At 53.8% G+C, this 40728-nt stretch carries 44 protein-coding genes; 36 read left to right on the top strand and 8 right to left on the bottom strand.

Annotation, left to right across the window (positions count from 1 at the left end; translation table 11 throughout):
* Positions 1–30 precede the first annotated feature (30 nt).
* A complete protein-coding gene (locus tag ACNAU7_RS09065; protein ID WP_416302052.1) occupies positions 31–1941 on the top strand; it encodes a site-specific DNA-methyltransferase in 1911 nt (636 codons plus the stop codon).
* Positions 1942–1953: 12 nt separating this feature from the next.
* Positions 1954–4893, top strand: coding sequence for a type III restriction-modification system endonuclease (locus tag ACNAU7_RS09070; protein WP_416302020.1), 2940 nt, complete (start codon positions 1954–1956; stop codon positions 4891–4893).
* A 93-nt stretch (positions 4894–4986) separates the two neighbouring features.
* Here ACNAU7_RS09070 and ttcA read toward each other — a convergent pair whose 3' ends face one another.
* The 3 genes from ttcA to ACNAU7_RS09085 all read right to left on the bottom strand — a co-directional run bounded on the left by ttcA (position 4987) and on the right by ACNAU7_RS09085 (position 7298).
* Positions 4987–5946: a tRNA 2-thiocytidine(32) synthetase TtcA gene (gene ttcA, locus ACNAU7_RS09075; RefSeq protein WP_160340278.1), complete on the bottom strand. Its 960-nt coding sequence runs from the start codon at positions 5944–5946 to the stop codon at positions 4987–4989.
* Positions 5947–6038: 92 nt separating this feature from the next.
* Positions 6039–6902 carry a YgfZ/GcvT domain-containing protein gene (locus ACNAU7_RS09080; protein WP_416302053.1) on the bottom strand — a complete coding sequence of 288 codons (864 nt, stop codon included), beginning with the start codon at positions 6900–6902 and terminating at the stop codon, positions 6039–6041.
* A gap of 33 nt (positions 6903–6935) precedes the next feature.
* Positions 6936–7298: a RidA family protein gene (locus ACNAU7_RS09085; RefSeq protein ID WP_416302021.1), complete on the bottom strand. Its 363-nt coding sequence runs from the start codon at positions 7296–7298 to the stop codon at positions 6936–6938.
* Positions 7299–7372: 74 nt separating this feature from the next.
* Here ACNAU7_RS09085 and ybaK point away from each other — a divergent pair, with 74 nt between their 5' ends.
* Genes ybaK through ACNAU7_RS09100 form a run of 3 tightly spaced genes read left to right on the top strand, consistent with a single transcriptional unit; the run spans position 7373 to position 9416 of the window.
* Complete coding sequence (gene ybaK / locus ACNAU7_RS09090; protein WP_416302022.1) at positions 7373–7852, top strand: Cys-tRNA(Pro) deacylase; 480 nt, start codon at positions 7373–7375, stop codon at positions 7850–7852.
* A 21-nt stretch (positions 7853–7873) separates the two neighbouring features.
* The gene (locus ACNAU7_RS09095; RefSeq protein ID WP_416302023.1) at positions 7874–8539 is read left to right on the top strand and encodes a DnaJ domain-containing protein; all 666 of its coding nucleotides are present in this window, start codon (positions 7874–7876) and stop codon (positions 8537–8539) included.
* Position 8540: 1 nt separating this feature from the next.
* The gene (locus ACNAU7_RS09100) at positions 8541–9416 is read left to right on the top strand and encodes an EamA/RhaT family transporter (protein WP_416302024.1); all 876 of its coding nucleotides are present in this window, start codon (positions 8541–8543) and stop codon (positions 9414–9416) included.
* Positions 9417–9490: 74 nt separating this feature from the next.
* Here the strand turns inward: ACNAU7_RS09100 and aspA are convergent, their stop codons facing one another.
* Complete coding sequence (gene aspA, locus ACNAU7_RS09105) at positions 9491–10888, bottom strand: aspartate ammonia-lyase (protein ID WP_416302025.1); 1398 nt, start codon at positions 10886–10888, stop codon at positions 9491–9493.
* Between the two features lie 147 nt (positions 10889–11035).
* Positions 11036–11608 (bottom strand): hypothetical protein, encoded by a 573-nt coding sequence (locus ACNAU7_RS09110; RefSeq protein ID WP_416302026.1) that lies wholly within the window; start codon positions 11606–11608, stop codon positions 11036–11038.
* Between the two features lie 185 nt (positions 11609–11793).
* Here ACNAU7_RS09110 and ACNAU7_RS09115 point away from each other — a divergent pair, with 185 nt between their 5' ends.
* The 27 genes from ACNAU7_RS09115 to ACNAU7_RS09245 all read left to right on the top strand — a co-directional run bounded on the left by ACNAU7_RS09115 (position 11794) and on the right by ACNAU7_RS09245 (position 34726).
* Positions 11794–11916: a hypothetical protein gene (locus ACNAU7_RS09115; protein ID WP_416302027.1), complete on the top strand. Its 123-nt coding sequence runs from the start codon at positions 11794–11796 to the stop codon at positions 11914–11916.
* Positions 11916–12437: a hypothetical protein gene (locus tag ACNAU7_RS09120; RefSeq protein WP_416302028.1), complete on the top strand. Its 522-nt coding sequence runs from the start codon at positions 11916–11918 to the stop codon at positions 12435–12437. Before ACNAU7_RS09115 ends, ACNAU7_RS09120 begins: the two co-directional genes overlap by 1 nt.
* Before the next feature lie 274 nt (positions 12438–12711).
* The gene (locus ACNAU7_RS09125) at positions 12712–13122 is read left to right on the top strand and encodes a hypothetical protein (RefSeq protein ID WP_416302029.1); all 411 of its coding nucleotides are present in this window, start codon (positions 12712–12714) and stop codon (positions 13120–13122) included.
* A gap of 4 nt (positions 13123–13126) precedes the next feature.
* A complete protein-coding gene (locus ACNAU7_RS09130) occupies positions 13127–14476 on the top strand; it encodes a PBSX family phage terminase large subunit (RefSeq protein WP_416302030.1) in 1350 nt (449 codons plus the stop codon).
* The gene (locus ACNAU7_RS09135; RefSeq protein ID WP_416302031.1) at positions 14473–16458 is read left to right on the top strand and encodes an anti-CBASS protein Acb1 family protein; all 1986 of its coding nucleotides are present in this window, start codon (positions 14473–14475) and stop codon (positions 16456–16458) included. Before ACNAU7_RS09130 ends, ACNAU7_RS09135 begins: the two co-directional genes overlap by 4 nt.
* A gap of 428 nt (positions 16459–16886) precedes the next feature.
* Positions 16887–17675 (top strand): phage minor head protein, encoded by a 789-nt coding sequence (locus ACNAU7_RS09140; protein WP_416302032.1) that lies wholly within the window; start codon positions 16887–16889, stop codon positions 17673–17675.
* Positions 17672–20158, top strand: coding sequence for a DUF2213 domain-containing protein (locus ACNAU7_RS09145; RefSeq protein WP_416302033.1), 2487 nt, complete (start codon positions 17672–17674; stop codon positions 20156–20158). The genes ACNAU7_RS09140 and ACNAU7_RS09145 overlap by 4 nt, the downstream gene beginning before the upstream one ends.
* A gap of 3 nt (positions 20159–20161) precedes the next feature.
* A complete protein-coding gene (locus ACNAU7_RS09150) occupies positions 20162–20641 on the top strand; it encodes a hypothetical protein (protein ID WP_416302034.1) in 480 nt (159 codons plus the stop codon).
* A gap of 7 nt (positions 20642–20648) precedes the next feature.
* Positions 20649–21647: a DUF2184 domain-containing protein gene (locus ACNAU7_RS09155; RefSeq protein ID WP_416302035.1), complete on the top strand. Its 999-nt coding sequence runs from the start codon at positions 20649–20651 to the stop codon at positions 21645–21647.
* Between the two features lie 106 nt (positions 21648–21753).
* Positions 21754–22218, top strand: a complete 465-nt coding sequence (locus ACNAU7_RS09160) for a hypothetical protein (protein WP_416302036.1) — start codon at positions 21754–21756, stop codon at positions 22216–22218.
* A gap of 15 nt (positions 22219–22233) precedes the next feature.
* A complete protein-coding gene (locus tag ACNAU7_RS09165; protein ID WP_003711952.1) occupies positions 22234–22527 on the top strand; it encodes a hypothetical protein in 294 nt (97 codons plus the stop codon).
* 56 nt (positions 22528–22583) lie between these two features.
* The gene (locus tag ACNAU7_RS09170) at positions 22584–22916 is read left to right on the top strand and encodes a hypothetical protein (RefSeq protein ID WP_118816200.1); all 333 of its coding nucleotides are present in this window, start codon (positions 22584–22586) and stop codon (positions 22914–22916) included.
* 1 nt (position 22917) lies between these two features.
* The gene (locus tag ACNAU7_RS09175; RefSeq protein ID WP_118816199.1) at positions 22918–23316 is read left to right on the top strand and encodes a DUF4054 domain-containing protein; all 399 of its coding nucleotides are present in this window, start codon (positions 22918–22920) and stop codon (positions 23314–23316) included.
* The gene (locus ACNAU7_RS09180) at positions 23300–23737 is read left to right on the top strand and encodes a hypothetical protein (protein WP_304671765.1); all 438 of its coding nucleotides are present in this window, start codon (positions 23300–23302) and stop codon (positions 23735–23737) included. The genes ACNAU7_RS09175 and ACNAU7_RS09180 overlap by 17 nt, the downstream gene beginning before the upstream one ends.
* Positions 23730–24314: a hypothetical protein gene (locus ACNAU7_RS09185; protein WP_304672074.1), complete on the top strand. Its 585-nt coding sequence runs from the start codon at positions 23730–23732 to the stop codon at positions 24312–24314. The genes ACNAU7_RS09180 and ACNAU7_RS09185 overlap by 8 nt, the downstream gene beginning before the upstream one ends.
* Positions 24315–24794: 480 nt before the next feature.
* A complete protein-coding gene (locus ACNAU7_RS09190; RefSeq protein WP_118777637.1) occupies positions 24795–25175 on the top strand; it encodes a hypothetical protein in 381 nt (126 codons plus the stop codon).
* The gene (locus tag ACNAU7_RS09195) at positions 25160–25639 is read left to right on the top strand and encodes an LIC_12616 family protein (RefSeq protein WP_416302054.1); all 480 of its coding nucleotides are present in this window, start codon (positions 25160–25162) and stop codon (positions 25637–25639) included. Before ACNAU7_RS09190 ends, ACNAU7_RS09195 begins: the two co-directional genes overlap by 16 nt.
* An 11-nt stretch (positions 25640–25650) precedes the next feature.
* Positions 25651–27126 (top strand): DUF3383 domain-containing protein, encoded by a 1476-nt coding sequence (locus ACNAU7_RS09200; RefSeq protein ID WP_416302037.1) that lies wholly within the window; start codon positions 25651–25653, stop codon positions 27124–27126.
* A gap of 80 nt (positions 27127–27206) precedes the next feature.
* The gene (locus ACNAU7_RS09205; protein ID WP_416302038.1) at positions 27207–27920 is read left to right on the top strand and encodes a hypothetical protein; all 714 of its coding nucleotides are present in this window, start codon (positions 27207–27209) and stop codon (positions 27918–27920) included.
* A 35-nt stretch (positions 27921–27955) separates the two neighbouring features.
* The gene (locus tag ACNAU7_RS09210) at positions 27956–28396 is read left to right on the top strand and encodes a phage tail fiber protein (RefSeq protein ID WP_416302039.1); all 441 of its coding nucleotides are present in this window, start codon (positions 27956–27958) and stop codon (positions 28394–28396) included.
* 1 nt (position 28397) lies between these two features.
* On the top strand, positions 28398–28832 hold the full coding sequence (locus ACNAU7_RS09215) for a hypothetical protein (RefSeq protein ID WP_416302040.1): 435 nt from the start codon (positions 28398–28400) through the stop codon (positions 28830–28832).
* A gap of 167 nt (positions 28833–28999) precedes the next feature.
* Complete coding sequence (locus ACNAU7_RS09220; RefSeq protein ID WP_416302041.1) at positions 29000–31318, top strand: hypothetical protein; 2319 nt, start codon at positions 29000–29002, stop codon at positions 31316–31318.
* Between the two features lie 416 nt (positions 31319–31734).
* Positions 31735–32382, top strand: coding sequence for a phage baseplate protein (locus tag ACNAU7_RS09225; protein ID WP_416302042.1), 648 nt, complete (start codon positions 31735–31737; stop codon positions 32380–32382).
* Between the two features lie 87 nt (positions 32383–32469).
* Positions 32470–32631 carry a hypothetical protein gene (locus ACNAU7_RS09230; protein WP_304673852.1) on the top strand — a complete coding sequence of 54 codons (162 nt, stop codon included), beginning with the start codon at positions 32470–32472 and terminating at the stop codon, positions 32629–32631.
* Positions 32632–32870: 239 nt separating this feature from the next.
* On the top strand, positions 32871–33167 hold the full coding sequence (locus ACNAU7_RS09235) for a phage baseplate plug family protein (protein WP_416302043.1): 297 nt from the start codon (positions 32871–32873) through the stop codon (positions 33165–33167).
* Positions 33157–34041: a baseplate hub protein gene (locus ACNAU7_RS09240; protein ID WP_416302044.1), complete on the top strand. Its 885-nt coding sequence runs from the start codon at positions 33157–33159 to the stop codon at positions 34039–34041. The genes ACNAU7_RS09235 and ACNAU7_RS09240 overlap by 11 nt, the downstream gene beginning before the upstream one ends.
* Positions 34022–34726, top strand: coding sequence for a phage baseplate protein (locus ACNAU7_RS09245; protein WP_416302045.1), 705 nt, complete (start codon positions 34022–34024; stop codon positions 34724–34726). The genes ACNAU7_RS09240 and ACNAU7_RS09245 overlap by 20 nt, the downstream gene beginning before the upstream one ends.
* A gap of 21 nt (positions 34727–34747) precedes the next feature.
* On the opposite strand, the gene ACNAU7_RS09250 is transcribed toward ACNAU7_RS09245, so the two are convergent.
* Positions 34748–35530, bottom strand: a complete 783-nt coding sequence (locus tag ACNAU7_RS09250) for a KilA-N domain-containing protein (protein WP_416302046.1) — start codon at positions 35528–35530, stop codon at positions 34748–34750.
* 299 nt (positions 35531–35829) lie between these two features.
* Between ACNAU7_RS09250 and ACNAU7_RS09255 the strand changes: the two genes are divergently transcribed.
* The 4 genes from ACNAU7_RS09255 to ACNAU7_RS09270 are packed head-to-tail and all read left to right on the top strand — an operon-like array spanning position 35830 to position 39746.
* Positions 35830–36180: a hypothetical protein gene (locus ACNAU7_RS09255; RefSeq protein ID WP_416302047.1), complete on the top strand. Its 351-nt coding sequence runs from the start codon at positions 35830–35832 to the stop codon at positions 36178–36180.
* Positions 36177–37364, top strand: a complete 1188-nt coding sequence (locus ACNAU7_RS09260) for a baseplate J/gp47 family protein (RefSeq protein ID WP_416302048.1) — start codon at positions 36177–36179, stop codon at positions 37362–37364. Before ACNAU7_RS09255 ends, ACNAU7_RS09260 begins: the two co-directional genes overlap by 4 nt.
* Positions 37357–37980, top strand: a complete 624-nt coding sequence (locus tag ACNAU7_RS09265; RefSeq protein WP_416302049.1) for a DUF2612 domain-containing protein — start codon at positions 37357–37359, stop codon at positions 37978–37980. The genes ACNAU7_RS09260 and ACNAU7_RS09265 overlap by 8 nt, the downstream gene beginning before the upstream one ends.
* A gap of 11 nt (positions 37981–37991) precedes the next feature.
* Complete coding sequence (locus tag ACNAU7_RS09270; RefSeq protein WP_416302050.1) at positions 37992–39746, top strand: phage tail protein; 1755 nt, start codon at positions 37992–37994, stop codon at positions 39744–39746.
* A 357-nt stretch (positions 39747–40103) separates the two neighbouring features.
* Here the strand turns inward: ACNAU7_RS09270 and ACNAU7_RS09275 are convergent, their stop codons facing one another.
* Both ACNAU7_RS09275 and ACNAU7_RS09280 read right to left on the bottom strand, forming a co-directional pair.
* Positions 40104–40415: a BrnA antitoxin family protein gene (locus tag ACNAU7_RS09275; RefSeq protein ID WP_416302051.1), complete on the bottom strand. Its 312-nt coding sequence runs from the start codon at positions 40413–40415 to the stop codon at positions 40104–40106.
* Entirely contained in the window at positions 40390–40668 is a 279-nt protein-coding gene (locus ACNAU7_RS09280) for a BrnT family toxin (protein WP_003711920.1), read from the bottom strand. The genes ACNAU7_RS09275 and ACNAU7_RS09280 overlap by 26 nt, the downstream gene beginning before the upstream one ends.
* Between the last annotated feature and the right edge of the window lie 60 nt (positions 40669–40728).

Consider the following 40728-nt stretch of genomic DNA (forward strand, 5'->3'; position numbering starts at 1 on the left):
AGCGACACAGCCGGGGCGAACACCGAGGCAATCTACACTTCAGACGGCATTACCGCCAACTCTACCCAACTCGAACAGCTCAAAAAACTGTTTCCCGCCTGTTTTGACGCAGACGGAAATTTCCTTATCGACAGATTACAAGCCGAAATCGCGCAGCAAACCGACATCAGCCGCGAGTTTTATGCAATGAACTGGCTGGGCAAATCCTATGCCCGCCTGCTTCGCAACCTGCCACCCGAAACCCTGATAAGTGAAGACAAAACGCACAACGCCAAGCCTGAAAATGCAGGCAGCCAAAACCTGCTGATTCGCGGCGATAATCTGGAAGTGTTGAAACACTTAAAAAACGCCTACACAAACAGCGTGAAGATGATTTACATCGACCCGCCCTACAACACCGGATCGGACGGCTTTGCCTATCAGGACGACCGCAAATTCACACCCGCCGAACTTGCCCGCCTGGCGAATATTGATGAAGACGAAGCCGCGCGGATTTTAGATTTCACCGACAAAGGCTCAAACTCGCACAGCGCGTGGCTGACCTTTATGTATCCGCGCCTGTATATCGCCCGCGAACTGTTGCGCGAAGATGGCGTGATTTTTATCTCGATTGACGATAACGAAGCGGCGCAGTTGAAGTTGTTGTGTGATGAAGTGTTTGGGGAAGGGAATTTTGTTGGGCAGATTTGCTGGCAGAAGAAAACCGGGGCTTCAGATGCTAAAGGTATTGCAACAATTACTGAATTTGTTTTGGCATATATGAAATCAGAATCTGCTTTATTTGAATTTACCAGAAATACTGAATCATTCGATTTAAATAGATATAAATATCAAGATAACTACTTTGAAGAACGTGGTGCATTTTATTATGACAATTTAGACCGTGGCACATTAGGATATATAGAATCTTTGGACTATCCAGTTAAAACTCCAGATGGGTCATTAATCTATCCAAATGGTCGTAGCAAACAATTCAATGATGGCTGGCGTTGGAAATGGAGTAAAACCAAAGTAGAAAACGGTTTAAAAAATGGATTTATTGAAGTTAGAAAAAACCAAAAAACAGGAAAATGGGGTGTTTATTATAAGATTTATCATCTGGTTGATAATGATGGAAATAAAATTGAACGTTCATCACCACATAAAAGTTTAATACAAGGAATTTTAAATACTCATGCTACAAATGAAGCAAAGGAAATTTTTGGGATTTCAGGACTATTTACAAATCCCAAACCCGTAGAGCTAGTTTCACGATTAATTTCATTTATAAATTTTGAAGACGACCTCATCCTAGACTTCTTCGCAGGCAGCGGCACGACCGCCCACGCCGTGATGCAGCTTAACGCCGAAGAACAAAACGGCAGCCGCCGCTATATCTGCGTGCAGCTTCCTGAAAAAACCGACGAAAAATCCGAAGCCCATAAAGCAGGCTACCCGACCATCTTCGACATCACCAAAGCCCGCATAGAAAAAGCCGCCGCCAAAATCCGCGCCGAGCATCCCGATTACACGGGCGATTTGGGCTTCAAAATCTTTCAAACGGCAGACAATTTCAGACAGCATCCGGACAAGGATTTTTCGCCTGACCAACCGGATTTGCCGCTTAACGATGAATTAAGCGAAGAACAGCTGCAAACGCTTCTGACCACCTGGACGCTGTATGACGGGGCGGCACTGACCACGCCGGTTGAGCCTGTGCGGTTGGGCAGTTATACGGCGTATCTGTGCGAAAAACGGCTGTATCTGATGAATGCCGGTTTTACTTCCGCCGATTTGTTGGCGTTTATCCGCAAGCTGGACGACGATGCGGATTTCAATCCCAACCGCGTGATTGTATTCGGCAGCAATATGGCAAGCGCCATGCAGCACGAACTTGACCAGGCGGTTCGCGGTTATACCAATAAAAAAGAAATTGAGTTAAACGTGATTATCAGGGTTTGACGGAGAAAGTTTATGAGTGGTTTTAATTACGAGAAAAACCAGCCGCACCAAATGCGGGCGGTTTCGGCGGTTTTGGGCGTGTTTGACGGGGCAACGCCCAAATATCGGACGGCAGACGAAAATCCCGAACTTTTGTTTGCTGCAAAACAATACGCAAACAATATCCTGAAAGTGCAAAGCCAAAACGGCATAGGCGGCCGATTCCCCGACCGTTCGGACGACCAAAATATCCTTGATATTTCTATGGAAACGGGCACGGGCAAAACCTATACCTACACACAAACCATGTTCGAGCTGCACCGTTGGCTGGGCGTGTTCAAATTTATTGTGGTCGTGCCGACTTTGTCCATTAAGGCGGGAACGCGGCAGTTTTTGCAAAGCAAGGCTTTGGCAGAGCATTTTGAACAGGATTTCGGCGGCGATTATGAAGGCGTGCGCCTGAAAACCTATGTGGTGGAAAGCGCGAAAAAGAATAAGGGCAAAAAGTCCAATGCGCCCATAACGATCGAGCAATTTGTCAAAGCGGAAAACAAAAAGGAAATCCATGTGCTGCTGATTAATGCGGGCATGGTTAATTCGCCGTCCATGACCGATACGGGCGACAAGGCATTGAAGGATTTGTTTGACAATCCCGTTGATGCATTGGCCGCCGTGCGCCCGTTTGTGATTGTGGACGAACCGCATAAATTCCCGACCCGGGAGAGCGCGAAAACGTGGGGCAATATCAAACGCTTAAAACCGCAATATATTTTACGCTACGGTGCGACATTTAACGATGAATATTACAACCTGCTTTACCGTTTGACGGCGGTAGGCGCGTTTAACGACGGGCTGGTCAAAGGCGTGCGCGTGTTTCAGGAAGAAATGCAGGGCGGCATGGATGCGGCGGTAAAACTAGTGTCGTCGGACGGCAAAGAAGCGAAATTTGAATTAAACGAAAAGGACAAAAAGCAGACGTTCAAACTGGCAAAAGGCGAAGATTTGGCGAAAATCCATCCTGCTGTTTCGGATTTGAAAATCGACAAAATGAATAAAACCGTGGTGGTGTTAAGCAACGGCTTGGAGTTGAAAACGGGTGCCGTCATCAACCCTTATTCCTATTCGCAAACGGTGCAGGATGCGATGATGCAGAGGGCGGTTGCCGAACATTTCAAGCTGGAACGCGCACTTTTGGCAGAACGTGCGCCACAGCCCAAAATCAAGCCGTTGACACTGTTTTTTATTGACGATATTGCGGGCTACCGCAGCGGCAACGAGCTTTCAGGCAGCCTGAAAGATAAATTTGAAAGCTGGATCCGTGCGGAAGCGGCACGCCGCCTGGAAACGGAAAGCGACCCGTTTTACCGCGATTACCTGCAAAAGACGTTGGACGATGTATCTGCCTGCCACGGCGGCTATTTTTCCAAAGACAATACAGACAGCGACGATAGAATCGAGCAGGAAATCAATGAAATTCTGCACGATAAGGAAAAACTGTTGTCTTTGGACAACCCGCGCCGCTTTATTTTTTCCAAATGGACGCTGCGCGAAGGCTGGGACAATCCCAACGTTTTCCAGATTTGCAAACTGCGTTCCAGCGGCAGCACGACTTCCAAGCTGCAAGAAGTCGGACGCGGCCTGCGCCTGCCGGTAAACGAGCTGATGGCGCGGGTGCGCGATGTGCCGTACAAACTGAATTATTTTGTCGATAGCAGCGAAAAAGACTTTGTGAAGCAGCTTGTCGGCGAAATCAACGATAATTCTTTTCAGGAAGAAATCTCAAAAAAGTTTACCGAAGAGCTGAAACAAAAAATATTGCAAAAATACCCCGATATCAAACCGCTGGGATTGTTAAACAAACTGTTTTTAGATGGCATCATTGACGACAATGAAAACTTTACCGAAGACGGCTATGACAAATTAAAAGCCGCCTATCCCGAAGCCTTCCCCAAAGGTTTGGACAAAGGCAAAGTCAGCAACGCCAAAGACGAAGGCAAAGACACCATCATCATGCGCGAAGGCAAATATGAAGAACTCAAAGCCTTGTGGGAGCTGATTCACCATAAAGCCGTTTTGCAGTACAAAATCAAAGATGAAGCCGAATTTGTCGATTTATTTACTGCCTATTTGCGTGAAAACGCCGCCAAATTCCCACAGGCAGGCATACGCACGGCGGTAAACGAAACTTATATCAACAACGGGCTCATGCTTTCCCGCCGCATAGACAGTATTGAAGATGAAGATTTTATCCGTTTCGACACAATGACTTACCGAGAGTTTCTGGAAAAACTGGCACAAACGGCAAAAATCCGCATGCAGACTTTGCATCAGGCGTTTTACCGCGTCCGCAACGAACTGAACATTGGCGATTTTTTGAATATGCAGACCATCGCCCAAATCAAAAACGGCTTCAACCGGTTTTTGCTTCATCATTCCTTCCATAAATTCGAACTGGATTACCAGCTTGTCGGCAGCAAAATCCATCCGACCAAATTTACCGATAAAGACGGCAAACCGCGCGCGGTGAAAAAAGCAGATTTGGGCAGATTTGAAGATACGGAGCACCGGCCTGCCGCCGGCTATCTCTTCGACGAGATTTTCTACGATTCGGATATAGAACATGAAAATGTCGCCAACAACCAAATTGAAGGCGTAACCGTATTCACCAAAATACCGAGAAACTCCATCAAAATCCCCGTTGCCGGCGGCGGCACGTATTCGCCCGATTTTGCCTATATCGTGAAAACCAAAAGCGGCGAGATCCTGAACTTTGTGATTGAAGCCAAAGGGACTGACGGGGCGGAAGATTTGCGAAAAAGCGAAGAGCGGAAAATCAAACATGCCGAAAAGCTGTTTGCCGAGATTTCCAAAGAAATCAAGGTGGTGTTCAAAACGCAGTTTGACGGCGAGAGGATAGCCGAACTGATCGGGCAAAATATGCCCGCAGGCGGGCATTCTGAAAACGGACACTGAGAAACAAATGTTTGGGAGCCGTCTGCTTCGGGATTTTAAAATGCCGTCTGAAACGCCAAACGGGCTTCAGACGGCATTTTTGACGGCGGAGGTTTATGCGCCACAGGTTTTCGGCTTGTTCGCCAGAATATTGATGACTTTGCGTTCGGCTTTTTGCGGCTCGATTTTGATTTCGCTTTCGTCTTCTTCGCTGCCGTCTGAAAAACGTTCGGGCATTTTTTCGCTGTCAAACGCCAAATCGCCGCCGTGCTTCAGGCTTTGACCGCGTTCCAATCCGACAAAGTCAAAGAGTTCGGTATCGGCAAGGTGGGAAGGGACGACGTTTTGCAGGGCGGAGAACATCGATTCGATACGGCCGGGGAAGCGTTTGTCCCAATCGCGCAGCATATCGCCGATGACTTGGCGTTGCAGGTTGGGTTGCGAGCCGCAGAGGTTGCACGGGATGATGGGGAACTGTTTCAATTCGGCGTATTTGATTAAGTCTTTTTCTTTCACATAAGCCAAGGGGCGGATGACGATGTGTTCGCCGTTGTCGCTCACCAGCTTGGGCGGCATGGCTTTGAGTTTGCCGCCGTAAAACATGTTTAAAAACATGGTGGCGAGGATGTCGTCGCGGTGATGTCCCAAGGCGATTTTGGTGCAGCCCAATTCTTTTGCGGTGCGGTAGAGGATGCCGCGCCGCAGGCGGCTGCACAGCGAACAAGTCGTTTTTCCTTCGTCCAACACGCGTTTGACGGTGGAATAAGTGTCTTCTTCGACGATTTTGTACGGCACGCCTATGCTTTCGAGATAGGTCGGTAATACTTCTTCGGGGAAGCCCGGCTGCTTTTGGTCGAGATTGACGGCGACCAGTTGGAAATCAATCGGCGCGCTGGCTTGGAGCCGGCGCAGAATGTCTAGGAGGGCGTAGCTGTCTTTGCCGCCGGAGAGGCAGACCATGATTTTGTCGCCCGGCTCGATCATGTTGAAATCGTTAATCGCGTCGCCGACGGCGTGGCGCAGGCGTTTGCTGAGTTTGTTGTTTTCGAGTTCTTGTTTGGTTTTTTTGGACATAACGGTTTGGGTTTGAAAATTAGAAAGGCGGCATTGTAACCGATTGACGGGGCGGCAATGCCGTCTGAAGGGCTTCAGACGGCATCGGCGGCTTATTCTGCATTTTCGGTTTTAAAGAAGAGATGAACCGCTTTGAAGATACTGCCGTTTGGGGCGGTGAGTTCTTTTTGTGCGGCGGAGAATTTAATCACGGCAAGGGCGGTAAAGTTTTCCGAATCTTGAACGCTGTCGAGTACGATGCCGGCCTCTTCGCCGTCTGCCGTCAGCAGGGTTCCTGCTTCGACGGCCGAATTTCCCGACAATACCGCCAAGCCGCGTTTGACCTGCCCCCGATACTGGGCACGGGCAATGATTTCCTGTCCCGGATAGCAGCCTTTTTTGAAGTGTACGCCGCCGATGATGTGCTGGTTGAGCATTTGGGCGACGGCGGTTTCTTTGGTAGCCGCGCATATCCACGGATAACCGCTGCGGATTTCGTGCAGCCGCCACGCGTTTTCGGCGGCGGCATCATAAGGCGGCAAGGCGTTTTTGGGGGCGATGTGCAAAATGCCCCGATGTGGCAGGACGACGGTGCAGATGCCGTCTGAAACGCATTCGGCGGTAAAGACGAGACTGGGTTCTTGCGCGGCAAGCGGTTCGGCGGATGCTTCCAATTCCGCGTCGACGGCGTAATCTTCAAGGATTTCAAAAACGACTTTGGCACGCAACACAAACATCCGCAGGCGTTTGACGGTTGTTTCAAGCAGGTCTTGCGCCATAATCAGCAGCAAATCGCCGCCTCGGTTGACGACAATCATATTGGCGATGACGCGGCCTTTGGGCGTGTTGTAAGTCGCATAACACGCCTGCCCGGTCTGAAGATTATTGATGTCGTTGGAAAGCTGTCCGTGCAGGAAGGTTTGGCGGTCTTCGCCGCTGACGCGCGCCACGCCGAAAAAGGGCAGTAAGGTTTTCATCATTTGCCTACTCTGAAATATAAGGAAATCTGTTTATGCGGTTGCCGCATCTTTCTTCACGGCGGTTATTTTGATTTCGACACGCCACTCCGGACGGGCGAGCCGCGCTTCCACACAGGCGCGGGCGGGCGTTCTGCCGGCGGCAACCCAAGCGTCCCACACGCCGTTCATTTCCGCGTAGTCGTCCATATCGCGCAGATAGATGACCGCATCCAAAACGTGTGCCTTATCCGAGCCGCATTCCGCCAGCCAGCGGTCGGTTTGGACAAGCACGTCGGCAGTCTGTTCGGCAGCCGTTTCACCATTTTCGGGAACCATACCGGAGAAGAAAATCAAACCGCCGGCGCAAACCGCTTCGGAATAGCGGGGCGTAGTGCCGAAATATCGAATATCCATCACGTCGTCCTTTCACAAAGGGGATATATGGTAACATTGCATTTGGGCGATTTCTATGTTTTGCGTAACGAAAAATGAGTAAACCTAGCTATCCGGTCACGCCGGCAGTACGCGTTTTGCGTGAAAACGGCATCGAATTTGAACCTTTTACCTATCCTTATGAGGAACACGGCGGCACGGCGCAGTTTGCCCGACTGTTCGGCAAAGACGAACACTTGATCATTAAAACCATTGTTTTGCAAGATGAAAACCGTAAGGGGCTGATTGTCTTGATGCACGGCGACAAACAGATTTCAACCCGCAATCTGGCACGGCATTTGGGTGCGAAACACATCGAACCCGCCACGCCCGCACAGGCAAACAAGTGGACGGGCTATCTGGTCGGCGGCACAACGCCGTTCGGCATCCGGACAAAATTGGATATTTACGTCGAACAGTCGGTGATGGATTTGGAAACCATCTATATCAACGGTGGAAAACGCGGGTTCATTATCGGCATCCGCCCCGATGATTTAAATATTTTGAACCCGGAAATAATACAGGCAGCGGTTTGACGGAGAAGCATAAGGAGCAATATGGACAAAGATTTGTATGCCGTATTGGGTGTGTCGCCGCAGGCGGGGGCGGACGAAATCAAACGCGCCTACCGCAAGCTGGCGATGAAATACCATCCCGACCGCAATCCGGGCAATCCGCAGGCGGAAGAAAAGTTCAAAGAAATCCAACAGGCTTACGATACGCTTTCCGACTTGTCGAAACGGACGCAATACGACGCATCCTTCAGACGGCATGAGCAGGAAGAGGCATTCCGCCGCGAACAGGCGCGCAGGGAGCAGTTTTACCGCGAACAGGCGTTCAGACAGGAGTTTGAACGGCAGGCTTCACGTTCGCGCCATACTTACGGAGCTTCCGGCAGCGGAAGCGGTCAAAACTATATCCTTGCCGCCTACATCCTGTTCGGTTTGGGTGCAATCATGCAGTTTATGCCCATAGTCGGCGTGATTCTCGCCTATATGAAACGGAACAGTTTGGACAGCATGGTCTATGCCGCGCATACGGAATACCTGATCAAAACCTTTTGGCGCACATTATGGCTTTATATTTTGGGCGCGCTGACTGCCCGTTTCGGCATCGGCGTGCCGATTATTATTGCGGCAACCGTCTGGTATTTCTACCGCATCATCGCCGGCTTTATCCGCTTCAACGCCGGCAGGGCGGTTGTTCCCGAGAAATGGATATAGTATGGCTTACCTGTTAATCAGCATCGTGTTCAGCGTGTCGGTTTCCATTTTGCTGAAAATGGCAAGGAAGAAAAAAATCGACATCGCACAGGCGGTCGCCGTCAATTATGTGGTCGCGGTCATACTGACCATCCCGGTATTGAAGCCGGATGTCGGCAATATCGGCGCATTTTTGCCGACGTGGTGGCTGTTTGCCGCTTTGGGCGTGTTGTTGCCGTCCGTATTCGTGATAATGGGTAAATCCGTAGAAGCCGCAGGTATCGTCAAATCCGACGCGGCGCAGCGTTTGTCGTTGTTTTTACCGATTGTTGCCGCTTTGACGCTGTTTGGCGAAAAACTCAGCGAAGGCAAACTGATCGGGCTGTGCCTCGCATTTGCCGCGCTGTTCTGCCTGCTTTGGAAACACGGCGGCGGCAAAAAATCAGGCAGCGCGTGGCGGCAGGCGGCATTGCTGCTGGGCGTGTGGGCGGGTTACGGCATTATCGACATCCTGTTCAAACAGCTCGCCAAAAGCGGCACGGCATTTGCGGGCAACCTGCTGATTGCCTTTGTTTTGGCCGGCGTTTTGATGTTTGCCTACCTGTTTGCCCGTTCAGTCAAGTGGCGTATCGAAAGCATAGCGGGCGGCATACTCTTGGGCGGTTTGAATTTTATGAATATCGTTACTTATATTACCGCCCACCAAATGATGAAGGACAATCCCACACTGGTTTTTGCCGGTATGAATATCGGCGTGATTGTTTTGGGGACGCTTTCGGGCGCACTGTTTTTTAAGGAAAAAATCAACACAATCAATACGGCGGGAATCGTGTTGGCACTGTGTTCCATCGCCTGCCTGTTTTATTGGGCAGAGGTCAAGACATTGTTCGGCATATAATCCGGCTGATTGATATAACAAAATGCCGTCTGAAACAGGAAAATGCTGCTTCAGACGGCATTTGTCCGTAATGTTTACAGATGAGGATTCATCAGGTTCTCGGGGGAGAGGATGCGGTTGAGTTCTTCTTCGCTCAACAGACCGCGCTCCAGTACGACCTCGCGCACGCCTTTGCCGGTTTGGGCACAGATTTTGCCGACCAAGTCGCCGTTGTGGTGTCCGATATACGGGTTCAGATAAGTTACCAGACCGATGGAGTTGAAAACGTAACGTTCGCAGATTTCGCGGTTGACCGTAATGCCTTTGACGCATTTTTCAGACAGGTTGAGCGCGGCATTGCCCAAGAGGGAAATCGTTTCAAACATACATTGGGCGATGACCGGCTCCATCACGTTTAATTGCAGCTGACCTGCTTCGGCGGCGAAAGTAATGGCGGTGTCGTTGCCGATGACTTTGAAGCAGACTTGGTTGACGACTTCGGGAATCACGGGATTGACTTTGGCGGGCATAATGGAAGAACCGGCCTGCAATTCGGGCAGGTTGATTTCTTTCAAACCGGCGCGCGGGCCGGAAGAGAGCAGGCGCAAGTCGTTGCAGATTTTAGAGAGTTTGACGGCTGTGCGTTTCAATGCGCCGTGTACCATCACATATGCGCCGCAGTCGGAGGTCGCTTCGATTAGGTTTTCAGTCAGTTTGCAAGGCAGGCCGCTGACTTCGGAGAGTTTTTTGACCACCAGTTCGGCGTAGCCTTTAGGCGTATTCACGCCCGTACCGATTGCCGTTGCGCCCAAATTGACTTCTAAAAGCAGTTGGCGCGTGCGGTCGAGGTTGAGGATTTCCTCTTCCAACAACACTTGGAAAGATTGGAATTCTTGTCCTGCCGTCATCGGCACGGCATCTTGAAGCTGGGTGCGCCCCATTTTCAAAACGTCTTTAAATTCTTCGGCTTTGGCGGCAAAGGCGTTTTTCAATATGGTTAGTTTTTCCAGTAGTTCGCCGATGCTGTAATACACGGCAAGGCGGAAGCCCGTGGGATAGGCGTCGTTGGTGGATTGGCTGGCGTTGACGTGATCCATCGGATTGACGATGTCGTAGCGGCCTTTTTCGTATCCCAAGGCTTCTAATGCAAGGTTGGCGATGACTTCGTTGGTGTTCATATTGACCGAAGTACCTGCGCCGCCCTGATACACGTCGGACGGGAATTGGTCGAGGCAGCGGCCTTTGAGCAACACTTCGTCGCAGGCCTTTTCAATGGCGGCGGCGATTTCGGGCTTGACCGCGCCCAACTCACCGTTTGCCTGTGCCGTCGCCTTTTTCACCATCACCATACTGCGGACAAACTGCGGCACGTCGGAAATTTTTTGTGTGGAGATTTTAAAGTTTTCAATGGCGCGCAGAGTGTGGATGCCCCAATACACTTCGGCGGGAATCTCGCGGTCGCCCAATAAATCGTGTTCGATACGGACAGTCATGTTTTTACCTTTGTAAGTCGGATAATTAATATTGAAAAAATGCGCCATCGGAAAGATGCCGCAGCAGGACGAACACTATACCAGTTGGGCGGCGTTGTCTATGGTGTTTTCAAGAACAATGCCGTCTGAACGCCGAAATACCGCGTCTTAAGGATGCTGCTCCGGCAGGTCTGCCAGCGTTTTCCGCGCCAGCGTCGCACCGAGGTTATGGCGGTGCAGCCCCAAAACCATGCCCGTCCACACACCGCGTCCGCTCGGGCCGGTCAGCAGCGCAACGCCTCCGGTCAGCCATTGGTAGAGGGAATGCGGAAGCACATGGACGGAATATGCCGCATCATGCCTGCCGCGATAACGGACACGCCCAAACGCACCATAAACAACCAGTTCCTTATCATCGATATAAACCGATTTGCACGTCGTCAGCGCATACCACCAACGCTCCATGCGCCACATCCAAAACACGGAAAAACCCGCCGTCAAGACGCTGTAAACCGAATCGGATACGGGAGGAACACCCCATTCGAGCAACTGGTTTCCGCCGCCTATCCAAAGCAGCAGACCGAAAAACAGCGCAAGCAGCGGCTGAAACAACCTGCCGCGCAGAACGGAATGCCGGAACAGCACCCCTTCGCCCGCAACAGAAACCCCGAACGGCAAATCACGTTTTAAGGTTCTGATGTATTCGGAAAGGTTGGTCGGATTGGGATGTGGTGCAGCCATATCGGTTTTCGGTTTGCAGCATGTCGAACAATGCCGTTTGAAGGGATACACCTTTTGAGTCCTTACAGGCTTAGGAAGAGGGTAAAACATACCGCAAAACATACCACAAAAAAACGGTAACGGATAGTTGTAAACGGTTGATGACGATTATAGACAATAACAGGTTTTCCCAATGAAATTATTGTTTGAATAATAAAAAATCCCAAACTGTAAAAGTTTGGGATTTGTATTTGGCAGAGATGAAGGAATACCAAAACAACATTCAGGCGTGGGCGGCGGTAGAGTTTGGAATCATTTGGGAGTTTTGATGTATAGAACCGTTGAAGAGGCATTGCGCGAAGTCTATAAAATACGCGGCGTGAGGATGGAGCCGCTGAATAATACGGCCAAGGTGTGCGCCTGGTGCGAGAGTAAAGGCGTTACCGGCGGCGGCGATTTGACGCAGGCGGAAACGCACGCAAACGCGGCGATGATTATCAGCAAAATCGAGCGCGTGTTGAACCGCTACGAGCTGGCGGCGGTAGAGTGCAAATACAGTGCCGATTTGAGCGGAATCGTTGATATTACCGCCTATATCGAAGAACAGAACAAGGGCGTGAACCTGTTGATATGCGACGCGATTTTATCCAACCTGTTTACAGGGCTTCCCAAAAAAAACGCCATTATGGACAAATACGACATATCAAACGGTTATTTGTACCGGCAGCGTGAAAAAATAAAGAAGGTGGCAGCGGCATTGGAGACAACGGCCATATTGAAATTGCAGGACGAGTTTGAATCATACCGCATTATTGACAAAGCGGAGGAAAATGTTACAATTATGCTATAGTTTGGAAATAGCTATGTAAACCGCCTTTTTTTGGCGGTTTTTGCGTTTTCAGACGGCCTGAATTTCAGGTTGGAGGGTTCTCCGGCCGGTTTCAGGTTTTTATGGGCGTTTGCCGTTTGAAGGTGTTCGGCAAAGGCTGTCGGGGCGTGGTTTCACGCTGAGGGGAGAGGATTGCGGACGCTCCCATCCAATAGAGGGTCGCGCCTCAGTTTCCTAATGTCGTGGTTCTAGCCCCGCGCCTGATTGGTGCGGGGATTTTTTCCGGAGGTTCGATATGAGCGGTAAGAAACGCCCCATCGGGCGTCCGACAACATACAATCAAGAAACGGCAGATAAAATCTGCGAACTGATCGCCCGTGGCATGAGCTTACGGGCGATTTGCGCATCTGCGGATATGCCGGCGGGCGGAACGGTGCACCGCTGGTTGGCGGAGCATCAGGATTTTCAGGAGCAATACGCGCGTGCGCGCGAAGAGCAGGCAGACGGCTTCGCCGACGAGATTATCGATATTGCCGATTCCGTCGCTCCTGAATCAGGTGAAGTGGCGAAAGCCAAGCTGCAAATCGACGCCCGCAAATGGAAGGCCGCCAAGCTTGCACCGAAGAAGTACGGCGAGAAGCTGGAACTGGATGCCGATATGCGCGTGAAGGTAGAGACGCGGTCGCTGGAAGATATTTTCAAATAAACCTATGGCCAATCCGTATTTCAAGCCGCTTATCCGCAAGGCGCGTTACAAGGTGCTGTACGGCGGGCGCGGCAGCGGGAAATCGTATTTTTTGGCGGAATTGGCAGTGGAAGTGTCGCGCCGCATCGGCACGGTCATTCTGTGCGCCCGCGAGTTTCAAGGCTCACTCGATGATTCGGTGTACCAGCTGTTGATTGAGACCATCGAACGCTTGGGTTATGCGGATGAGTTCGACATTCTGAAATCCACCATCACCCATAAAGGCACGGGCGCGAAGTTCGTGTTTTACGGCATCAAGAACAACGTAACCAAAATCAAATCGATTCAGGGCGTCGGCGTGTGCTGGGTGGAAGAAGCCGAAGCGGTAACGAAAAATTCATGGGATGTGCTGATACCGTCCATCCGTGGCGACAAGAACGCGGAAATATGGGTGAGTTTCAACCCGAAAAACATTTTGGACGATACCTATCAGCGGTTTATCGTCCATCCGCCCCAAGACAGTATTGTCTTGAAAGCCAATTACGACATCAATCCGCATTTTGCCGACACGCCGCTACTGGCCGATATGCTCGAGTGCAAAGAGCGGGACGAAGACCTTTACCGCCATATTTGGCTGGGCGAGCCGGTGGCCGACAGCGAACTGGCGATTATCAAACCAAGCTGGATTGAAGCCGCCATTGATGCGCACGAGAAACTGGGCTTTCAGGCCGCAGGCCGCCGCATCCTCGGTTTTGACGTGGCGGACGAAGGCGACGATGCCAACGCCACCGTATTGCGGCACGGTTCGGTCGTCACCGATATGCGGCAATGGCGCGGGCAGGATGTGATTTATTCCGCCGACAAGGTTTACCTGTACGCCCAAGAGCAGAATGTTGACCGCATCGTGTACGACAACATCGGCGTGGGCGCGGGTGTGAAGGCGCAGTTCCGGCGCAAGAACGGCAAGGTGCAGACGCTTGGCTTCAATGCGGGCGGCGCGGTGTACAAGCCCGATGCCAAGTACACCGACGACAAGAAAAACCGCGATATGTTCGCCAACATCAAGGCGCAGGCCTGGTGGATGGTGCGCGACCGCTTCTACAAGACGTGGCGCGCCGTGCATCACGGGGATAGTTATCCCGAAGACCAACTTGTCAGCCTTTCAAGCAGCCTGCACGAATTGGAATACCTGACTGCCGAATTGAGCCGCCCGCAAGTGGATTACGACCAAAACGGGCGCGTAAAGGCAGAGAGCAAGAAAGACATGAAAAAGCGCGGCATTCCCAGTCCCAACCGCGCCGACGCGCTGGTTATGGCATTCGCCCCCGTACAGGGCGGGCTGAACATCAACCCCAAGATATTGAGCGGACTATGAGCAAAAAGAAAAAACACACAGACAAAGCCATGCGCCGCGCCCTGCAAAGGCTGCCTGAAAAGCAGCCCGCATCATACAGCTTGGATTTCCCGGCACTGCCGGACGGCGTGAAGCCGAACGGCATAGCGATGGACGGCAGCCCCTTGGGAAACTTCGGGGCCGATTGTTTTTTCGGCACAGGCTTTATCGGCTATCCGCGTTTGGCCGAGTTGGCGCAGATTTCCGAATACCGCAGCGTGAGCGAAACCACCGCCAACGAAATGACCCGCCAATGGATAGAAATCAAATCCGTAGGCGAAGAAGACAACAGCGAGACCATCAAACAGATTGAAGAATGCTGCGAACGCCTGAACGTGCGCGACGTGTTCCGCAAGGCTGTCGAAACAGACGGCCTGTTCGGGCGCGGCCAGATACTGGTGCAAATCAAAGACCACGACGGCAAACTCGCCAATCCGCTGCTGCTGACGGAGAAAACCATTGCCAAAGGCAGCCTGAAAGCCTTGGTAAACATCGAGCCGATGTGGACGACCCCCGCGCCGTACAACGCCGTCGATCCGACACTGCCCGACTTTTACAAGCCGAAGGCTTGGTATGTGATGGCGCAGGAAATCCATGCCAGCCGACTGTTCACCCTGATTTCCCGCCCCGTGCCGGATATGCTCAAGCCCGCCTACAACTTCGGCGGCGTGAGTATGACCCAGCTTATGATGCCCTATGTGGAACGCTGGCTGCGTACCGTGGATTCCGTCAGCGACCTGCTGCACAGCTTCTCCCTGTCCGGCATCAAAACCGATATGAGCGCGATATTGGGCGGCAGCGACGACGGCGACACCAACATCATACTGCGCGCCGAACTGTACAACCGTTTGCGCGACAATCGCGGCCTGATGCTGTTGAGCAAAGACGAAGAAGAGTTTTTCCAGTTCAACACCCCGCTGTCCGGCTTGGACGCGCTGCTTGCCCAATCCCAAGAGCAAATGGCCGCGCCCAGCCATACGCCGCTGGTGAAGCTGCTCGGCATCACGCCCAGCGGCCTGAATGCCAGCACCGAAGGCGAGATTGCCGTTTACTACGACCACATCCGCGCCATGCAGGAAAACCTGCTGCGCGACCCGCTGGACAAGCTGCTCAAACTGGTGCAACTGCACCTGTTCGGCAAAGTGGACGACAACATCACGTTCGACTTTGTGCCCTTGCGGCAGATGAGCGAAACCGAGCTTTCCACCATCCGCAAATCCGACACCGACCGCGATGTTGCCTACATTCAGGCGGGCGTGGTATCGGCGGAGGAAGTACGCGGACGGCTGGCGGGCGAGCCGGGCAGCGGCTACAACGGCATCGACGTGGAAGATGTGCCCGAAATGCCCGATGACGGCTTTTCAGACGGCCTGAACGACGGCGAAGGGGAAGAAGGCGGAGACTCCGCCGACCCAAAGCCTGAACCAGCCCAAGATGCAGAGTGGGATGAAAGCAAACATCCGCGTGCGCAGAACGGGCGGTTTGGGGGAGGGAGCGGGGAAAAGCAGACCAAAAAACCGTCAAAGGGGGAAACAGACTTGGGCAGTCTGTTCCAAACGGCAATATCCAACAGCGGCGGCAATGCCGTTTATTCGGATTTTGCCGTTATTGATGGGAAAACAGCAGGGATTGTCAAAGCTGAAACAGGTATCGATATTTCAGGTTGGAGACACAGTATCGGTGAAGCTGACATACGTCATATCCTGAAAAAACATGGCAACGAAAAAACGGAAAACAGCCGTGGGCAGCGTGCCGTTACTCGACAGGATATAGAAAAGCTGCCTGAAATATTGAGCGATTTTGACAATATGCAGTACAGTGGGACAAATGAATTTGGAAACGAAACGTTTCTAGTCAAAAAACGGATAGATGATGAAATTTACTGCGCCCAAGAAGTCTGGACAGGCAGGAAAAAGATGGTTGTGAAGAGTATGTGGGTTAAGAAGGCGAGGAAAAAGCCATGAAACACGCAGTGCCTGACTCCCGGCTTTCGCCTGCGTCCGCTAAACGTCCGATAACGTCCTGCGCCCCTTGTTCATGGCTTAATCCCATTATATAGCCGCCATTAAAAAAAGCAACAGGATAATGAAAGACAGTCATAAGCATTACGACCACTTCATTTTGAAAGACCAATAGAAAATCCCTTATGCAGTGTAGCTCTGGGTCGGATACCCGGGTGGGCAAGTACGGCTCCCAGCCTTTACATAAGGGACTGTCTGTATTGTATTTCCACCCGCCCCGAAAATCAAGGCTACCTGAAAGAGTGATGAGCATGAAAACAGCGGCATTTGCTTCAGGCCAGCACCTTGACGCTTTCTGAGTACGCCACCTCTTTGCCTGTACAAATACCGCTTGATTCCATTGTATGCCTGCCAACCGCCGAAAGCAAGCCATGAAGTTATCCGCCCCGTCCGATAAAGACATCGTCCTCAAGCCGATACAGCCCAACCTCGGCGTAGAAGCCGCCTACCGCAAAAGCCTGAAAAAGCTGTTGCGTGAAATGCGCGCCGACGTGCAGGGCCTGCTTGAACGGCACTACCCGAAAGGCATCGCCCAAGACGGCTTGTCCGACGGCTTGCAGGCTGCTTTGTCCGCCCTGTTGCGTTATTGGGCGGCACGGTTGGACAAGCTTGCCCCGCAAATTGCCGAGATATTCGCCAATCAAAGCGCGAACCATACAGAGAGAGCCTTTCAGACGGCATTGCGGGAGGCGGGCTTTACCGTCCGTTTCCGTACCGCAGCGCGGCAGCAAACCGCCTTGCAGGCCGTATTGGGCGGCAACGTCTCGCTGATACGCTCCATCGGCCGGCAATACCTGAACCGCGTGGAAGAAAGCGTATGGCGCAGTGTGAATGCAGGTTACGATATGGCGCAACTGACCCGCGAACTGCGCAAGGATTACGGCATCAGCGAACGCCGCGCCGCCTTTATCGCGCGAGACCAGACCAATAAGGCAAAAGCCGCCATCGAAAAGGCGCGGCGGCAGGAATTGGGCATTACCGAAGCCATATGGATGCACTCCCACGCAGGCAAAGAACCGCGCCCGAGCCACGTTGCCGCCGACGGCAAACGGTTTGACGTGAACAAAGGTATGTATCTGGACGGCAAATGGGTACAGCCCGGGGAAGAAATCAATTGCCGCTGCACCAGCCGCAGCGTGATTAAAGGATTTAATGCTTGAATACGCAACAGAGAGCCATTTTGAGCAAAGCCCGCCGATTGTCGGCGATGGATGCCGAGTGGGACGAATCCAAACATCCCCGCGCCGAAAACGGGCAGTTCGGACAGAAAGGCAGCCTGAAAGACGGGAAAGTGAATTTCCCAGAATTGTCGGGCAGCGAAATTGAAGCCTTGGCGAAAACACCGATTGCCGTTACATCGGAGATGGGGCAGGGAGCGAGGAAGTCCGCCGTTAAGGAATGGTTGAGGTCAAACTTGCAGGGAAAGTCCGTTACCGCATCCGATGGCAACAGGATTTACTTTACGCGGAACGATACGGTTTCCCATATTTCGTTCAATTCGCAGCGTTCGCACCTGATTGCCCAATGTGTCCCCCATTTGGCGGCTGTGTTTGCCGAAGGGGAGGCGGTAGGTTTCCAAGAAAGCAGCCATGATCGGAAAGATAAGAGCATCATCGGCTTCCAAGTGTACAGGAAACAGATTACCTTGGCGGACGGCTACCAAGTCCGCATAGAAGCCCATGCGGCAAAGCGCGAAGAAGGTTATTTGGAATTTGCCGCCTACACATTGAAAAAAGCCCCGGCATCAGACGGCTACTCTTCCACGGACATTGCTGAAAACAGCACCCGGATACCAGATTCGCCGCCCGATGCAAGGGCTGGGGTAAAGGATAACCGCTCCGGCGCAGACAACAGCGCATCATACGCTGCCCGGCACGTGGAATATGGGTTGTCCAGTGCCGATAATCATACCCCCGCCCAAAACCAAATGCAAGGCTGCGAATATGCCGCTTATGCACATAAGAAGATTGATTCAAAATCGAAAAAAGTAGGAAACGCGCCTGCAAGCATTGAAACCGCAAAAGACAGCGACCAAGCGGCGGGTTTTGTTTCCTACGCAGATAATCGTACTCCATCGGAAAAAGGCAGTCAAAACCTCCACGCGGACGATGCTGCGAACAGCATCCGGAAACTGGAATTTGGTTCAACCGCCTTTAAGGTCAATCCTACTCCGGCCGCCGATTCGGCGCAAGAAGAATATGAACTTTTCCGCATTATGAAGATAACCGACCAAAACGGGTGCGATGTAACAGAAACCTATGCCGAAGGCTGCCTTTCCCTCCGTCCGGAACAGGAAAATAAATTCTACACGATAGAAGCAGTTGAGCTAAACGAAAAATCCCCTGCGGCTCAATGGGTTGACTCGACTGTTCAAGCTGATGGGCTTGACCCGACTTCAATCCGCTCCGTAGGGGATATATTGAGTTTAGCAAAAACCGTAGAGCAAAACAATATGATAACAAGGGACAACAATTCCATCGCCCAAGACACCGCCCGTTCTTACGACAAGGACGGGCGTTTGCATGTGGCGGTGTCCAACATCAGCAAGGCAACGGTAAACCCCTACTACGGCAGCGAAATCCCCAACTACCAACAACTGGGGCTTGAGCCGAAAAAGGTTTACTACCTGCTGCGAGACCCCGAAGAGCTGAAAAAGGCCGCGCCGACCTTCAACAACCTGCCGCTGTTGAACAAGCACATTCCGGTATCGGCGGACGAACCGCAGAAAGAAGTGATTGCGGGCACGACCGGCAGCGATACCGTGTTTGAAGACGGCTACCTGAAATGTTCGCTGGCCGTGTGGGACGCGGAGGCGATTGCCGGCATCGAGAGCGGCGAGCAGGTGGAGCTGTCCAGCGCGTACCACTACACCGCCGATATGGCCGCAGGCGAATTTGAAGGCAGGCATTACGACGGCGTGATGCGCGATATTGTCGGAAACCATGTAGCCCTTGTCGATGTGGGTCGGGCGGGGCGTGATGTTGTCGTAAGCGATGCAGACCCATTCAACAAGAAGGAAAACACCATGAAACTGAAAGCAGGCGCGAAAGCGCGTATTCAGGCAGCCGTGCAGCCCCTGTTGGCGCAGGATGCCGAATTGAGCCCCGACGAACTGTTGCAGGTCATCGGCTCGCTCACCAACGAAGTGCGGACGGCACAAGACGACGGCAAAGAGTTGCCGCCCGAAAACGTCGAGAATGTCGGCACGGACGGAGACGATTCGGAGGACGGCGAAAACAACTCCGCCCCCGCCGAAGACGAAGAGCCGGAAAAAACCGCCGAAGACGAAGCGCCGGAAGCTCCCGAAGGCGGCGCACCCAAACCCGCGCAAGATGCCGCCATTTCCAAAATGGCGATGGATGCGGCGATTCAAGAAGCCGTGGCTGCGGAGCGCAAACGCGCACAAGCCTTGGCGGCGGCACAACGCGAAGTGGCGCATATTGTCGGCGATGTGGCGATGGACAATGCGGCGGACGTGTACAAGTTCGCGCTGGAACAGAGCGGCATTGACGTAACCGGCGTGCATCCTTCCGCCTACCGCGCTATGGTCGGTATGTTGGGCAAACCCAAACAGCCGATGGCGCAAGATGCGGCCAAAACCGCCGAACAGTTCCCCGGTTTGTCACGAATCAGAAAGGCTTAAACTATGTCATTCCAAAAAGCAGTCCAACCTTACCAAGCCCCCGCCGTTGCGGGGGATTTTGCCGCCCACAACCCGAACGCTTCCATGCTGGCTGGCGAAGGCGCGCTCGTCAGCGGCACGGACGGCGTAACCGTCGGCGTGTTTGCCTGGGCGGATGCAGACGGCAAAGTGTCCAACAAGAAAACCGCCGGCTCGCGCATCGGCTTTGTCCACCGCGAACAGCAGGCAAGCATCACTGCCTATCTGGCGGAACACGGCAACCAAATCCTGCCCGGTCAAATCATCACGCTGGCGGTAGCAGGCGACTTTTGGGCGCATTTCCCCGCCGGTGCGGAAATCGGTCAGAACGTGTTTGCCAAAGACGCCGACGGCACATTGAAAGCATCTGCCGCCGAAACCGAAACCGACCACACCCTGACCCGCTTCAAAGTGGCTTCCCAAGCCGCAGCGGGCGAACTGGCCAAAATCACCACATGGGAGTAACGATTAGATGAATACCTTGCAACAACTCGAACGCGATGCCGGCATCGTCTTTATGGGCGGCGGCAAAAAGCTGATGACCGAACAGGTGCAGGCTGCTTTGGCGATGGACGCGCAGCCCGCGCTGACCACGGCAGGCAACAGCGGCATCCCCGCGTGGATGCTGACCTATGTCGATCCGAAACTGATTGAAGTCGCCCTCCAGCCGATGAAGGCCGCCGAAATCTTCGGCGAAGTGAAAAAAGGCGACTGGACGACCGAAACCGCCATGTTCATGCTGGTAGAACCTACCGGCGAAGTCTCCGGCTACGGCGACTACAACAACAACGGCGTGAGCGGCGCCAACGTCAATTTCCCGCAACGCCAAAGCTACCATTACCAAGTGTTCACCCGCTGGGGCGAACGCGAAGTGGCACGCGCAGGCGAAGCGAAGATCGACTATGTGAACCGCGTCAATCAGGCAAGCGTGAACGCCTTGAACCGCTTCCAGAACAAATCCTACCTGTTCGGCATCAAAGGTTTGCAGAACTACGGCATCCTCAACGACCCGAGCCTGCCTGCCGCCACCGCCGCCGACCAAACGTGGGCGGCCGCTACCGGCGAGCAGGTGTACGAATCCATCCGCAAGCTGTTCCAAAAACTGTTGCAGCAGACCGGCGGCCTGATTGATATGAACACGCCGCTCTTGCTGGTGTGCAGCCCGACGGCCAGCGTGGAACTGACCAAAACCAACCAGTACAACGTCAATGTTACCGACCAGTTGAAAAAGAACTTCCCCAACCTGCGTATCGAAACCGTGCCGGAATATTCCGCCGCATCGGGCGAAATGGTGCAGCTGATTGTGGAAGAGTTGGACGGCCAGCGCACCTTGGAATGCGGCTTCACCGAAAAACTGCGCGCGCACAATATGGTTTTGGAAGCCTCCAGCATCAGGCAGAAGAAATCGCAAGGCACTTGGGGCGCGATTATCTACCGCCCGTTCTGCATTGCTTCCATGACGGTGAGCTAAGTGCAGGCTGCTTAAAGTTTCTGCGAAGCTAAAAACAAGGCTGTCTGTTTTCAGACGGCCTTTTTCATGCCCGCACCTGCGGGTTTTTTTACTTGGAGCATTTAAAATGGATAGAGCCATACAAGAATCTTATGTTAAAATCCTAAATGTACTGTTTGAAGGCGCAGTCCGCGCCCGGCCGGATCAAATTACAGAAGAAGTAGTCGGTATGGCCGATCAGATGTTCTCCGAAATCGGCGCATGCCATGAGCGTTTGAAACCGCTGGCCGTACTGGCTGACGGCATTGCCGGCAGCGTTATGGAACAGCTTCCGGGCGAGCTGAAGCTGCTTTTTGGCAACGTGTCGTTTGATGAATACCTGATCAGCAAAGGCAGGGATGAAACCGCTAAGGAAATCAAACGATTGTGGTTTAATAAAGCAGTCGGCCTTAACAACGCGCTCAAAGTATTGGAGGCTTTTATTAAAAGCTGGATTAAATACAGCGCGGCAGACCGAAAATTAAGAATGTGTATTGTTACGGCACAAGCCCGCTGGCGTTCAAAAGTCGAAATCGAACTGCTGGGCTTGTAACCGCATGGGGCAGGTATGTATCTGCTGTTTTTTCGTTGGATATGGGAAAAAGTGGTACCGGAAAGCATCCGCAACAGCAAGCCGGTGCGGTGGGTAGCCAACCATAGAAAGCTCACTATCTGGGTAATTGTGACAGTATGGATCAACTTCTTCCCCGATACTTACGAATACGACATTATTCCTACTCGTAGGGGATACGGCTATTGGCATGTCGATCATCCGTTGTATCCCTATGCCCGATTTCTGCTTCCCCTTATTCTCGGGGCGGCTTTTCTTTTCATTCCGCCCGATCCGCCCGAAAAGAAATAGTAACCTGCATAAGCAGCCTGAAAGCTTTCAGGCTGCTTTTTTATTGGAGAACCCAAATGGCAAAACAAAAAACTGTAACCGTCGGCTGCAAACTGCCCAACGGTCTGATTATCGAAGTCGGCGGCAAGTCGGTAGAGTTGAACGGCGCAAACGCTTCCAACATCATCGGCGGCCACGGCATTACCTACAACGTAGATGCCGACCTGTTCAATGCTTGGATGAAAGCGCACCAAGACCGCGATATGGTCAAAAACGGCTTCGTTTTCGCCCACGAAAATGCCAAGGACACCAAAGCCGAAGCACAGGAAAAAACCGGCAACGAGACCAAGTTGGAAGCCATCAAGCCCGATGACAAGGCTAACGGCGTAAGCACCGCCAAGGAAGACTGATATGCCTGCCGTCGTCTTCGATAAAGCGCGCTTTCAGACGGCCTATCCCGAAGTACAGGCAACAGACGCGCAGCTCGAAATGTGGTTCGCGCAGGCCGAAAGCCTGCTGGACAACACCGACCACAGCATTGTGAAAAAGCCGGAAGAGCGCGAAATGCTGCTGTTCCTGCTGGTGCGCCATTTCGCCGCGCTGGCCGAACGTGCCGCGCAGGGCGGATTGGTGGGGCGCATTGCTTCGGCTTCCGAAGGCAGCGTGTCCGTGAGCGCGGATATGGGCGCAGTCGGCGGCAATGCCGCCTGGTATCTGCAAACGCCCTACGGCGCGACCTATTGGCAGCTTACCGCCAAATACCGCCGCTTCCGATATGTATCGGGAGGCTGTTATGCGCGGCGGCGATAGGTTCAGACGGCATCTGTCCGAACTGGCGGCGCGGGCGGCAACGACCAAGGTGCGCGTCGGCATCATCGAACAGGCGAACTACGACGGCTCGGACGGCGAAAGCGTGGCACAGGTTGCCTTTTGGAACGAATACGGCACGGCAACCGTTCCCCCACGCCCGTTTTTCCGCAACACCATTGCCGAACACAAGGACGAATGGCCCAAGCAGGCTGCTGAGATGCTGGAAGCCAATGGCGGCGATGTGCGGCAGGCCTTGGCGGATATGGGCGAAGTCGTGAAAGGACAGATTAAGATGACCATCCAAGACTTCCGCGAACCGCCAAACGCCGCCGCAACCGTGAAGCAAAAAGGCTTCGATAAGCCGCTGATTGACACGGGAACATTGTGGCGGAGTATTGATTACGAGGTTGCCGATGAATGAATACAGGTCGGCAGCTATCCTGAAACGGGCGCAAAACCTGTTAATCCTGCACCGCGCCTACAAGCTGTTGGCGGCGGATGCAGAATGGGATGAGAGCAAGCATCCGAGGGCAGAGAACGGGCGGTTTGGGAGTGGTGGGGGTAAAGTGGGAGCGGGAGAAAAAACTGCAAAGCCGGCTGCCGTCAGCGTATCAGGTAGCGAGCTGGGCAGCTTCACCGAAACCAAAGAACTGCGCAAAGCTGCGATGCAGTATGCACGGGACAATTTTGTCGGCAAAAGCTACCGCAACGCAAGCAGCGGGCATGATATTCAGGTTACTTGGCAGGGGATTAAGCATGCGACATCAGGCGCAAACCCTGCCGAATTGGCACTGATAGCTAAGCTGGATAAAGTATTGGGTACGGCTGATTACGTCGGAGCTGTACAAGACCGCAAAGGCCGGCAAGACATTTTGGCCGCACACAAATATCAAACCGTTGTTGATATCAATGGGGAGAATTTGAATGTGGGAATTATTGTTCGAGAGATGGAAGACGGTCATAAACATTACGACCACTTCATTTTGAAAGACCAATAGAAAACCCTGTTTGGTACATCTGGGTCGGCATCATTAGGCTACCTTGCCAGCCTGCAAACAGGGTACGCTGAAGTCCGGAAAGTCTGGGGCAGCACCTAAGCACCACATCCAGCCTGCGACAGCAGCATGGCTGCGATTGTAAGCCTGCCCACTATGAAAATCAAGGCGTTAAGGCCGAAAAAATAAAACCCCTGATTTGGGGGGTCTATTATCCGGGTGGCCGCAATCCCCACCATTTATCACTCGACAGTAACCTGTCTGAGATTACGCAGCTAATGCGAAAATTTCTGCTGTCAGACGTAGTTATTGTATGCCGCCCATCAGATGAAAGCAAGCTGTGAAAACAGCGGCATTTGCTTCAGGCCAGCACCTTAGCGCGTTCATATTACGCCACCTCTTTGCCTGTACAAATACCGCTTGACTCCATTATATGCCGCCCGCCTGCCGAAGGCAAACACCCGCAATAAATAAGGAAATACGATGAATCTTAGAGCCATTGCCAACGGCGCGGTTACATCCGTCAATCCCAACCTGCCCGCCGTGTTGAAACTCAATGACGGCTACACCACCGATGCCACGGGAAAACGCAAATCAGGTTACAGCGAGCATCCCGTAACCGTACAGACCCAAACCCTAAGTACGCAGGATTTGTCCTTGTTTGAAGGATTGGCGCAGCAGGGAACGTTGCTGTATGCCTATGTAACCGGACAATTCCGCGGCTTGCGGCGGCAGGATGCCAAAGGCGCGGACAAGCTGGTATTCGCGGCATACGGCGAAACCGAAACAACCGAATGGCTGGTGAAGCAGGTGGTGGAAAGCTGGCCGGATTGGTGCAAGGTGCTGTTATGGCGGCAACATTAGACGATATTTACACCGAAGTCCGGGCAATGCTGCTCGGGCTTTTTTCTTGCGAAGTCGTGCGCGGATACAGCAACAACGTACCGTTGCCCAAGCCGCCGTTCGTGGTGATGAACATCCTGAACGAAGCCGCCGCTTCAACCAACGAACACGCCTACGACGCGGCGGATGAAACCGCCGCCGTTTCGCGCCAGTCTGAAATACAGATGCAGCTCGATTTCTACGGCGAAGAAGCCGGGCGGATGGCGCAGGAAACCGTTTTGCTTTGGCGCGATTCCTACGCCTGCGAACGGCTGGAATCCTGCCGGCCGCTGTATGCCGACCCCGCACGCTTTATGCCGCTCACCAACGAAGAGGGCGGATATGAAGAACGATGGACGGCCGCCGTTTATCTGTCCTACGCGCCGCAGGCGGAATACCCGCAGCAGTTTGTAAACGCTTTTGATTTAACCCTGATCCAACCGTAAAGGAAATATCTATGTTCCAATCTATCCCGGCAAGTAAAATTGTCAGCGTAAACCCCGCCGTACTCAGTTCCGGCGGTTCTCCCCTGTCGATGAACGCCGTCTTTTTGAGCAAAAACGAAAACCTGCCCACCGGCCGGCATACCGCGTTCCCCGATGCTTCGGCGGTCGGCGAGTTTTTCGGCTTGGCAAGCGAAGAGTTCAAAGCCGCGCAAGTGTACTTTAAAGGCTTCGACAATTCGCACATCAAACCCGGCACGCTGTATTTCTACCCATACAACGTCGGCAAAGAAGCCGCCTGTCTGCGCGGGGCAAGCGTGAAAAGCATGAGCCTTGCCGCCCTGAAGAAACTTTCGGGCAATCTGAAAGTGAACATCGACGGCAACGGCAAGAGCGGCGAAAACATCAACCTTTCCGCCGCTACGAGTTTTTCCGATGCCGCCGCCAAAATCGGCACAGCCATCAATGCCACCGTGCAGTTTGACGAGCAGTTGCAGGCGTTTGAAATCGTTTCCGCCACCCAAGGCAGGGCTTCCGAAATCGGCTTTGCCTCCGGCACGCTGGCCGAAGCCCTGAACCTGACCGAAGCCAAAGGCGCGGTGATTTCCAAAGGCAACGACGGCGACAGCGCGGAAACCGTGATGGAAGGCGTGATTCAGTCCACTTTGAATTTCGCCACCTTTACCACCGTGTTCGAGCCGGAAACGGCCGACAAGCTGGCTTTGGCGAAATGGAGCAACGCGCAAAACAACCGCTTCCTTTACGCCGCGTGGGGCAAAGAAGCCGCCGCGCTGCAAACCGGCAACACCACCTGCTTGGGCGCGCAACTGAAAGCCGCCGCCTACGACGGCACCGTCCCGATTTACGGTGGGCTGGACAAAGCCGCCTTCCTGTGCGGCGCGATTGCCTCCATCGATTTCACCGAAACGCAGGGGCGTATCACGCTGGCGTTCAAAAACCAATCCGGTTTGAGCGCGGACGTGGACAACGCCGCCGATGCCGACAACCTGAAAGAAAACGGCTACAACTATTACGGCGCGTGGGCAACCGCCAACGACCGCTTCACCTTCCTGTATCCCGGCCAAATGCCCGGCAAATGGAAATGGATTGATGCCTATGTGAACCAAATCCGCCTCAACAGCCAGTTGCAGCTTGCCCTGATGACCCTGCTCACTTCGGCAAAGGCTGTTCCGTACAACGCCGTCGGTATCGCCCTGCAACGCGCAGCCTGCCAAGACCCGATTAACGAGGCCTTGAACTTCGGCAGCATCCAGCCGGGCGTACCGTTGGGCGAACAGCAACGCGCCCTGATCAACAACGAGGCGCGTGTCGATGCCGCAGCGAAGATTGAAAGCACGGGCTACTTCCTGCTGATTCAGAACGCTTCGGCGCAGACGCGCGGCAACCGCCAATCTATGCCGGTGAAGCTGTGGTACACCGACGGCGGCAGCGTGCACAACATCAACCTCGGTTCAATCAACGTCCAGTAAACCAAAAATGCCGTCTGAAAGGCTTTCAGAGTGCGAAGCCTGCCCGTAGGGTACGGCATTGTTGCCAACGGTGAAACACGATGAAACGCAGACTAAGCCACAGCGAACGCCAAGCCGTCCTGCACCGCGCAAAACGCCTGTTGGCGATGGATGCCGAGTGGGACGAATCCAAACACCCCCGCGCCGAAAACGGGCAGTTCGGACAGAAAGGCGCGTTCGGCACGGTTTACACCCAATTCCGCCACAACGCCCGTGCGGCAGTGGCCAGGCTGGCACAAGAACAGGAAGGGGAGGCTGTCGGCGCACTGTACCACCCGCAAATCGGCGACATCGATTTAATCTGGGGCGAGGCAGGCGATCCCGGGCGGCAGTACGCAGGCGGCTACGGGCTGGCCAAAATCATGGCCAAGCATCCCGAAGTAGTGGATAAATTGCAGGAAATTATTGCCGGATGCCATATCAAAACCCGGTCTGACAACCGTGCTGTTTTGGAATCGGACAACTACAAAGCGGTAGTAGGATTGAACTGGCTGGAAAACGAAAAGAGATGGCTGTTGTCTGCTTACACCAAAGAGAAAAAAGGCAATCCCGGCACGACTATCCACACTGCCGGGAAGATTGGAGCGGATGGCTCGCCGCTCCTTGCCCCGCTTGATATTATAGAAAAACTGCTGGCGGCACACAAGAAAAAGCAGACCGCCCCCCGCTTTACGCCTCAGCAGACGCAACAAATCCTCAGCCGCGCCCGCGCCCTATTGGAAAGGCACGGCCGACAAACCCAAACCGCAGCCTGAAAGGCTGATTTTTTTTATTCCGGAAAGGAAACCCCATGCAAACCGTATCCGACCGCACCCTGACCGCCGCCAACAGCATCCTGCTGATGCGCGTGAAAGGCTTTAACGACAACTTCGTACAGATTGAAGGCTACGCCGCCGACAACGCCTTCGACTTCGGGCAGGGCAAAATCGGCGAAACCATGATGGGCGTGGACGGACAGCAGTCCGGCGGCTTCACGCCCTACGAAGTGGACTTCAACATCCAGCTTGCCCCTACCAGCAAATCGCGCGACTACTTCGACCAATTCACCAACGACATCCTGCAACGTCAGGAAACGCGCATGGTGGAATTTTCGGTGGAGGTTTCCGCCGTGAAGAAACGCTACTCCGCCACCGGCTTCCTGGTGGAAGTCCCGGGCGGCACGACCGCCAAGAAAACGCTGGAATCCGTAACCTACTCGTTCCGCATCGTGGTGAAACCGGAGGAAATCTGAAATGGCTTTAAAGACCAAGCAAATCACGATTGAAAACGGGCGGGACAAAGGCCGCGTGTTCCTGATTACCGAAATGAGCGCCGCGCACGCCGACAACTGGGCGATGCGCGCCCTTTTGGCATTGGCCAACAGCGGTGTCGATTTAGGCGGCATCGCCCCGCAACAGGGAATGATCGGTATGGTGGGGGCGACGCTGGGCGCATTGGGCAAAGTGAAGCCCGAAGACGCCATCCCGCTTTTGAACGAGCTTCTGGACTGTGTGCAAATCATCCCCGAAAGCGGCCGGCCGCGCCCGTTGAATATGGACTTCAACGACGTGGAAGACTTTACCACCCTGTGGCGGTTGCGGAAGGAGGTGTTCGCATTGCATACCGATTTTTTGCAACACGCCTTTGGCAGGACTACGGAGTCGGAAGAGGAGGGGGCGGCAGCCTAGACTACCTGAATCTGACCCAAACCATAGGCGCACTGGTGTCTTCCCGCATCTGCACGCTGCACGAGTTGCAGACGGTGTACGGGCTGGAAGATGCCTTCAACCTTTTGGAGGTCGTCAATACCGATGCCTTCAACCGCAGCAAGGCCGTCTGAAAAAAAGGAAATACCATGGCAACCGTTATTGACACCCTGTTTTTGGAACTGGGCATAGATTCGGGCAAATTCGGCACGCAGGCCAAAGAGGCCGAAAACAGGCTTGACCGCATGTCCGCCTCATTCGGCAGGGCGGAAAAAAGCGCGGGCAAATCCTCAAAAGGACTGGAAAAGCAGGCTGTACAGTCCGCCAAAAGCACCAAACAGGCAAAAAGCCTGACGCAGGCGGTCGGCTCCCTGGCGAAGGGCTTTGCCGCCTTCACCGCCTTGGTGATGGGTTCAAACGCACTGGATAAACTGATTCGAGAAGGTGTGCAGGCCAACGTCGAACTGGACAACCTATCGCGAAATATCGGCATGAGCCGCAACCAACTCCAAGCATGGGGCGGGATGGCGGAAATGGCGGGGGGAAGCGCGGAAGGGATGAAAGGAAGCCTTGCCGGGTTGAGTATGGGCATTACGCGCCTGACGACTATGGGCGACACCTCCATGGTGCCGTTTTTCAACGCTTTCGGCGTGGCATTGCTCAACGCGGACGGCAAAGTGCGCGACCTCGACAGCATCATGCTGGATTTGTCCGACCGCTTTTCCAAAATGGACAGGGTGCAGGCCTACAATTTAGCCAAAAGCATGGGCTTGGACGACGGCACGATCAATACCTTGATGCTCGGCCGTGCCGAAATGGAGAAGATGCTGGAGATGCAGCGCAACCTTTACCGTTCCGGCGAAAAGGAAATACAGGTCAGCCGCGAACTGACGCAGGCGCGGGGCTATTTGAACGCGCAATGGGACAGCCTGAAAGCCATGCTGGCAGACGCGCTCGCCCCCGTACTGCTGAAAATCGTCAAAATGGTCAGCGGTTTCGTCGATTACCTGATGAAGCACGAAAACAGTATGAAGCATGTTTTTGAAGGCTTGGCATTCGTGCTGGGCGCGGTATTGGTTCCCGCCTTTATCGCCGCCACAGCCTCCCTGCTGGCATTTATCGCCCCCTTCGCCCCATTCATCCTTACCATCGGCGCACTGGGCGCGGCCTTCCTGCTGCTGTACGACGACTACAAAACATGGGCAGAAGGCGGAAAAAGCCTGTTCGACTGGGGCGCGTTTACCGGCTACATCAAAACCTCCAAAGTATCGGTAGACAGCCTGAAATCCGCCTTTGTTTACCTGCTTACCGGCTACAAGTCGTGGGCGGAAGCGGGTAATGCCGCATTCGACTGGCTGCGCCTGAAGGGGTTTATCGATGAAAACGGGGTATCCCTACGCTCGCTGGCCAACGGGTTTAAAAGCCTTGCCCAAGACATCTACCAATTCGTTGCCCCCGCATTGGAAGACATAGGCGAAATCTTCACCGCGCTGGGCAACAAAGACTATAACCTTGCCTGGGAAGCGGCAAAACGGCTGGCTTCCCGACCTGTGAACTTCGTGGCGGAGCAGGTGCAGAACGTAGCCGAACGGGTATCCGGCGCAGTCGATGTCGCCACCGGCCACGACCCGGACGCGGAAGGCAGCCTGCAATCACAGGTCAGGCAGGCAACCGGCGCCGCAAAGCAGATGATAGGCGGTACGGCAGCCGCAGCCGTGCAGGCTTCCAAGCAAACTTTGGCAGCCGGTTACGGCGGCGGCAAGGCAGGCAGTGCTTCCGGCAAGGGCAACATCCGCAACTACCGCACCGCACGGGGCAGCTTTCAGAAAGTCGGCGGCTCGCGCGCCTGGCGCAACAACAACGAAGGCAATCTGGAATTTGGCAAATTTGCCAAAGCACACGGTGCAATCGGCACGGATGGGCGATTCGCCATCTTCCCCGATGAAGAAACGGGGCGGCGGGCGAAAGAGGCGCTGATTTTCGAGAGCAACGGCGGGAAGTACTTGACCAATAATCCGCTGGATTACGGTAAAGGCATCGGCTACCGCGATAAAACGCTGTTGCAGATGATAGCCGCATACGCCCCGTCCGGAGAAAACAACACTGCACGCTACCAAAAGACCATACTCTCGGCTGTCGGCGGGCGCAATAAGAAGATGCGCGACTATACCGCCGATGAGCGGCAAGCCATCATGCAGGCAATGCGTAAGGTTGAGGGGTGGAAGGCCGGGCAAATCAGGCATTTGGACGACGTTGCCGCAGGCGCGCAGCGCGGGATGCAGTCTATGCGGCAGGGCGAGGCGGTACGCGCCCAAAACGTCACCAACAACAACCAACGCACCACGCAGGTTTCCATTAACGGCGGCATACACGTCCAATCGTCGGCAAGCACCATCGCCGGCACAATGGACGACGCATCCGCCGCCGCGCGTAACAGGCTGGTGCAGATTATGCCTGCGATGGTGTAATGCCGTCTGAAAGGCGAAACCCCGTGAAGCGTGCAACTTCGCGGGGTTTCTGCATTTAACCCTTTCTCGAACAAAGGATTAAACAATGTATGTTTCAACACACAGGACGACACATAAAGCACCGCCCTATGTGTTGCCCTGATTCGGAAGGGGTTACGCCCCTCCCAAATAAATTCTGATTCTACCGCCCTGAAGGGCGGGGTTTCAACTGAAAAGGAAATACGATAAACAAAGAGGCGCGGAAAATGTTTGAATTATTTGCGAAGTATGCGGCGTTGCGGCGGATGTTCTACGCACTGCTGCTGATGGCGGCGTATTGGCGGCTGCCCGAGATATTGGCGGTTTTGAAATGATTTTGCCGCCGCGCCGCAAGGTACGGCGGTATTTGTGCCGGAAAAACAATAGGAAGGTTGATTATGGCTTGGAACTCAATCGGCATACCGAATATCCCCAAATTGCCGACGAATATAAACGGTGCGCTGATACAGTTCGGCGGCGCGGCATTGCTTAACGCCGTTTTCGGCAATTATTGGGGGATATTCGGCCAAAACGGCATCCCGCTGCTGTTGGCGGACAATGTAACCGCCATCAAACACACTTCCGCTTCCAAAGTGGCCAATGCGCCCGTAGAACAAGGGTCGTTTGCCGCTTACAACAAGGTGGACGACCCGTTCGCAATGACCGTGCAGATGACCAAAGGCAGCGGCGGCGTCGTGATGCGTGGCGCGTTTCTCGCCCTGGTGGATGCGCTGGCAAAAAGCAACGACCTGTATATGGTGATTACGCCGGAGGCCGTCTATCCGAACATGGCGATTACGGGCTATGACTACGCCCGCGAGGCTTCGGACGGGGCGCGTCTGTTGAAGGTCAATATCCATCTTGCGGAAGTGCGTCAGGTTAAGGTCAAGTACACCAAAACCAAAGCACCGGAAGCGCAGGAGATGCAGGACAACGGCAAGCAGGCGGCGAAACCTGCGCAAAATCAATCCGGCCAGTCCTTCTTGTCCAAGATTGGGGATTTTGCCAAGGGCGGCTTGGATAAAGTCAAAAGCTGGTTCAAATAGGCCGTCTGAAAAGCGAAAACCCGCAAAGGCGCGAATCTTTGTGGGTTTTCTGTATTTAACCTTATCACTGTTAAGGAAAAATCATAGGTGGATTTTAACGTAAACACGGAGGCAAGGAAAGTGGCGGAATTGTTGGAAAAATCAAAAGTGATGCGCCGCCTTGCATGGGGTTTGATACTGATGACCCCGACAACGGCACTGATATGGAAATTGGCGGACATTTTGACCGCGCTGAAACAGGCTGTCTGAAAAGCGAAAACCCGCAAAGGCGCGAATCTTTGCGGGGTTTCTGTTTCTGAAACCTTTGATACGGAAAGGCAGAACATGTATGAATTTTAATATAAATTTTGATTCCGTCAAGGAGATGGTAATGAAGATTCCGGCATGGCGGCTGGTGCTGATTTCGGTAACGGCCTTATTGATTGTTTTATGTATGTTTGCGGACAAAGTAGCCGTTTTGGTGAACGCGCTGAAATAGGCTGCCTGAAATGATTTATGAAATTCCTTTAAAACCCGTCCCCTCCCAGCAAACGGCCGTCGGCATCGGAGGGCGGGATATTGCCGTTGCCGTCCGGCTGCGGCTCGGCCGTCTGTATGCGGACGTGAAGGCGGACGGGGAGTATTTGGTTCAAAACCGCGTTTGTCTGGACGGCGTGCCGCTGGTGAACGAAGTTTGGCGCACCCTGCCCGGCGATTTGTACTTTATCGACAAGCAGGGCGCGGAAGATCCGCAATGGCAGGAGTTGGGCGGCCGCTTTATTTTGGTGTATCACGATGGGCATTAAGGAAAAAATCCTGCGGATCAGCATCAAGCTGGGGCAGGAAAAGGACGTGTGGGATGCGAAAGGCAACGATACGCTGGTTGCGGAAGGTTTGCGTGCGTCCTGCCAAATCAATTACGGCAACGGCTCACTGATGCCGTCGGCGAGAATCAAGGTTTACGGCTTGAGGCTGGAAACCATGATGAAGTTGTTGCGCGTGCGCTGGAATACGGAACAGGCAATGATGAACTTGGTGCAGGTCGAAGCAGGGGAGCAGGACAACATGAGTGTGGTTTACACCGGCAACATCACGTTTGCCTACCCCGATATGGGCGGCGCACCCGATGTGGCCTTGGTGATCGAGAGCCATACCGCCGTTTTGTGGCAGTTGAAACCTGCCGAAGCAGTCAGCAACGAAGGGGAAACCGATGTTGCCGCCGTGATTGAATCATTGTGCGCGAAAATGGGGCGGAAATTTGAAAACAACGGCGTAAACGCAAAAATCAGCAATCAGTATTTGAGCGGCACCGAGTTGGACAAAATCCGACAAATCGCCGCACATTCGGGCGTAGACGTTTATATCGACAATGAGATGATTGCGATTGCGCCGAAGGGTCAGCCGCGCATGATCGATGTTCCGGTTTTAAGCCCGAAAACGGGGCTGATAGGCTATCCCGTACCCGATTTGCAGGGCATCAAACTGCGCTGCCTGTACGACAAGGCTTTGCGTTTCGGCGGCTTATTGGAAGTCGAAGGCAGCCAGATAGAAAGCTGCAACGGCAAATGGCGCGTTTTCGGCATGTCGCTCGATTTGGAGTGCAAAACGCCGAACGGCAAATGGTTTGCCGACATCAAAGCCGCCGATGTGGAGGATATGAATGTCAAAGTCGCAAAATAACTGGGCGCAATATGGCGCGGAACAGGCGCAGGGCGGCGCGGGCGAAATCGGCGCGATCGTGTCGGGCATCGTCTCGCGCATCCAAACCGTTACGCTGGTGCGCGTGGTCAAAACCAAAGTGGGCGGACTTGCCCCCGTCGGGCTGGCGGACGTACAGCCCTTGGTTGCCCAAGTCAGCGGCGACGGCACGGTTACACCGCACGGCATTATCTACAATATCCCGTATTTCCGCCTGCAAGGCGGCGGCAACGCTGTGATTATCGACCCCGAGCCGGGGGATATAGGCATGTGCGGTTTTTGCAGCAGGGATATTTCCGCCGTCAAACAGAATAAAACGCCGTCTGCGCCGCAAAGCCTGCGGCGTTTTGATTTTTCAGACGGCCTGTATTTCGGCGGATTCCTGAACGGCACGCCCAATCAATACATCATGTTTTCTAAAGGCGGCATCAAACTGTTTTCGCCCGGCGATATTGAGATGGAGGCGGCGAATATCCGCCTGAAAGCGCAAGGCGGCGTGAGCAGCACCTCGCAAACCTTTCAGGCAGATACCCAAGCCACGGCGCAATTCTCGGGCGGCGGCGGGATTGCTGCCGACGGCGACATGACGGCGAATGGTGTCAGCCTGATGCACCACGTCCACAAAGGCGTGCAGCCCGGCGGCGGCAACACGGGGCAGCCCGTATAGGCTGCCTGAAATACCCCCGCATCAACCCTGATGCGCCAAACACGGAATCATATTGTCCTCATACGGGAAGGTGGCATAACTGACGGTGTGACGGTAGATTTTGCCGTTTTTCACGGTAACGGCGTAATGCGCGTTGCGGTTCAGGTTGAACGGAATATTGGCCTGACGCTCAAACAGCTTCGGCACGGTTTCCAAGTTCACGGCTTCGGCTTCGCGGTATTGCGCCCCTTTTTCCACCGCCACCCTCGCCATCAGGCTCAATACTTCGGGGAACTGTTCGGGCGGCACGTCTTTGTAGCCGACCTTGAATTTCGATTTGACCGCGCTCCATAACGTAATCGCCAAAGCCTTCTGCTTCTCGAACGGCACTGATTGGAGCAGGATATTGTGCAGGGCTTTGACTTCCGCCTGTTGCTCGTGGGTTAGGCCTGACGGCAGGGCTTGGCGAGGTGCTTGCGGTTTCAGACGGCCTGAAATAATTTGTTCGATTTGTTCGTCGCACCAAACCGCAAATTTCGGGTCGAGCCAGCGGGCAAAGTGAACAGCTAGCTTCGGGTGTAACCATGTGCCGCGATTATTGCCGCCGTGTTTGACGATAACTAATTGATTTCTATCCAAGACGATTTTTGTCGTTTTGCTTATATGTTCAGCAAGTGCATTTATATACTCTTGATTTTGCTCTGTTTTAATAAAATCAGGAACGCGCTTGCCGAAATGTGCAGCGATTGCAGTTGCATTCAAATAACCGTCATCGCGGAAAGATACGGAGACATTGCCGAAATTGAAAGATTGAACTTGGTTCATTTTGATAGTCCTTGTGAAGTTTTCTAAATTGCCCCAAAGGGCAGCCGCGTGGTTAGAAACCCTCACAAGTGGGCGGACTTATTCCCCTTACGGGTATTGTATTCGTCGCCCACGCGGCTATAGAAAACTTCGGCTGTACTTATCGAAACAAACAACGCGAAGGAAAACTATAGATATGAAAATATCGCAATAACGGTGCGATTCCGCTTGTGAAGTGGTTTCTACGCCACGGAAAGGAATATAAAACAAAACCCCCTGCGAATGCAAGGGGTTTTATCTTTGAAACCGAGAGGAAAAACATGAACACCCTCTATCTCGACCCGCAAAGCTGGGATTTGGTTTTAGACGCGGCGGGCAATATCGCGATGGCGAAAGACCCCTACGCCAAGGCGCAGGATGCGGCTTCGGCGTGCCGACTGTTTGCGGGCGAACTGTATTACGACACAGAAAAGGGCATCCCCTATTTTGAAGAAACGCTGGGCAAAAAGCAGTCGTTCGCGCTATACCGGCACCGCCTGATACAGGCGGCAACGACTGTTCCCGGCGTGGTATCGGCAGACGTGGAGATGGAGCAGATGAATGGCCGCGTCCTGTCGGGCCGTCTGAAATTTACCGACGACACGCAGAAACAATATGAGATAACGCTATGACGAACGTACCTAAAATACAGATTACCGACAGCGGCCTGAAGCTGCCGACCCATCAGGAAATTTTATCGGGCGTGCTGGCAGACATCAATGCCGCGTTCGGCGGCGGGCTGAATACCGAAAGCCTGGAAACGCCGCAAGGGCAGCTTGCTTCGTCGCTGGCCGCCGTGATTGCAGACAAAAATGATTTGATCGCCGAGCTGGCCAATCAAATCCATCCCGATTACGCAGACGGCATCATGCAGGACGCGATTGCCAAAATCTATTTTTTGGAGCGGAAAAAAGCCGTGGATTCGTCAGTCGAATGTGAATTTGTCGGCCTTGCCGGAACAATCGTCCCTAAAGGTTACGCAGTATTGGACACAAGCGGCGTGCAATGGGTATTGAAGGACGAATCCTCTATTTTGGAGGGCGGCAGGGGGACGGGTATTTTTACTGCCGCCGGCGTGGTGTCTGCCGCTGCCGATACGGTAAACCGTCCTGTCCGGACGATTGCCGGGCTTGACCGCGTCAATAATCCGCGTCCCGCCGTACCGGGGAGGGAATTGGAAAGCCGCGCGGATTTCCGCCGCCGCCGGCAACAGTCGGTGGCCGCAAACGCACACGGAACGCCGCAGTCCGTGTATTCCAACGTCGCACAGCTTGACGGGGTGAGTGATGTGTATGTGGTCGACAACCCGAAACCGGTACCGGAAACGCACAACGGGCAGACCATCAAGCCCCACAGTATCTATGTTGCCGTTGTCGGCGGCGACGACAGGCAGATAGCCGAAACCATCTTGCGCTTTGCAGGTTGCGGATGTGATTTCACGGGCAATACAACCTTGACCGTGTATGACGAAACCTACACAGACCCGAAACCGGCTTATGAAGTCAGTTTTACGCGTCCCACCCCCGTGCCTGTTTATTTCCGCGTCAGAATTGGGAAAGATGCAGCCATCGGCTATCAGGATGCAGTCAGAAAGGCGGTTGTAGAAGCATTTGACGGCGCGGAAAAGGCGGGTATCGGCGGGCGGATTTACGCCATGCGTTACGTCAGTCACATTGCCCGCGCCTTAACGTCGGCGCAGGTAATCGACATAGAGGTCGGGCTGGCAAGGGACGGTATGGGCAATAGCGCACAAGTCGGAATCCATCAATACCCGACTGTCGCGGCAGAGAATATAGAGGTCGTACCCGATGCGTAATCTTCAGCAAACCATCATCAGCCAATACGCCAACAGCCCGATTATTTGCGGAATGATTGAGCGGTTTGACCGGTGCATCGATCCGCGTGCCGATGCGGAGGCGTTTTACCGCGATATTTGGGACATCGAAACCGCAAAGGGTTACGGCTTGGATATTTGGGGGCGGATAGTCGGCATCGGACGGGAAGTAATGATTAGCGCACAAGACGAATACATCGGCTTCGCGCAGGGCTGCACCCCGTTTGACAACGGCGTATGGAGTGCGGGCGAAGGCTTGGAGCGGCGATACCGCTTGGACGACGATGCCTACCGCCGCGTGATTATGCTGAAAGCCATGAGCAATATCACTTACGCTTCCGCCCCCAATATCAACCGGCTGCTCAGCATTATGTTTGAGAAGCGCGGGAGGGCGTATTTTGTCAAAAACGGCACAATGGCCGCCCGTTATGTTTTTGAGTTCTTCCTGCTGCCCGTGGAGCGGTCGATTATCCGGCAAAGCGATTTATTGCCCCGACCCAGCGGCGTACTGCTGGATTTTTACGAACCGGAGGCAGATAAAACCTTCGGCTATATCGAAGCCAATCTCGCACCCTTCGGAGAGGGTGCTTTCTTATAGGAGTTTAAACGATGCCGCAACCGAAACTATTATCTAAACCTTGGGCTTCAGACGGCCTGAAAAACAGCATTCCGGATACCCGCAGCGCAGGGATGCCGCAGGAAGGGGCGACCTATGCCGACGGTTTCCCAAGTATCACGATGACGCCGATCTCGACCGGCGGCAAACCGCCCAGCGGCAAAGATATGAACGGCGTATTGCATGAAATCAGCGCGCACACCGTTTGGCAAAACCAAGGCGGGCGTTACCGCTTCGACCAAGCCTTTTGCGACGCCGTCGGCGGCTACCCGAAGGGCGCGGTGCTCATCAACGACACGCTGGACACCGAATACATCAGCCTGGTAGATGCCAACACCCACAACCCGAACAACGGCGGCAACACAGGGAAATGGGCAATACACGCAGGCAAAGGGCTGAAAGCCGACACCACGCAGGCAGGCATTGTGCAACTCTCATCCGCCACCGGCAGCGACCGCGAAGATATGGCCGCCACCCCGAAAGCGGTTAAGGCCGCCTACGACAAGGCAGTCGAGTCCGCAGGCAAAGGCATCCCCGTCGGCGCGATCGTGTCCTTTCCCAAAGCCGTCCGAAACCCCGCCGGCTATTTGCGGGCAGACGGCACGACCTTTGCGCAAAACACCTTCCCAGACCTCTACCGCGCCCTGGGCAACAGCAACCGCCTGCCCGATTTAAGCCGTACCGACATCGGCATCACCGCGTGGTTTCCGTCCGACCGAATCCCGACCGGCTGGCTGGCGTTTGACGACATCCGCACGCGCGTAACCGAAACCGCTTATCCCGAACTTTACCGCCTGCTGGTTGCCAAATACGGACGCATCCAAAACGTCCCGCAGGCGGAAGACCGCTTTATCCGCAACGCCGGCAACGGCTTGGCAGTCGGACAGACGCAGGGGGACGCAATCCGCAACATTACCGGCAAAATCGACAGCGGCAACCGAAGCAACGAGCAACTCTTCGACACCGCCGTCCCCGAAGGCGCGTTCGGCATCGACAAAGCCCGGAAAAATTGGACATACGACGGAGACGGCAGCGGCAACGACCGCCCGTCCGCCATCACATTCGACGCATCCCGCGTCGTCCCCACTGCCGACGAAAACCGCCCCAAAGCACTGGTTTTAAAACTGTGCATCAAAGCCGCCGACACCTTGGGCGAAGCCGTGTTTTGGATAAAGTCCCACGGCGAAACCGTTAATGCAGGCGCGCTGGACGCGGGCACGCTGGCGCAAAACCTCCAAGACAAAGCCGACCGCGACCACACCCACACCGCCGCCCAAATCCAAGGGCTGAACGAAAAAATCAGCGCGGTAGTGGGCGGCATCTTCGGCAACTCGGCTGCCGCCACAGGCTGGCAAAAACTGCCCGGCGGCATCCTCATCCAATGGGGCAAAAACAACATTAACGGCGTGCACAGAAGCAACACCGTCTACTTCCCCGTTTCCTTCGGCGAAGTATGGAGCATCAGCACCGCCACGCATACGCCGAACAGCAGTTTTTACGGCAATATGGCGGCGGGCGTAACCATCCGCAATTATTCGGAAAGCAGCCTCGTCATCGACTACCATTCCTGCTATGAAACCGCAGGCGGCAGCGGCGTGTCCGTCTCCTGGATAGCCATCGGCAAAGCCGCCTCGGGAAACGCCGCCAGCCCCCCGACAGTCCCCGGAATCGATGAAGAAACGCTAAGGGGAATTAATGAAGACGCGCTAAATGAAATCAGAAGGCTCGCCGCCCGCGGCTTCCGATAACGCCGCCGCCGACCCCGCAATGCCGTCTGAAACCCCGCCATTCCCGCGAAAGCGGGAATCTGGCTGTAGGGCGGGCTGTAGGGTGGGCTTCAGCCCACCGCCGTTGCGATATTGGCGGAAGTTGGTGGGCTGAAGCCCACCCTACAAACGACAAACTAGATTTCCGCCCGCGCGGGAATGACGAAGGTTGAGGGATTGGCGAAAACGGCGGATTGGCGGGCTTCAGACGGCATTGCCCGCCCCCTTCAGAGTGCGAAGCCTGCCCGCAGGGGGAGGCATCGGCAACAAAAAACCGCACGGCCGAAACCGCGCGGGAAAGGACAGCCGGGCGCGACAGGCAGGCAACGCCCGCCCCGGTTATTTCAGTTGGGCGACATATTGGCGCAAAACCTCGTTGATGCGCGTCTGCCAGCCCTTGCCGCCGGCGCGGAATTTTTCGACCACATCGGCGGACAGGCGTATGGTAACGATTTGTTTTGTAGGATATTTTTGTTTTCCCCTCGTTAATTTGCGGGGCATCAACCCTTGATTTTCCATATCGGCTTGATGCGTTAATAAGGCATTCAGTAAATTTTGCGGCATAACATCTTCAATTGGTTTGAATTTGTCTAATTCTTCATCTGTAAATTCAAGGTTGAAGCGTTCATTGTCGCTGACGATGTTGTTCATATTTTTTTACCTCTCGTTTGTTTGCTTTACGAAAGCTAATCACTCGTAAATGGGTTTTAGTCATCTTAAAACAAATAGCGTGAAGCCGATTATCTAGATAAGCAAGCGCATTCCAGCGGACTTCACCATAATCTGTGCGTTCATCTTTCCAGATTAAAGCACTGTGCCATTGAAGATATTGGGCTTGTTTGAAAGGAAGCCCTCGCTCTTCGATATTGCGTTGATTTTTATCAGGGTCAAATTCAATCTTCATTGCGATTTATAATGTATTTTGTAAATACATTATAGATGGCAAGAAAGAAAATGTAAATAC

Source organism: Neisseria sp. LACPHL-SPEC-2024-00856 (genome assembly GCF_047915665.1).
Classification (GTDB): Bacteria; Pseudomonadota; Gammaproteobacteria; order Burkholderiales; family Neisseriaceae; genus Neisseria; species Neisseria polysaccharea.

Bases quoted from the DNA above. Each gene is read 5' to 3' on its own strand.
- ACNAU7_RS09070 (WP_416302020.1), top strand. From the start codon at position 1,954: ATGAGTGGTTTTAATTACGAGAAAAACCAGCCGCACCAAATGCGGGCG.
- ttcA (WP_160340278.1), bottom strand. From the start codon at position 5,946: ATGTCCAAAAAAACCAAACAAGAACTCGAAAACAACAAACTCAGCAAA.
- ACNAU7_RS09080 (WP_416302053.1), bottom strand. From the start codon at position 6,902: ATGAAAACCTTACTGCCCTTTTTCGGCGTGGCGCGCGTCAGCGGCGAA.
- ACNAU7_RS09085 (WP_416302021.1), bottom strand. From the start codon at position 7,298: ATGGATATTCGATATTTCGGCACTACGCCCCGCTATTCCGAAGCGGTT.
- ybaK (WP_416302022.1), top strand. From the start codon at position 7,373: ATGAGTAAACCTAGCTATCCGGTCACGCCGGCAGTACGCGTTTTGCGT.
- ACNAU7_RS09095 (WP_416302023.1), top strand. From the start codon at position 7,874: ATGGACAAAGATTTGTATGCCGTATTGGGTGTGTCGCCGCAGGCGGGG.
- ACNAU7_RS09100 (WP_416302024.1), top strand. From the start codon at position 8,541: ATGGCTTACCTGTTAATCAGCATCGTGTTCAGCGTGTCGGTTTCCATT.
- aspA (WP_416302025.1), bottom strand. From the start codon at position 10,888: ATGACTGTCCGTATCGAACACGATTTATTGGGCGACCGCGAGATTCCC.
- ACNAU7_RS09110 (WP_416302026.1), bottom strand. From the start codon at position 11,608: ATGGCTGCACCACATCCCAATCCGACCAACCTTTCCGAATACATCAGA.
- ACNAU7_RS09120 (WP_416302028.1), top strand. From the start codon at position 11,916: ATGTATAGAACCGTTGAAGAGGCATTGCGCGAAGTCTATAAAATACGC.
- ACNAU7_RS09125 (WP_416302029.1), top strand. From the start codon at position 12,712: ATGAGCGGTAAGAAACGCCCCATCGGGCGTCCGACAACATACAATCAA.
- ACNAU7_RS09130 (WP_416302030.1), top strand. From the start codon at position 13,127: ATGGCCAATCCGTATTTCAAGCCGCTTATCCGCAAGGCGCGTTACAAG.
- ACNAU7_RS09135 (WP_416302031.1), top strand. From the start codon at position 14,473: ATGAGCAAAAAGAAAAAACACACAGACAAAGCCATGCGCCGCGCCCTG.
- ACNAU7_RS09140 (WP_416302032.1), top strand. From the start codon at position 16,887: ATGAAGTTATCCGCCCCGTCCGATAAAGACATCGTCCTCAAGCCGATA.
- ACNAU7_RS09150 (WP_416302034.1), top strand. From the start codon at position 20,162: ATGTCATTCCAAAAAGCAGTCCAACCTTACCAAGCCCCCGCCGTTGCG.
- ACNAU7_RS09155 (WP_416302035.1), top strand. From the start codon at position 20,649: ATGAATACCTTGCAACAACTCGAACGCGATGCCGGCATCGTCTTTATG.
- ACNAU7_RS09160 (WP_416302036.1), top strand. From the start codon at position 21,754: ATGGATAGAGCCATACAAGAATCTTATGTTAAAATCCTAAATGTACTG.
- ACNAU7_RS09165 (WP_003711952.1), top strand. From the start codon at position 22,234: ATGTATCTGCTGTTTTTTCGTTGGATATGGGAAAAAGTGGTACCGGAA.
- ACNAU7_RS09170 (WP_118816200.1), top strand. From the start codon at position 22,584: ATGGCAAAACAAAAAACTGTAACCGTCGGCTGCAAACTGCCCAACGGT.
- ACNAU7_RS09175 (WP_118816199.1), top strand. From the start codon at position 22,918: ATGCCTGCCGTCGTCTTCGATAAAGCGCGCTTTCAGACGGCCTATCCC.
- ACNAU7_RS09180 (WP_304671765.1), top strand. From the start codon at position 23,300: ATGCGCGGCGGCGATAGGTTCAGACGGCATCTGTCCGAACTGGCGGCG.
- ACNAU7_RS09185 (WP_304672074.1), top strand. From the start codon at position 23,730: ATGAATGAATACAGGTCGGCAGCTATCCTGAAACGGGCGCAAAACCTG.
- ACNAU7_RS09190 (WP_118777637.1), top strand. From the start codon at position 24,795: ATGAATCTTAGAGCCATTGCCAACGGCGCGGTTACATCCGTCAATCCC.
- ACNAU7_RS09195 (WP_416302054.1), top strand. From the start codon at position 25,160: ATGGCGGCAACATTAGACGATATTTACACCGAAGTCCGGGCAATGCTG.
- ACNAU7_RS09200 (WP_416302037.1), top strand. From the start codon at position 25,651: ATGTTCCAATCTATCCCGGCAAGTAAAATTGTCAGCGTAAACCCCGCC.
- ACNAU7_RS09205 (WP_416302038.1), top strand. From the start codon at position 27,207: ATGAAACGCAGACTAAGCCACAGCGAACGCCAAGCCGTCCTGCACCGC.
- ACNAU7_RS09210 (WP_416302039.1), top strand. From the start codon at position 27,956: ATGCAAACCGTATCCGACCGCACCCTGACCGCCGCCAACAGCATCCTG.
- ACNAU7_RS09215 (WP_416302040.1), top strand. From the start codon at position 28,398: ATGGCTTTAAAGACCAAGCAAATCACGATTGAAAACGGGCGGGACAAA.
- ACNAU7_RS09220 (WP_416302041.1), top strand. From the start codon at position 29,000: ATGGCAACCGTTATTGACACCCTGTTTTTGGAACTGGGCATAGATTCG.
- ACNAU7_RS09225 (WP_416302042.1), top strand. From the start codon at position 31,735: ATGGCTTGGAACTCAATCGGCATACCGAATATCCCCAAATTGCCGACG.
- ACNAU7_RS09235 (WP_416302043.1), top strand. From the start codon at position 32,871: ATGATTTATGAAATTCCTTTAAAACCCGTCCCCTCCCAGCAAACGGCC.
- ACNAU7_RS09240 (WP_416302044.1), top strand. From the start codon at position 33,157: ATGGGCATTAAGGAAAAAATCCTGCGGATCAGCATCAAGCTGGGGCAG.
- ACNAU7_RS09245 (WP_416302045.1), top strand. From the start codon at position 34,022: ATGTCAAAGTCGCAAAATAACTGGGCGCAATATGGCGCGGAACAGGCG.
- ACNAU7_RS09250 (WP_416302046.1), bottom strand. From the start codon at position 35,530: ATGAACCAAGTTCAATCTTTCAATTTCGGCAATGTCTCCGTATCTTTC.
- ACNAU7_RS09255 (WP_416302047.1), top strand. From the start codon at position 35,830: ATGAACACCCTCTATCTCGACCCGCAAAGCTGGGATTTGGTTTTAGAC.
- ACNAU7_RS09260 (WP_416302048.1), top strand. From the start codon at position 36,177: ATGACGAACGTACCTAAAATACAGATTACCGACAGCGGCCTGAAGCTG.
- ACNAU7_RS09265 (WP_416302049.1), top strand. From the start codon at position 37,357: ATGCGTAATCTTCAGCAAACCATCATCAGCCAATACGCCAACAGCCCG.
- ACNAU7_RS09270 (WP_416302050.1), top strand. From the start codon at position 37,992: ATGCCGCAACCGAAACTATTATCTAAACCTTGGGCTTCAGACGGCCTG.
- ACNAU7_RS09275 (WP_416302051.1), bottom strand. From the start codon at position 40,415: ATGAACAACATCGTCAGCGACAATGAACGCTTCAACCTTGAATTTACA.
- ACNAU7_RS09280 (WP_003711920.1), bottom strand. From the start codon at position 40,668: ATGAAGATTGAATTTGACCCTGATAAAAATCAACGCAATATCGAAGAG.